The 47,994-nt window shown below is 66.0% G+C and carries 36 protein-coding genes and 1 pseudogene; 17 read left to right on the forward strand and 20 right to left on the reverse strand.

Going from position 1 to position 47,994, the window contains the following annotated elements; translation table 11 throughout:
• Nucleotides 1-93: 93 nt before the first annotated feature.
• Nucleotides 94-1,824, reverse strand: a complete 1,731-nt coding sequence (tssF, locus tag G3N58_RS23805) for a type VI secretion system baseplate subunit TssF (protein WP_346778291.1) — start codon at nt 1,822-1,824, stop codon at nt 94-96.
• Nucleotides 1,825-2,610: 786 nt separating this feature from the next.
• Here tssF and G3N58_RS23810 point away from each other — a divergent pair.
• Nucleotides 2,611-4,218, forward strand: a complete 1,608-nt coding sequence (locus tag G3N58_RS23810; protein ID WP_206000367.1) for a hypothetical protein — start codon at nt 2,611-2,613, stop codon at nt 4,216-4,218.
• 231 nt (nt 4,219-4,449) lie between these two features.
• Nucleotides 4,450-5,478: an XdhC family protein gene (locus G3N58_RS23815; protein WP_206000368.1), complete on the forward strand. Its 1,029-nt coding sequence runs from the start codon at nt 4,450-4,452 to the stop codon at nt 5,476-5,478.
• A 117-nt stretch (nt 5,479-5,595) separates the two neighbouring features.
• Here G3N58_RS23815 and G3N58_RS23820 read toward each other — a convergent pair whose 3' ends face one another.
• The 12 genes from G3N58_RS23820 to G3N58_RS23875 form a co-directional block, all read right to left on the reverse strand.
• The gene (locus G3N58_RS23820) at nt 5,596-6,531 is read right to left on the reverse strand and encodes a LysR family transcriptional regulator (RefSeq protein ID WP_167040405.1); all 936 of its coding nucleotides are present in this window, start codon (nt 6,529-6,531) and stop codon (nt 5,596-5,598) included.
• Between the two features lie 239 nt (nt 6,532-6,770).
• A complete protein-coding gene (locus tag G3N58_RS23825) occupies nt 6,771-8,336 on the reverse strand; it encodes a UbiD family decarboxylase (protein WP_206000369.1) in 1,566 nt (521 codons plus the stop codon).
• Nucleotides 8,337-8,381: 45 nt separating this feature from the next.
• Complete coding sequence (locus G3N58_RS23830; protein WP_206000370.1) at nt 8,382-9,107, reverse strand: enoyl-CoA hydratase/isomerase family protein; 726 nt, start codon at nt 9,105-9,107, stop codon at nt 8,382-8,384.
• The gene (locus G3N58_RS23835) at nt 9,097-11,448 is read right to left on the reverse strand and encodes a xanthine dehydrogenase family protein molybdopterin-binding subunit (protein ID WP_206000371.1); all 2,352 of its coding nucleotides are present in this window, start codon (nt 11,446-11,448) and stop codon (nt 9,097-9,099) included. The genes G3N58_RS23830 and G3N58_RS23835 overlap by 11 nt, the downstream gene beginning before the upstream one ends.
• Nucleotides 11,445-11,954, reverse strand: coding sequence for a (2Fe-2S)-binding protein (locus G3N58_RS23840; RefSeq protein ID WP_167040399.1), 510 nt, complete (start codon nt 11,952-11,954; stop codon nt 11,445-11,447). Before G3N58_RS23840 ends, G3N58_RS23835 begins: the two co-directional genes overlap by 4 nt.
• A 33-nt stretch (nt 11,955-11,987) precedes the next feature.
• The gene (locus G3N58_RS23845) at nt 11,988-12,449 is read right to left on the reverse strand and encodes a carbon monoxide dehydrogenase subunit G (protein ID WP_167040397.1); all 462 of its coding nucleotides are present in this window, start codon (nt 12,447-12,449) and stop codon (nt 11,988-11,990) included.
• Between the two features lie 27 nt (nt 12,450-12,476).
• Nucleotides 12,477-13,280 carry a xanthine dehydrogenase family protein subunit M gene (locus tag G3N58_RS23850; RefSeq protein WP_206000372.1) on the reverse strand — a complete coding sequence of 268 codons (804 nt, stop codon included), beginning with the start codon at nt 13,278-13,280 and terminating at the stop codon, nt 12,477-12,479.
• A gap of 111 nt (nt 13,281-13,391) precedes the next feature.
• On the reverse strand, nt 13,392-14,156 hold the full coding sequence (locus G3N58_RS23855) for an alpha/beta hydrolase (protein WP_206000373.1): 765 nt from the start codon (nt 14,154-14,156) through the stop codon (nt 13,392-13,394).
• 3 nt (nt 14,157-14,159) lie between these two features.
• Complete coding sequence (gene fahA, locus G3N58_RS23860; protein ID WP_206000374.1) at nt 14,160-15,515, reverse strand: fumarylacetoacetase; 1,356 nt, start codon at nt 15,513-15,515, stop codon at nt 14,160-14,162.
• Nucleotides 15,512-16,048, reverse strand: coding sequence for a VOC family protein (locus G3N58_RS23865; RefSeq protein WP_167040482.1), 537 nt, complete (start codon nt 16,046-16,048; stop codon nt 15,512-15,514). Before G3N58_RS23865 ends, fahA begins: the two co-directional genes overlap by 4 nt.
• A 65-nt stretch (nt 16,049-16,113) precedes the next feature.
• Nucleotides 16,114-17,301 carry an FAD-dependent monooxygenase gene (locus G3N58_RS23870; RefSeq protein WP_167040389.1) on the reverse strand — a complete coding sequence of 396 codons (1,188 nt, stop codon included), beginning with the start codon at nt 17,299-17,301 and terminating at the stop codon, nt 16,114-16,116.
• Between the two features lie 202 nt (nt 17,302-17,503).
• On the reverse strand, nt 17,504-18,082 hold the full coding sequence (locus G3N58_RS23875; RefSeq protein WP_167040387.1) for a UbiX family flavin prenyltransferase: 579 nt from the start codon (nt 18,080-18,082) through the stop codon (nt 17,504-17,506).
• Between the two features lie 79 nt (nt 18,083-18,161).
• Between G3N58_RS23875 and G3N58_RS23880 the strand changes: the two genes are divergently transcribed.
• The 4 genes from G3N58_RS23880 to G3N58_RS23895 all read left to right on the forward strand — a co-directional run bounded on the left by G3N58_RS23880 (nt 18,162) and on the right by G3N58_RS23895 (nt 22,468).
• On the forward strand, nt 18,162-18,419 hold the full coding sequence (locus G3N58_RS23880; protein WP_167040385.1) for a hypothetical protein: 258 nt from the start codon (nt 18,162-18,164) through the stop codon (nt 18,417-18,419).
• Complete coding sequence (locus G3N58_RS23885) at nt 18,416-19,507, forward strand: porin (protein ID WP_167040383.1); 1,092 nt, start codon at nt 18,416-18,418, stop codon at nt 19,505-19,507. The genes G3N58_RS23880 and G3N58_RS23885 overlap by 4 nt, the downstream gene beginning before the upstream one ends.
• 205 nt (nt 19,508-19,712) lie before the next feature.
• Nucleotides 19,713-21,101 carry an MFS transporter gene (locus G3N58_RS23890; protein WP_206000375.1) on the forward strand — a complete coding sequence of 463 codons (1,389 nt, stop codon included), beginning with the start codon at nt 19,713-19,715 and terminating at the stop codon, nt 21,099-21,101.
• Complete coding sequence (locus tag G3N58_RS23895; RefSeq protein WP_206000376.1) at nt 21,098-22,468, forward strand: MFS transporter; 1,371 nt, start codon at nt 21,098-21,100, stop codon at nt 22,466-22,468. The genes G3N58_RS23890 and G3N58_RS23895 overlap by 4 nt, the downstream gene beginning before the upstream one ends.
• 95 nt (nt 22,469-22,563) lie before the next feature.
• Here G3N58_RS23895 and G3N58_RS23900 read toward each other — a convergent pair whose 3' ends face one another.
• On the reverse strand, nt 22,564-23,460 hold the full coding sequence (locus tag G3N58_RS23900) for an SDR family oxidoreductase (protein ID WP_206000377.1): 897 nt from the start codon (nt 23,458-23,460) through the stop codon (nt 22,564-22,566).
• A gap of 60 nt (nt 23,461-23,520) precedes the next feature.
• On the reverse strand, nt 23,521-24,264 hold the full coding sequence (locus tag G3N58_RS23905) for an SDR family oxidoreductase (RefSeq protein WP_205192724.1): 744 nt from the start codon (nt 24,262-24,264) through the stop codon (nt 23,521-23,523).
• A 117-nt stretch (nt 24,265-24,381) separates the two neighbouring features.
• Between G3N58_RS23905 and G3N58_RS23910 the strand changes: the two genes are divergently transcribed.
• Entirely contained in the window at nt 24,382-25,311 is a 930-nt protein-coding gene (locus G3N58_RS23910) for a LysR family transcriptional regulator (RefSeq protein WP_167040373.1), read from the forward strand.
• 122 nt (nt 25,312-25,433) lie between these two features.
• On the opposite strand, the gene G3N58_RS23915 is transcribed toward G3N58_RS23910, so the two are convergent.
• Nucleotides 25,434-26,366: a hypothetical protein gene (locus G3N58_RS23915; RefSeq protein WP_205989546.1), complete on the reverse strand. Its 933-nt coding sequence runs from the start codon at nt 26,364-26,366 to the stop codon at nt 25,434-25,436.
• A 364-nt stretch (nt 26,367-26,730) separates the two neighbouring features.
• On the opposite strand from G3N58_RS23915, the gene G3N58_RS23920 reads away from it, so the two are divergent.
• Nucleotides 26,731-27,993, forward strand: coding sequence for an MFS transporter (locus G3N58_RS23920; protein ID WP_167284779.1), 1,263 nt, complete (start codon nt 26,731-26,733; stop codon nt 27,991-27,993).
• A gap of 142 nt (nt 27,994-28,135) precedes the next feature.
• Nucleotides 28,136-29,244, forward strand: a pseudogene (locus tag G3N58_RS23925) (asparaginase).
• Nucleotides 29,245-29,283: 39 nt separating this feature from the next.
• On the opposite strand, the gene G3N58_RS23930 reads toward G3N58_RS23925, so the two are convergent.
• Nucleotides 29,284-30,273, reverse strand: coding sequence for a chemotaxis protein (locus G3N58_RS23930; RefSeq protein WP_167040365.1), 990 nt, complete (start codon nt 30,271-30,273; stop codon nt 29,284-29,286).
• A 212-nt stretch (nt 30,274-30,485) separates the two neighbouring features.
• On the opposite strand from G3N58_RS23930, the gene G3N58_RS23935 reads away from it, so the two are divergent.
• The gene (locus tag G3N58_RS23935; RefSeq protein ID WP_206000378.1) at nt 30,486-32,234 is read left to right on the forward strand and encodes a tetratricopeptide repeat-containing glycosyltransferase family protein; all 1,749 of its coding nucleotides are present in this window, start codon (nt 30,486-30,488) and stop codon (nt 32,232-32,234) included.
• Nucleotides 32,235-32,324: 90 nt separating this feature from the next.
• Nucleotides 32,325-33,350, forward strand: a complete 1,026-nt coding sequence (locus G3N58_RS23940; RefSeq protein ID WP_206000379.1) for an aldo/keto reductase — start codon at nt 32,325-32,327, stop codon at nt 33,348-33,350.
• Nucleotides 33,351-33,426: 76 nt separating this feature from the next.
• Here the strand turns inward: G3N58_RS23940 and G3N58_RS23945 are convergent, their stop codons facing one another.
• A complete protein-coding gene (locus tag G3N58_RS23945; RefSeq protein WP_167040359.1) occupies nt 33,427-34,170 on the reverse strand; it encodes an SDR family oxidoreductase in 744 nt (247 codons plus the stop codon).
• Between the two features lie 121 nt (nt 34,171-34,291).
• On the opposite strand from G3N58_RS23945, the gene G3N58_RS23950 reads away from it, so the two are divergent.
• From G3N58_RS23950 to rfbC, 5 genes are all read left to right on the forward strand, one after another.
• The gene (locus G3N58_RS23950) at nt 34,292-35,182 is read left to right on the forward strand and encodes a LysR family transcriptional regulator (protein WP_206000380.1); all 891 of its coding nucleotides are present in this window, start codon (nt 34,292-34,294) and stop codon (nt 35,180-35,182) included.
• Nucleotides 35,183-35,232: 50 nt separating this feature from the next.
• Entirely contained in the window at nt 35,233-36,150 is a 918-nt protein-coding gene (locus tag G3N58_RS23955; protein ID WP_167040355.1) for a LysR family transcriptional regulator, read from the forward strand.
• A 438-nt stretch (nt 36,151-36,588) separates the two neighbouring features.
• Complete coding sequence (gene uvrA, locus G3N58_RS23960; protein ID WP_206000382.1) at nt 36,589-42,474, forward strand: excinuclease ABC subunit UvrA; 5,886 nt, start codon at nt 36,589-36,591, stop codon at nt 42,472-42,474.
• 835 nt (nt 42,475-43,309) lie between these two features.
• Nucleotides 43,310-44,302, forward strand: a complete 993-nt coding sequence (locus G3N58_RS23965) for a helix-turn-helix domain-containing protein (protein WP_167040353.1) — start codon at nt 43,310-43,312, stop codon at nt 44,300-44,302.
• Nucleotides 44,303-44,408: 106 nt separating this feature from the next.
• Nucleotides 44,409-44,960 (forward strand): dTDP-4-dehydrorhamnose 3,5-epimerase, encoded by a 552-nt coding sequence (gene rfbC, locus G3N58_RS23970; protein WP_167040478.1) that lies wholly within the window; start codon nt 44,409-44,411, stop codon nt 44,958-44,960.
• Between the two features lie 81 nt (nt 44,961-45,041).
• Here the strand turns inward: rfbC and G3N58_RS23975 are convergent, their stop codons facing one another.
• Nucleotides 45,042-45,671, reverse strand: coding sequence for a LysE/ArgO family amino acid transporter (locus G3N58_RS23975; RefSeq protein ID WP_167040351.1), 630 nt, complete (start codon nt 45,669-45,671; stop codon nt 45,042-45,044).
• Nucleotides 45,672-45,785: 114 nt separating this feature from the next.
• Between G3N58_RS23975 and G3N58_RS23980 the strand changes: the two genes are divergently transcribed.
• A complete protein-coding gene (locus tag G3N58_RS23980; protein ID WP_167040349.1) occupies nt 45,786-46,679 on the forward strand; it encodes a LysR family transcriptional regulator ArgP in 894 nt (297 codons plus the stop codon).
• Between the two features lie 67 nt (nt 46,680-46,746).
• On the opposite strand, the gene G3N58_RS23985 is transcribed toward G3N58_RS23980, so the two are convergent.
• Nucleotides 46,747-47,994: MFS transporter (locus tag G3N58_RS23985; RefSeq protein WP_206000381.1), on the reverse strand; the 1,248-nt coding region annotated here is incomplete at its 5' end.

A 47,994-nucleotide genomic window follows, 5' to 3' on the forward strand; every position in this document is an offset into this window, starting at 1 on the left:
CTGAACAGAAGGAGCTCTTCCAGACACTGAACCTGCCAACCCCGACCGCCGACGCCTTGTAGGGACAAAAACGCTACCCCTGATGTAGCGAAATCAAAGACTTACGCAAGAATCTGTCGAACTCGGGATGAAGGCAGCCATGCTGTGCTCGGCGAACGCGTGTTCGTCGAGTGAGAGCGTGATTTCCAGCCCCGATACGATTGACGAATTCGGCTTGCCGGGAAACATCTGCTGCAACCTTCTCCCGCGCACAAACGACACTGCATCAACGTGCTGCACCTGCGCGCCTGGCGGCATGCATTGACGCAGGATTCGCGTGAGTTCGGCCCATCCCTCGGCGCCCAGTTGGGTCGGATTCGGCGTCGTCAGCGCAATGACGCGCATGCGCGCATCTTCCTCGTTCACCGGGCGGAACGTGTGCGTCGGCTTGCGCAGCAGTGTGACCCGGCTCGCCACCGAACCCTTTTCATTGCGCAGGTCCCCGGCCGGGTCGCCGATACTCAGGTGCGCGGGCAGATCGCGATTGGTGCACGTCACGTCGATCTGGATTTGCTCGGGGCATTGCTTGGCCGCTTTTCCGTCTTCCTGCAGCAGGATCAGTGACGTTTCGTGACCCGGATGGTTGCGGGCCTGATATTCATCGGTTCGCTTCAGCCAGTAATGTCCGGGGGGGCCTGGTTTCGCTATCGTGTGTGCGAGTGCGTTGTAAGGCGGAATCACTTTCCCGCCCACCGCATCGCGGACGTTGTTGATCGCGTAGATTTCGTGGGTCGAAGGCTTTTGCGGCACTGGCACGACCGGGTATTCGACGAGGAGTTCTTCGCGCCGGGCTGTCACATCTACCTGCTCGAACAGGTTGACGACAGGCGTACAGAACAGTCGGAAATGGTGTCGCGACAGACCGGCGAGGGCTTGCGCCGGGCGGCTGTCGGGATGCAGGCTGGCGGTGAGATGCAGGGTGAGGCGACGAGCATGGCGCGTCATGCCGGAGCGCAGCAGCGCGGCGGCGTTGATATCGACGAAGTCGAACTTCTGCGGGAAGGCGGTGTATTCGAGCAACGGGCGCACGAATGATTCGGCGGGGCCGTCGTCGGGTAGTAGCGCGTCTTCGGCCGCAAAACCTGCCGCCGTCAGCGGAATACGATCGAGCGGCGTCCAGTGTCCTGAGCCGTCAGCTTCGACGAATGCCTGCCGTGTGCGCAGCAGCAGTGTGTCGCTCAGTGCCGCGACAGTCTGAGGTTGTCCGGTCAGATGAATGCGGACGACGCCCGGCATGGCAGCGGCGAGTCCCATTCCCACGCTCGATGGTTCGAACGTAATGGACACAATCAGGGTGGTGTCGGGCGACAGGCTGGCGCGGTTTGGCGCAACCGTGCCAGGAGACACGCGCGCATCCGCAATGCGGAAAGGCGCAGCCGTTACGTCGTACGCCGTGCGAAAGCGCAGCCCGCCGTCGGGGCTCGTCAGTGGTGTCCCGCGCTTGATGACAACCGGCGCAGATGGCGGCTCGACAAACTCAAGACACGCAATAGAACTGGCGGGAAAGGGGCGCAGGTAATGCGGGTGCAGTATATCCAGCAGGGCTCCCGAAAACTGCGGTGCACCGTTTTCCAGTTCCAGGCGAGCGCGCGCGGCGAGCAACGCGAACGCGTGCATGAGCCGTTGCACGTACAAGTCTTCGGAGTCGCTACCAGAGATACTTAGCCGCGCGGCGGCCCGGGGGTACTTTCGGCCGAATCCGTCAAGCTGGTTGCCGAGCAGACCGAGTTCCTGTTCGTAATAGCTGCGTAGTTTTTCAAGCATATCGGGTGCGGCGTGGTCCACGCGGCTTTATTTACTCCGGCCGCCATGGTAGCCGAAGGTTGCCCGTTCAACGTTTGTCGGGCCTGCGCCGCCGCATTGATCGCTTCTGCTGCCATCGGGCCGCTGCCGAATTGCTCAAGCAACTCGGCGAGAATGACAGGCATCCAAATGAATGACCTCTTCCACCGGCAGCGAATTTCTTTCACTCATTTCAATTCAATTCGATTACGAATTTCGCTACTGCACCTACCCATCCGCCACACAAATACATTGAATAGGCCATAACAGACCGATCCTCAATTTGCATCCGCGCTGTCCGCCGCCGACTATACAGGGTCGAAGTCCGAAAGTTTCGCGCGTATCAGACTTCTGATCCTCTGTTGATAGTACGAATCTTTGCGAGCTCTTTCATTCTGAGCAAGATATAACCTTTTTGGGATGCAACTGTCGTTTTTTCTAGGCTGCTCGGCATGTTCGGGGTACGATTTACGCCGGTTGCAGCGTTTATGGGAATATTTTTCCGTAAAATGACACTTTTACTTTGTAATCGGTAAAGTTTTCGCGAGTTTGTAGTCGCGAGCACTTGCGCACCAGCACCTGTCAATCTGGACCATCGCGAAAAGCGGTTTTCGCGAGCCCCGGTCCAATCGGACATCAGAGATGTGCGTTCCCAGCACTTCAGGACAGCGCGCTTTCAAGGGTTGACGAGTTATTTCCTCAAGCCTTTTTGCACTGTCGGTCCGAATCTCAGCAAATACATTTCAGCCTTTTTATCGGGATTTTTCCCGACCTTGGACATTACTCCACATGGTAAAACGACGTCAATTTATCGGCGGCCTGACGGCACTCAGTGCAAGCTATCTTTTGAGCGCATGTGGCGGTGGCGGCGCATCCGGAGACGGTAGCGGCAAGACTTCGGATGCCTCGGCTTCTCCTGGCTCATCGGGTTCTGCCAACTCTCCCGGCACCGCGGCTAATCCGGCGACACGCGCGAACGCGGACGCCGCGAGCAGCATCTCCATTCCGCCCGCCACGTCGATCACGGACAACACCGGCGCCGTCTGGACGCTGTCGCAGGGATCGGTCTATCGCAACGGCGAGAAAGCTCAGGACACCTATAACGTCACGCTCGTCCTGTGGTATGGCAGCAGTATCTATCACGAGGGAACCGGTGGTCAGTTCTACCAATGGACTGGCTCGAACTGGGTGGCCTGCAACGATCCGCGCCTTGGCGGCACCTCGGCCGACGGCACCACGCTGCCCGCGTCGCCGTACATCATCGACAAGGCGGGCGCCATCTGGACGCTCGTCAACGGCTCCATCTACCGGAACGGCTCGCCGGTCGGCAACACGTACAACGTGTCGCTCGTCCTGTGGTACGGCGGCAAGGTTTGGCATTGCGGAACCGGCGGCCAGTACTACGTCAATGCGGACGTCGCCGCCCAATGGCTGGCTTGCAGCGATCCGCGCCTCGCGGTCACGCAGTCCCCCGGCATGTTCTATGGCATGAACGGTCACCCCGACTACGCCTACACGCCGCAACAACTGGTGTCGATTCTGAAGGGCATGGGCTGCACCAGCTATCGCGTCGGCTGCAGCAGCGATCCGACCCAGTTGAATGCGGTGGTCAGTCTCGCGCAGGCTTTTCAGTCGGCCGGCATCACGTTGCTCGTGATGATCAATCAGGGGGTGTACGACGCCAACAACAATCTGCTGAATGGCGAGTCGGCGGCTTATAGCCAGGGCTACACGGTGGCCCGGACGATCGCCAGCGCACTGAAGCCGTATGGCGTGACCCTCTACGAATGCGGCAACGAGCTGACGAGACAGAACGCGACCGTGGTCAGCTTCACCTATGCCGGGACGAAAGCATCCGACTTCAACAACGCGAACTGGCCGGTGATGCGCGGCGTGATGCGCGGCATGATCGACGGCGTGAAGTCGGTGCAGCCGTCCGCGCAATGCGCCATCAACTTTTGCGTGGCCGATGTCGGCGCCGCGGATGCGTTGTGGGACGGCATGCAGCCCGATGGCAGCGGCGGCTATCCGACCGTGCGCTGGGACATCACCACGTGGCACAACTACGAGGTGTATGGCGATGCGTTTTCCATCGGCACGGACGGCGCGGGTCCGGGCTTCGATCTGCCGATCTACTGCAAGGCCCGCTATGGCGTGCCGTTCATCATCAGCGAATGGAACACGGGGCCGGAGCAAACCGAGACTTATCGTGCGAACTACATTACGACGCAGCTCGGCGAGTTCTATCAGAACCGCAAGACGCACAATATCCAGGCCGTGATGTACTACGTGCTCGATAGCGGCGACGAGACGTACGGCATCATGCTCAACGGTTCTCCGCTGAATCCGGCCTACAGTGCGTTTACGAGCTTCACGGCGAATCATCCGGACAACTGATCGGCGCGTGCAGGTGCAGGCAGTGTGCTCCATTCGCAGCCGATGCTGCCCGATGTCAAGGGCAGGGCGGCTGCGTCTGGGGTGAGTGCCGGCTTGCCTGGCCGCGATCGGCAAATAGCCGATGCCACTCTTCAGCATTTTCGATCGCTTGATCGATATTCCCCGTTTCTCCTTGTTGAAACCGACCATTAAACTACCTGTCGTCGATTCACGACGATTCAGGTATCGCTAGTGGACAGTGTCAATCTCGAAGTATTGAAATCGAGCGCGCGATGGCTCGAACAGGGGCATCGCGCGTTGCTCGTGACGGTGGTCAGGACGTGGGGGTCGTCACCGCGGCCCGAGGGGGCGATGCTCGTGGTGCGCGACGACGGCACCGTGGTGGGCTCCGTGTCCGGCGGCTGCATCGAGGACGATCTGATCGATCGCGTGCGCCGGCGCGGTATTGAGAAGACGAAGCCCGAGGTCGTCAAATATGGCATCACGGCCGACGAAGCGCATCGTTTCGGCCTGCCGTGCGGCGGGACGATTCAACTGGTGCTCGAACCGCTGACGGAGGCGAGCGGTATCGCCGAGCTGTGCTATGCCGTCGAGTCGGGGTGTCTCGTGGCGCGCACGCTCGACATGGCAACGGGCGCCGCGCGTCTCGGCCCCGCGAGGATGACCGACGGCGTGGACTGCAACGACCAGCGTCTCGTGACGATACACGGACCGCGCTACCGGATGCTCGTGATCGGCGCGGGGCAACTGTCGCGCTACCTGTGCAACATCGCGGTCGGCCTCGATTATCAGGTGACGGTGTGCGATCCGCGCGAAGAGTACACGGAAGCATGGAATCTGCCCGGCACCACGCTGATCCGTTCGATGCCCGACGATGCCGTGCTCGACATGAAGCTCGACGAACGTTGTGCGGTGATCGCGCTCACGCATGATCCGAAGCTCGACGATCTCGCGCTGATGGAAGCGTTGAAAACGCGTGCTTTCTACGTCGGCGCATTGGGCTCGCGACGCAACAACGCGGCACGGCGCGAAAGACTCGGGGAGTTCGATCTCGACGCGACGGAACTGGCGCGGCTGCGCGGGCCGGTTGGGATTTATATCGGCAGCAGGACACCACCCGAGATCGCCGTATCGATTCTGGCGGAAGTGACGGCGGTGAAGAACGGCGTCGCCATGCCGCCCTCGTCGCAGGTCGCGGTGGCGAAAGCGACGCGGGGCATGGCATCGCCTGCCGAAACGGGGCCCGCGTGTTTCGCATAGGGATGCGAAGCGTCTGGGTCATGCGCGGCTCGCCTGACGCGAGCCGCATTGTCCGGAGTTCCGAGCCGGAACGCCAGGCTGGAGAACTGGGTCGGAGAACCGGGTCGGCGCTCCGCGTCAATGAACCGGATCGGTGAACTGGGCTAGCGGACTCAACTGGGCCGCCGCCGCGAACATCTGCGTGAATTGATCGAGAGCGGGGAGCGTATCGCGGCCGCTGCGCGTGATCCGATAGAACGAAAATTCCACTTCCGGCCGGATCGCGTCGATACGCACCTGATAGTGACGGCAGATATGTTCGCAGAACGAAGGCATGATCGCCACGCCGAGTCCTTCGTGCGCCATGGCGATAGCGGTCTGCAAATGGCCGACGACCGTGCGCCGTCCTGTCGTCACGTCCTCCTTCGACAGCGATGCTTCGATCAGCCGTTGCAGCGGGTTGTCCTTCGGCAGCGTGATGAGCGGCAACCCTTCGAGCGCGCGCCACGGCACGCCATCGCGCGGCACGTTGCCGATGCCGTTCGCACCATGAAGCGCCGACGACACGACGACGAGCCGGGTCGGAAAAATCGGCACGCGATCGATGCCGGACAGTTGCGAGAAGAAGATCCCGAACGCTGCGTCGAGATCGCCTTCCTCGACCATCTTCAGCAACTCGCTGGGCGGCCGGTCGACGAGTTCGATCTGCGCGTGCGGCTCGATCTCGGCGAAACGCGCCAGCACTTGCGGCATCAGGCTCGCGCCGATCATCGGCGTGCAGCCGAGCAGCAGCGATGCCTTCTTTTGCCGGCCCAGCTCGTTGAGTTCGACCACGGACTTCTCGAGCGTCTCGACGATTTTCATCGCCGTCGGATAGAACAGCCGGCCCGCTTCCGTCAATGCGACAGTGCGCGTGGTGCGCTCGAACAACCGGCAATTGAGCTGCGTTTCGAGCTCGCGGATGATCGCGCTCAGCGCTGCCTGACTCAGGTGCATGCTTTGCGCGGTCTTCGTGAAGCTCGATGCGTTCGCCACGCCGAGAAAGACCTTGAGTTGTTTGAGGGAGAGATTCATCTGCGGCGATCCTTGAAGCAGGGCACGATAGGGCTGCCCGGATTTTATCGCCGCGCAGGGTTATCCGCGACCGGGACAACACCCGACTCGCGGCAGGCGTGTCCTGCGACGTGGCGCTCGGGCGTTGCGCAACCGCCGCCGCGTCGCGGTGCCGGGCGAGCCGGGTCATGAGCCGGGAGTCATGACCCGAGGGACATGACCCGAGGGACATGACCCGGCTCCCGCAGACTCACCCCCGCTCACGCAAACGCATATCGCCCTTCCTCGTCGCGGACGATCGCGCGCCTCGCGCCGGTATCTTCGAGCCAGCGCACAACTTCGCGGCCGTCACGGGTTCCCGTCGCCGACATCAGTTCGGTGAAGCGCTTGGGGCCGTGTTCCAGCGCGGCTTCGAGCGAATCGAAGCGCGTGCCTGTGAGCGCGGGCGGCGTCGGCACGCGATGTTCGAGATTGCGCTGTTCGCCCGGGCGCAGCAGCGGCAGCGTCAGATCGAAGCCGACTTTGGCCGTCACCGCGGCACCGGCCAGCGACGGATCGAGCGGCATCGCGCGCATGCCGCTGTGCATCACGAGATCGCGATCGGCCTGGAAGCGCGTGGCGAGCGCCCAATCCATCTGTTCGTCGGAAAAGATATCGATGTCGGGATCGACCACGAAGACGTGCTTGACGTTGGCGAGCGACGCGAACACGGCGGCGATCGCGTTGTGCGCTTCGCCGGGCACGCGCTGCTGCATCGCGACGCGCACGTTGAACATGCCGCCCGTGGCCGGGCTCGCATACACCGCCCGGATTTCGCGCACGGCCGTTTCGAGCGCGCGCCATACCGTCACTTCGGTGCGCAGCGCGGCCAGTTGCGCCGTATCGGTACGCGCCATCGTGCGCCCGCCGATCGTGCAGGTCTGGAACACGGCGTCCTTGCGATGCGTGATGGCCGTCAGATGAAAGACCGGGTTCGTCTTGATGCCGCCGTAGTAGCCGAGAAACTCGCCATACGGTCCTTCGGGTTCCGCGTGGCCGCGCTCGTCGAGATAGCCTTCGAGAATGAATTCCGCGTCGGCCGGCACGAGCAGATCGTTGGTCACGCATTTGACGACGCCGAGCGGCGCGCCGCGCAATGCCGCGACGAGTTCCAGTTCGTCGGCGGGAATGCGCATGGTCGCGCCGACGTGGTCGATCGGGTGTGTGCCGACCGCGAAGGCGATCGGCAGACGCTCGCCGCGCTTCGAATGGGCCATCGAGATCGCGCGCAGATCGGACGGCGCCACGAGGTCGATGCCCGCGGTACGGCGCCCGCGCAGCATCAGCCGGCGAATGCCGACATTGGTCCAGCCCGTGTCGGGATCGACGGCGAAATCGATCGACGCCGAAATATACGGCGCGCCGTCCAGATCGTGTTGCAGATGCACGGGCAGCGCCGTGAAATCGCAGTCGTCGCCGGTCAGCACGATCTGCTGCACGGGCGCCTGCGCGCGGCTTACCTCGACGAGCTTGCCTTTGGTGCGCAGACGGTCGCGCACGGTTTCGAGCAGCCGCCCGGGCGTCGTGTCGAATGCCTGGGCGAGGCGCGAGCGGCTCGCGGCCACGCTGCCCGCCAGCGAGACAGCGCCGCCCGACGGTTGCGCGAACCAGACCGCGCGCGGATTGCCTTCCATGATGCCGGCGACGTCGGCGAGATCGACCGGTTCGTCATGGCGTTCGAGTTCCGTCGCGTCGAGCGATTCGAGAAAACGCCGCAGCCGGAAGCGTTCGAGGTCGGGCAGCTCCGCGCCTTGCGCGGTTGAAGCGATGAGGGTCTTGGGTCTCAATGTCGTGTCCTTGTGCGCGAGAGGGCGCGTGGAGATCGGCAGCGCTCAGAAGCGTGCCGACAGCGCGGTGGCCGCCAGGTGGGCGGCAAAGCCGCTCGAACCCGCGTCGGACATGTCCGGCGCGAGCTGCAGGAACTGCTTGACGGCGCGCAGCGTGACCGCGCTGCAGCCGAGCAGCGTTTCGGTCAGCGCGGTGGCTTCGGCGTCGAGCGCGGCGGCCGCGACGACGCGGCTCACGAGCCCCGCCGTCAGCGCTTCCTGCGCGGAGAGCCGCGCGCGGCTCAACACCATATGCGCCACCGTCTTGACGGGCACGCGGCCGATCAGCGCCGACATCACGAGCGTCGGCGGAATGTCGCGTTCCATTTCGGGAATCTGGAAGACCGCGTCGTCGGCGGCGAGCGTGACGTCGCAGACCCCCGCGAGCGCGCAGCCCACGCCGATCGCCTCGCCGCGCACGACGGCCACGACCGGCACGCGCACGGCCTTCAGCGCGTCGTAGAGCGCGAGCGGCGGAGCCGCGACCACGCGGCGCAAGGTTTCCGCCGACGGCTTCGCGCCGGCGGGCGGCATCGGCGACTGGCGTCCCTTGCAGAAGTCCTTGCCGCTGCTGACGATGCGCACGAGCTTCGTCTCGTCGTCGAGCGTGGTGACGGCGGCGATAATCGCCTCGCTCATCGCCTGGTCGATCAGGTTGCCGTTCCCGGGCCTGTCGAGCACCACTTCGAGCAGCGCCCCTTCACGGCGAATAGCGATGGATTCAGTCGACATGAGCGCCTCCTTGTGCGCGATGAATGTATTCCCAGATGACCTTCGGCGTGGCCGGCATCGCGAGTTCGTCGCTGCCGTGTTCCTGGAGCGCGTCGGCCAGCGCGTTGAAGATCGTCGCCGTGGCCGGCGTGATGCCGCTTTCTCCGCCGCCTTTGACGCGCAGCGGATTGCCGTGGGTCGGGTCTTCCGTCAGCTCGACGTTGAGCGGCGGGATCACGCCGGCGCGCGGCATGCCGTAGTCCATGTACGAGCCGGTCAGCACCTGTCCCGTCTCGCGGTCCACGTAGAAGCCTTCGGACAGCGCCTGGCCGATGCCCTGCGCGAGACCGCCGTGCACCTGGCCCTCGACGATCAGCGGGTTGATCGGCTGGCCGACGTCGTCGACCGAGGTGTAGTTGACGAGTTGCACGATGCCGGTGTCGGGGTCCACCTCGAGTTCGCAGACGGCCGCGCCGGTCGGATGCGCGGGCACGCGCGTGTTGACCTCCGCGCAGGCGTACAGCTTTCTGAGCGACGGGTCGCCGGGCAGTCCGTGCTGCGCGACGTGCCGGGCGATGTCGGCGAGACTCGCCCGTTTGCCGCCGGATGGCGCCGTGAAGTGGGCGTCGGCGAAGGCAATGCCGGCGGCGTCCGCGTCGAGCAGCGTTGCGGCCACCTGCTTGCCGATGGCGATGATCTGCTGCGCGGTATCGACGAGCAGCATGCCGCCCAGCCGCATCGTGCGGTCGGAGTGGCTGCCGCCGCCGACGCTCACGAACGCGGTGTCGCCGGTGCGCAGCTTGACGGCTTCCATCGGTACGCCGAGATGATGCGCGATCACCTGCGCAAAGGTGGTCTCGTGGCCCTGGCCCGTCGATTGCGTGCCCGACACGATATCGACGCTGCCGTCCGTGCGCACGGTCAGCTCGATGCGCTCGCGCGGCGCGCCGACCGGCGACTCGATGTAGTTGGCAAGCCCGATGCCGCGCAGCCGTCCGTTCGCGCGCGACTGCGCGCGGCGTGCCTCGAAGCTGTCCCATTGCGCGAGCGTCAGGGCGCGCGCCATGTTGCGCGCGAAGTCGCCGCTGTCGTACGTGAGGCCCATCGGACTGCGATAGGGCAGCTTGTCGTGCGGCACGAGATTGCGGCGGCGGATTTCCGCGCGGTCGATGCGCAGTTCGGCGGCGGCGAGATCGAGCATGCGCTCGATCACGTGCGTCGCCTCGGGACGGCCTGCGCCGCGATACGGCGCCGTCGGCACCGTGTTGCTCAGCACCGCGCTCACGTGCACGGCGGCGACCGGCACGTCGTAGACGGTCGTCATGATGCGCGTGCCGTTCGACATCGGCACATAGGAGACCGTGTGCGCGCCGACGTTGCCGATCCATTCGTTGTCGATGGCGAGTATGCGGCCGTCTTTCGAAAAGCCGATCGTCGAGCGAATGATCGCATCGCGTCCCTGGTAATCGGCGAGGAAGGCTTCGCTGCGATCGCTGGTCCATTTGACCGGCCGCCCGATGCGGCGCGCGGCCCATAGCACGGCCAACTGCTCGACGTAGACGAACGAACGCGGCCCGAAGCCGCCGCCGGTATCGGGACACACCACGCGCAGGCGCGCGGTGGGCACCTTCAGCGCGGCGGCGAGGCACAGTTGCTGGCGCACGGCGCCCTGGCTGCCGGAGATCAGCGTGTAGGCATCCGTGGCCGCGTCGTAAGCGCCGATTGCGCTGCGCGGCTCCATCTGGCAATTGACGAGCCGGCTGTGATGGAACTCGCGCTGTACCACGTGATCGGCCCGCGCGATGATCTCGCGGGCCGCGTTGCGCTCGCCGATCTGCGTCTGGAAGCAGAGGTTGCCGGGGGCCCCGTCCCACAGTTGCGGCGCCTCGGGCCGCAGCGCGTCGTGGCCGTTGATGACGGCGTCGAGCGGGTCGTAATCGACCTCGATCAGCTCCGATGCGTTGCGCGCCTGCTGCGGCGTTTGCGCGATCACCATGGCGATCGCCTCGCCGACGTAGCGCACGCGATCGACTGGCAGCGGCAGATGAAGCTGGTTGAAGATGGAGCCCGTCAGCGAGGTGAGGAAGGCCTTCTTCGTCGCGTCGACCGCATCGACGGGATTCGGTACATGGTCGATGCCCTGGAAGCCGTCGTCGAGATACTGCTGGCCGACCAGCACCGCGATCACGCCGGGCGCTTCGCTCGCCGCGCTGGTGTCGATCGAACGCAGCACCGCGTGCGCGTGCGGCGAGCGCAGAAACGCCGCGTGCAGCTGTCCGTCGACGTGGATATCGTCGGTGTACTGCCCGTTGCCGGTGACGAAGCGCTGGTCTTCGACGCGAGGTATCGGTTTGCCGATCATGACGGGTGTGCCTCCGTGCGCGCGAACGGCGCATCGGGGTACATCTCGCGCGCCGCGTGACGAACCGCCTCGATGATGTTCACGTAACCGGTGCAACGGCAGATATTGCCTTCCAGCGCGTGGCTGATGCTCGCCTGGTCGAGCGCCGGTTCCTCGCGCAGATAGAACGCGCTCGCCATGATCATGCCCGGCGTGCAGAAGCCGCATTGCAGGCCGTGGCATTGAACGAAGGCATTCTGCACCGGGTGCAGCTTGCCGCCGCACTGCGCATTGAGACCTTCCACCGTAACGACCTGCCCGCCGCTCGCCTGTGCGGCGAGCACGGTGCAGGACTTGACCGCATGACCGTCGAGATGGACCGTGCACGCGCCGCACTGGCTCGTATCGCAACCGACGTGCGTGCCGGTCAGGCGCAAGTGCTCGCGCAGGAATTCGACCAGCAGCGTGTTGTCGGGCACCTCGTGCCGGACGTCCGCGCCGTTGACCTGCAATTGGACTTCAACCATGGTTCACCTGTGTTTCCTGTGCTTGAGGAGCGCTCATTGGCCGGCGTTCTGGCTGGCCGCGCTCATCGTCGCGTTGAAACGCTTGAAGAATTCGGCGGCGAGCTTGTTTGCCACCGAGGTGACGAGGCGCGAGCCGATCTGGGCCAGCTTGCCGCCGACCTGCGCTTCGGCCACGTAGGTCAGAAGCGTGCCGTCTTCTGCATCGGCGAGCGTCACGGTGGCGGTCATCTTGCCGAAGCCCGCGATGCCGCCTTCGCCCTGGCCGACGATCCGGTAGCCGTTCGGCGCGTCGCGCTCCGACAGTTCGAGTGTGCCCTTGAAGCGCGCCTTCACGGGCCCGACCGATGCCACCACGACCGCCTTGTACTGGTCTTCGCTATCGGCCTCGAACGACTCGCATCCAGGCACGCATTCCTGCAACACGGCTGCGTCGTTGAGTCCTTGCCATACCTGTTCGCGCGATGCCGCGATGGTTTGCGATCCGGTGAATTCCATCCTTGTCTCCTCGATGAGCGCGCGCCGTTACGACGCGAGCAGCGCCTGCAATGCGCGGCGGGTATAAGTTTCGATCAGATGCGCGCGATACGACGCGGACGCGTTGTCGTCGTCGGGCAGCGTGTCGCGCTCGACAGACAGCGGTTCGAGCGCCGCGGGCGCCAGGTTCTGCTGCAACGCGGTCTCGGCGTCGAACCAGCGGAACACCGAGGCGCCCGCGCCGGTCACGGCGACGCGGACCGCGTCGTCGTACTGCGCGATGAACACGCCGGCCACCGCGTAGCCGGACGCCGGATGCCGGTACTTCGCATAGGCGGCCCGGCGTGGAATCGCCAGCTCGATCGCGACGATCAGTTCGTCGGCGGCGAGCGCGGTCTCGAACGTGTCGATGAAAAACGCGTCGGCGGGAATGCGCCGCTGCGACGAGGTGACGACGTGCGCGTTCAGACCGAGCACGGCGGCGGGGTAGTCGGCGGCGGGATCGTTGTTGGCGACCGAGCCGCCCATCGTGCCGCGGTTGCGCACCTGCGGATCGGCGATCAGGCTCGCCAGATGAGCGAGCGCCGGAATCGCCTCGCGCACGATGTTCGAACCCGCCACTTCGGCATGCTTGGTCAGCGCGCCGATGCGCAGGACGTCGCCGCGCACCTCGATGCCGCGCAGCGCGTCGATCCGCGTGAGATCGATCAGATGCGACGGTGCCGCGAGGCGCTGCTTGAGCGTGGGAATCAGGGTCATGCCGCCCGATAGCGGCCGCGCTTCGTCATGCTCGCGCAGCCAGCCGACCGCCTCGGCCAGCGAGGTCGCGCGCAGATAGGTGGTGTCGTACATAGTGTCTCCTGCGGCATGCCCGTCGTTCGTTGGTCCGTCAGTTCGTCGCTGCGTCCGTACGGGCATGCCTGACTGCCGCATGGGCGGTCCGTTGGTTCGTTGGTTCGTTCGTTAGGGCTCGGCGAGCCAGTTCTCCAGTGCGGTGGCGAGTGCCACCGGCACTTCGTACATCGCATAGTGTCCCGCATTGGGCAAGCTTTCCAACGTGGCGTTGGGATACCACTTCAGCCACGTGCGCGTCATCAGGTCCACGGTGATGGCCGGATCGTGTTCGCCGACGAACAGCTTCACGGGCGTCGGGTTGCCCTCGATCTGCGCGGCGAAGTCGCCGGTGGCCCAGTGCGGCAGATAGGCGGCGAACGCTTCGCGCCGCGACTCGCGTTGCGATTGCTGGGCGAGATTGGCGCTCCAGCGCGCCGCGTGCCGGCTGCCCGTCGAAAAGTGGATGATGCCCGCGCGCTTCGCGATGTCGTCGACGGCGGCGGAAAACATCGCGAGACGCGTGTCGTCCATGCGCGAGCCGCACGCGGGCACCGCCGATACGCCGGCCATCTTCACGATGCGTTCCGGCGCGGCGAGCAGGGCGCGCTGCATCGCCATGCCGCCCATCGAATGGCCGATCAGGCTGAAGCGCGGCCAGCCGAGATGATCGGCGAGCGCGAGCACGTCGCCGGCGACTTCGTCGAAGCTAAAGGCACCGTCGATCTCGCGCGACAGCCCGTAGCCGCGATAGTCGAAGAACGCGTAGCCGAAGCGCTCGGGATCGAGTGCCGGCGTGAGCGCGTGCCAGTCGACCGAGCTGCCGAACCAGCCGTTCAGCACGATGACTTTATGCGGACCGTCGCCGAATTGCGTGAAACCGTTGAGCGTCGTCATGATTCAGTGCGCTCCGTGCGCGGCGGCGTCTGCCGGTTGAGGGTAGGGCAAGGCCGGCGCGATGCGTCCGCGGCATTCGCCGAAGCCGATCGATACGGCGCCCGGTGCGCTCGCGCGCGCGCTCAGCACGATCTCGTCGCCGTCTTCGAGTTCGATGCGCGATTCGCCGCCCGGCAGCGCGATGGGCTGCTTGCCCGCTTCGCTCAGTTCGGTCAGGCAGGCGCGCGCGGCATCGCTCGCGCCTGAAATCGTGCCGCTGCCGAGCAGGTCGCCCGTGCGCAGATTGCAGCCGTTGCTCGTGTGATGCGCGACCATCTGCGCGAACGTCCAGTACAGATTGTCGAGGTGAGTCTGCGTGATGCGCGCCGCCGTGATGCGCTCGCGGCGCATGGCCGCCGTCGACAGATGCGCGAACAGTTCGAGATGCAGGCCGCCGTGCTGCTGGTCGTGTGCGCCGTGAAGATGCGGCAGGATCGCGGGGTCGTCGGCCGCGCGCCGAGGCGGGGCCTTGCGAAACGGCGCGAGCGCTTCCTCGGTGACGATCCACGGCGACACGCTCGAATGAAAACTCTTGCCGAGGAACGGTCCGAGCACCTGCTCGAACCATTGAATGCTCTTGGCCGACCAGTCGTTGAGCAGGCAGTAGCCGAAAATATGCGCGCGTGCCTCGTCGAGCGGAATGGGTTGCGTCAGTGCGTTGCCGCGTCCGATCACGGCGGCCAGTTCGAGTTCGAAGTCGAGCATCGGCGCGGGCCCGAAGCACACGTTGCCGTGCGCGTCGCGATACTGGCCGTGCGGCCGCCGTACCTCGCCGCCGCTCGCGCGCAGCGACGACGCGCGGCCGTGATAGGCGATCGGCAGCGACTTGAAGGCGGGCGGCAGCGGCACGGCGAGGCCCTTGTAGCGGCCGTGGCGCTCGGTGTGATGCAACGAGGTCAGAAAGTCCGTGTAGTCGCCGATCGTGCAAGGCAGCGCCGGCGTCACCTCGCTCATGCGCGGCAGCACCGCATCGAGCGACGCTTCGAGCCGCGCACGCGCGGGTGCGTCGTGTTTCAGCAGGTTCGACAATGCGCCGCGCAGGGCGCTCGCATGGCGGGCGTCGAGCGCCATCAATGCGTTGAGCGTCGCCTCGCTGGCGGATGCGCAGGCGAGCGCCGCGTCGCCGTCGAGCAGCGCCATACGCTGCAGCGCGCGCAGATCGACGACACGATCGCCGATCGCGACGCCGGTGCGCTGTTCACCGTCGCGCTCGAACGTGCCGAACGGCAGATTCTGGATCGGGAAATCGGTGTCGGCGGCATTCGCCGATTCGATCCAGCTGTGCCGCGCCGGATCATGCGTGAAATTGAGCGTGCTCATGCGCCGCGTGTCTCCGGAACGGCCTGGTTCTTTTCAGCGGTCCAGGCGTCGAGCGCCGGCCGGGCCCGCATTCTATAGCCTGCCAGTTCCTCGGCGGGCGCGACGGGCACCGTCAGTTCGACACGCAAGCCGTTCGGATCGAAAAAGTAGATCGAGCGAACGAAGTGATGGTCGGTCACGCCGAGCACGTCGATGCCGTGCTCGAGCAGGCGCGCCTTCATCGCTTCGAGCTGTTCGGGCGCGCCGAGCCGCAGGGCGATGTGATTGACCCACGCGGGCGTGTTCGGCGACGGCAGCGCGGCCGTGGCGTCGCCGAGATCGAAGAAGGCGATGTTCGAGCCGTCGGCCATTTCGAAGAACAGGTGCACGTAAGGGCAGTATTCGCCCGTGCTCGGCACGTGGTCGAGCCGGATCACATGGACGAGCGGCAGGCCGAGGAGGTCTTCGTAGAAGTGACGCGTTTCCTCGGCGTCGCGGCAGCGCCAGGCGAAGTGATGCAGGCCGAGCACGGGCGCCGGGCGAGTAGGGGCGATGGACACGGTGTCTCCTTGTTGGGCGGGGTCGTACGGGGCCGCGTCGGAGGCGGCGCCCGTGCGGATCAAACTTCGAGCGTGTCGACGTTGTATTCGAACAGCCAGTTGTAGCGCTCCTTCACGCGCTCCTCGCTCCATTCGCGGTCCACATACGCGGCCGCGCCTTCCGCGTGCGCGAGCTGCGGATTGTGAAAGCGCGTCGCATTGGCCGCCGACCCGCGCACGACTTTCGCGGTGCGTTCGAGCCGCAGCGCCTCGTAGCGTTGCAGCGCCGCGGGCACGTCGCGCGCATGGCGTTCGAGGCAGCGCGCGAGCAGATAACCGTCCTCGATCGCCATGCAGGCGCCCTGCGCGAGAAACGGCAGCGTAGGGTGGCAGGCATCGCCGAGCAGCGTCGCGTGGCCGAGGCTCCAGCGCGGCATCGGCTCGCGCACCATCAGTGCCCACTTGTACGGAATGTCGATCGCGGAGATCAGCGTGCGCACGTCGTCGTGCCAGCCCGCGAAGTCGCCGAGACATTCTTCGAGCGTGCCGCGCTCCGACCACGATTCGACCTGCCAGCCCGACTTCTCGACGGCGCCGACGAAATTGATCAGGTTGTTGCCGCGCAGCGGATAGTGGATGACGTGCGCGCCCGGGCCGACCCAGTTCGCGCCGTACGGCTCGCGCAGATGCTCGGGCAGCTTGCTCGCGTCGATCACGCCGCGCCATGCCATCACGCCGGAGAAGACCGGTTCGTCGGGACCGAACAACGCGCGCCGCACGCGCGAATGCACGCCGTCCGCGCCGACCAGCAGATCGCCTTCGCAGGTTTCGCCGCCGACGGCCTGCACGCGCACCTTGCCGTCCTGTTGCGAGAAGCTTTCCACCTTGTGATTGAGGCGGATCGCGTCGGGCTTGAGCGCGCGGACCGCATCGGCGAGCTTCTGGTGCAGGTCGGCGCGATGCAGCGTGAAGTACGGATAGCCGTAGAGTGCCCGCGATTGAGTACCGAGATCGAACAGACGCCAGCTCTGGCCGGTGTTCCACAGACGCACGCGCTTGCCGAGCGGTTCGCACGCGAGCCCGTCGAGCGCATCGCCCACGCCGAGCTGATACAGCACGCGCGTGGCATTCGGACTCAGCTGCACGCCGGCGCCGATCTCCTTGAGTTCCTGGGCCTGCTCGAACACCGTGACGTCGAAACCCTTTTTCAATAACGCGGCGGCGGCCGTCAATCCGCCGATACCGGCGCCTGCAATAACTATCTTCATTCGACGATTCGACCTTTTCGTAATGGGCGATTCTTATCGAAATTGCCTATCAGGCAATCGATAATATTTGTCAGTGGTAAATCCGCTGAAATCGGGAATTACTTTAATCCAGCGAATCGCGCGAAAGAAGCAAATTAATCCGAATGAATCATCACTGAATTTTGATAATTCGCGCACAGCCGGCGATAAGCCGGCCGCGCGCTTACATGCCCCAGCGATGCACCGTCGCGCTGTCGAGCCCGAACAGGTCGAGCACGCGGCCGAGCGTGTGGTCGACCATGTCGGTCAGCGACTCGGGGTTCGCGTAGAACGCGGGCACGGGCGGATAGACGATCGCGCCCGCTTCCGTGACGGCCGTCATGCTGCGCAGATGGCCCAGATGCAGCGGCGTTTCGCGCACCATCAGCACGAGACGGCGGCGCTCCTTCAGCGTGACGTCGGCGGCGCGCGCGAGCAGGCCGCTCGTCATGCCGGTGCTGATTTCCGCGAGGGTCTTGATGGAGCAGGGCGCGACGATCATGCCCAGCACCGGAAACGAGCCGCTCGAAATCGACGCGCCGATGTCGGTGTTCGAGTGGCAAACGCTCGCCATCGCGCGGATGTCGGCGACGTTGTAGTCCGATTCGTGGGCCAGCGTGACCTGCGCCGAGCGGCTCATCACGAGGTGGGTTTCGATCTCGAGCTTGCGCAGAAGCTGCAGCAGCCGCACGCCGTAGATGACGCCCGAGGCGCCGCTGATTCCGACCACCATGCGCCGCGGCGGCATGCCTTTCCCATTCATAGGAGTCTCCCGAACGCCAATCCATAATCTCGACGCGGCGGATGTTAGCACCGGGTTTCATCTAATAGAAGCGCGCGCATTGATTAATCGCGCTCTCCTGGTGTTTTTACCGATCGTTAAAGACTTTATTCGTTTTGTTCGATGGATTGATAAAGAATTCACGATTCAAAAGCCTGAATCCATTGGCTACACTCTCGGCAACCTCTGGCGTAAAGGTAACTCAAGGCAGCTTAAAGACAGCCAGGCGCGCGGCGAACGGGCCCGCGCGCAGGCCAGGTGGGGATCGGTCCGCAAACAGGCGGTCGGCGATAAGAAAGACATTGGAGACATTTTTTGAAAACGACGAGCTTGTTGTTGGGTAGCTGTGCGTTCGTGCTGGGGTGCCCGGCGTTCGCGCAATCATCGGTGACGCTGTACGGCAGCGTCGATGTGGGTGTCGATTTCGTTTCGAATTCGCACGGGTCGCATCTGTATCAGCAGTCGGCGGGCAAGCGCACGCCGGACCGCTTCGGGTTCCTGATCAAGGAAGACATCGGCGGCGGCAACACGGTGTTTGCGCGGCTCGAATCGGGTTTTCTGACCAACACCGGCGCGCAGATCAATCCGACGAGCTTCTTCAACCGCGACGCGTACGTCGGCATCAGCAACGACCGCTTCGGCTCGCTGAGCCTCGGGCACATTCCCGACTACGTGTACCAGTACGTGGGCGCGCTGAACAACTCGGTGCCGGGCATCTCGTCGTTCTATACGGTCGGCAATCTGGACGGGCTCGCGAACACGCGGGCGCTCGACAATTCCGTCAGCTACGAAACGATCAATTACCGCGGCTTCCAGGCCGGCGTGATGAACAGCTTCGGCAACCAGCCGAATTTCAGCGACGGGCGCCAGTACAGCATCGGCGCGCATTACGAAAACGGCGCGGTGAAACTGGGCGCGGCGTATTCGATGTCGCACGACCGCACCGCCGATCTGAACGGTATCTTCGGCGTGACCTCGGTGCTCGGGCAGACGCTCAAGCCGGGCACGCTGTTCAACGCCGATCGTTACAGCACGATTGCGCTCGGCGGCTCCGTTGCGGTGGGCTACTTCGTGCCGCACCTTACTTTCACCGACGTGAAGCTCGAAAACTCGCAGGGCTCGATCTCGGAGCGCAACTACCAGGCCGGCGTCAACATCGACCTGAGCGGCGGCAAGCGCTTCTACATCCTCGGCATTTCGTATAACCGCTCGATGTTCGACGGGCTCACGTACAACCAGTACAACCTGTTTCTCACGCACTACCTGTCCAAGCGCACGCAGATTTACGCGGGCGTCGGCGTGCAGCGCGCGTCGGGCCCGAATGCCCACGCGCAGCAGTTCGGTTACCAGACGTCGAGTTCGAGTGCGCAGACGGTGGGGCGCATCGGTATCAATCAGATGTTTTGACGCGTCGCGCGCGCCGGCCATCTGGCGGGCAGGCCGCGCGGTGCAACGTTCTTCAGCTATTTCGATGGGATCATCGGGATTTTTTGATTCTGCCGCCCGCTCGCGGGCCGTATATTGAGGCTCCCGGCGATGGCGTCGACGGGAAGTAAGAACAGAGGGGCGGCGCGCGGCAGCGCCGCCGTCTGACCGGCATTTTGGAACGCACATGCAAGCAGACCGTACATTTAACATCTCGACACTCATCGAAGAGCAGAAGACAGGACGTTTCGCCATCGGCTTGCTGTTCTGGTGCTTCCTCATCATGCTGATGGACGGCTACGATCAGACCGCGGTCTCGTTCGCCGCGCCGGCCATCGTCAAGGAGTGGCATGTCGCGCGCGGCGGCTTCGGGGCGGTCTTCGGCGCGGGGCTGTTCGGCACGCTGATCGGCTCGTTCATCTTCGGCTATTTCGGCGACCGCTTCGGCCGCAAGCGCGCCATCGTGTCGGGCAGCCTGTTCTTCGGCGCGCTGACGCTCCTGTCCGTCTGGGCGACTTCGTTGCAGGACCTGATGCTGCTGCGTTTCATTGCCGGGCTCGGCATGGGCGGGGTGGTGCCGAATTCGGTCGCGCTGGTCGCCGAATACGCGCCCAAAAGATTGCGCGCCACCTGGGTGACCTTGATGTTCTCCGGTTTTTCGATCGGCGCGGGGTCGGGCGGCATCGTTTCGTCCGCGCTGATTCATCGCTATGGCTGGCCCGTGATGTTCGTGGTGGGCGGTATCGGCTCGCTCGCGGTCGCGCTGCTGCTGGCGGTGATGTTGCCGGAGTCGGCCAAGCTGCTGGTGGTGCGCCGGCGCAGCAACGAAACGGTGCGCCAGCTCGTTGCGCGCCTGCGTCCCGAGCTTGCGCTGCCGGCCGACGCGCTGTTCGTACCCGGCGAAGTGCAGGAAAAGAAGCGCTTCGTGCTGAAGCTGATTTTCTCCGACGGCCTGCGTGCGATCACGCCGCTCCTGTGGATCGTCTTCATCGTCAATTCGATGGCGCTGTATTTTCTGCAGAACTGGCTGCCGATCCTGATGGAAGGCGTCGGCATCAATCCGCAGAGCGCCGGTCTCATCACGACGATGTTCTCGGTGGGCGGCGTGCTCGGCGGCTTGATCCTGTGCCGTTTCGTCGACCGTCACGGCGTGCTCGCGATCATCTCCCTGCCGGCGATCGGCTGTCCTGTCGTCGCCTTCCTCGGTCATGGCATGTCCGAGGCGTGGCTGATGTTCGCCGTGTTTGCGACCGGCTTCTGCGTGGTCGGCGCGCAATATGGCCTGTATGCGGTGGCCGGCATGATCTACCCGACGTCGTTCCGCTCGGCGGGCGTCGGCAGTGCGATTTCGGTCGGCAAGATCGGCTCGGTATCGGGGCCCGTAATCGGCGGAATTCTGCTGTCGATGCATCTGCCGATTGCGCGGATGTTCTACGCCGCGTCCGGGCTGTTCCTCGTCGCGGCGATTTTCTCGGCCGTGCTCGCAGTGCTGTATCGCGCGCGATTCGGCGACGAGCACAAGCAAGAGGACGCGCGCGTCAAGGAGATGCGTTCGGCACTCGGCGATTCGCGATGAACGGCCTCTCACGAACGGTCCCGCAGACCGGGCGCGCTATCGACGTTTCGGCCCTCATCGAGCAGCAAAGATTGCGCGGCTTTGCGCTGCGCCTGATCGCATGGTGTTTTCTGATCGTGCTGATCGACGGCTACGATCAGGTTGCCGCGGCGTATGCGGCGCCGACGCTGATTCACGCGTGGCACGTCAAGCCCGCGGAATTCGGCCATGTCTTCGGCTACGGTCTCGCCGGCGTGCTGGTGGGCTCGTTACTGCTCGGCTTCATGGGCGATCGCATCGGACGACGCTTGACGATCATCTACGGCGCGCTGTGGTTTGGCATCCTGACCTTTGCGTGCAGCTTCGCGACCTCGCTCGATCAATTGACCGTACTGCGCTTTCTGGCCGGCATCGGCATGGGCGGCGTGGTGCCGAATACCGTTGCGCTGGTTTCCGAATACGCGCCCAAGGCGCGCCGCGCGACATGGATCACGCTGATGTTTTCGGGCTTCTCGATAGGCGCCGGCGGTGGCGGCGCGATCGCGTCGTGGCTGTTGCCGCGTTTCGGCTGGCCGGTTCTTTTCGAGCTTGGCGGAGTGGCGGCCGTCGCAGTGGCCGTCGTGTCGTTCGCCGTGTTGCCGGAGTCCATCCGCTTTCTGATTCTCAACGGACGCGCCCCACGGGAGATCGCCCGCATCGTGCGCCGTCTCGGTTCGGACGGTTCGGGCGCCGCCGACCCTGGTCCGCACGCGCGCTACCTCGTCCATGACGAACAGCGTATCCGGGCGACGCCGCTTGCGCTGTTCGGCAACGGCCTCGTTTCCGTGACGCCTTTGCTGTGGGCGCTTTTCATTCTGAATTCGCTAGCGTTGCAGTTTTTGCAGAACTGGCTGCCGATCCTGTTCAGCATGAGCGCGCTGCCGGCGGCTCACGCGGCGAAGGCCGCGATGATGTTTCCGGTCGGCGGCACGGTTGGCGCGCTCGCACTGAGCCGCTACGTGGACCGCTACGGCGTTGCCGTGATCCTGCTGCTCGCGCTGCTCGGTTTGCCGGTGTGCGTATCGCTGGGCATGCCGATGCCGGCTGTCTGGCTGTATGCCGCGTCGTTCGCGAGTGGTGTCTGCGTGATCGGCAGCCAGTTCGCGCTCTATGCGGTCGCGGGCATGCTTTATCCGACCTTGCTGCGCTCGGCCGGGGTCGGCTCGGCGATCGGCGTCGGCAAGCTGGGGTCGGTCATCGGGTCCGTGCTCGGCGGCGTGCTGCTGGCGATGAATCTGCCGGTTGCGAGCCTCTTCGCGAACGTGTCCGGCATTTTCGTCTTCATCGCTTTGCTGGCGGTGTGGCTCGGCTGGAACCGGCGGCGCGTGATGGGCCGGTCGATTGCGTGACCGGAATGCCGTCCGCTTCGGTGCGGATCACCCAAAAAAACAAAGAGGCAACGGCGCATGCCGTTGCCTCTTTGCGAGCGGTCTAAAACACAGGCTCAATACACCCGCGGCTTCAACAACTCCGCCATCCCGACTCGCTGCAGCATCTCCGCCCTGAGGCGATCGAGCACGGCAAAGCCGACGTCCGCGCCGTCCTGCGCCGGGTCCACGTGCACGCGGAACGGCCGCTGTCCCGCCGGCGCATCGACCACGTCGACGAGCGCCTGTGCCACGAGTCCGACATCGGCATCGGCCGGCACGATCGCGGCGAAGGCCTGCTGGATGCGCTCGCCGAGCCCGGCGTTCGGTCCGTTTTCGTACGCTTCGAGCACGCTTTCATCGGCGGGACGGCCCGCATGCGCGAAGTGGTTGGTGCCGGAAGTGAAGGCGCCCGGCACGATGATCGACGTCTCGATGCCCCAGCCCGACAGTTCGCGCGCATATTGAACCGCGATCGAATCCATCGCCGCCTTCGCCGCGAAATACGGTGCGAGATAGGGCGGCGTGCCGCCCGCCGAGCTGCTGCTCGACACCCAGGCGACGAGACCGCGCTTCTGCTTGCGCATCTGCGGCAGCACCGCGCGATTCACACGCTGCGTGCCGAGCACGTTGACGTCGTAGAGCTGCGCGAATTGCTCCGGCGTGAACGCTTCGGCGGGACCGAAGGCCATATGGCCCGCGTTGTGGACGATGACGTCGATGCGGCCGTGTTCGGCGATGATCTGCGCAATGCCGGCGTCGACCGATTCCTGCGAGAGCACGTCGAGTTCGACGGTGCGCAGATCGACACCATGCTGTTGCGAGAATGCCGCCATCTGCGCGACGGTCGGCGCGTTGCGTCCCGTGGTGGCGCGCATCGACGCGTAGACGATATGGCCGGCCTTCGCGAGCGCTTCGGCGCTCAGGCGCCCAAAGCCGCTCGATGCACCGGTCACGACGATGATGTTTTTCATGTCGGGCTCCTTGCTTGCAATGAGTTCAGGGTGATGAGTCGAGGCGACGCGAAGGACGGCTTAGATAATGCCGCCGTTCACGCGCAGCGTCTGACCGTCGACCCAACTGGCCGCGTCGCTGGCGAGGAACGCGACCACGGCCGAGATGTCGTCGGGCTGGCCGAGGCGTTCGAGCGGCGGCATCTTCGCGAGGCGCTCGATCTGCTCGGGCGTCTTGTCCTTGAGGAACAGCTCGGTGGCGGTCGGTCCGGGAGCGACCGCATTCACGGTGATGTTGCGGCCGCGCAGTTCCTTCGCGAAGATGTTCGTCATCGTTTCGACGGCCGACTTCGTGGCGGCGTAGACGGAATAGCCCGGCATCGCGAGTGCCGTCGCGCTGCTCGAGAAGTTGACGATGCGCCCGCCGCTGCGCAGTTTTTTCGCGGCCACGCGCAGCGTGTTGAACGTACCCTTGAGGTTGATCGCGATGAGGCGGTCGAACAGAGCGTCGTCGGTATCGACGAGCGGCACGAGACCCGGCTGCATGATGCCCGCGTTGTTCACGACGACGTCGACGCCGCCGAACAGCGTGACGGCCTGGTCGAACATCGCGGCGACCTGCGCGGGCACCGAGACGTCGGCCTGAATCGCGGTGGCGCGGCCGCCCGCGGCTTCGATCGATGCCACGACGTCCTGCGCGTCGGCCGCGCGGCCCGCGTAGTTGACGACGACGGCGAAGCCGTCCGCAGCGAGGCGCTTCGCGATCGAGGCGCCGATGCCGCGCGATGCTCCGGTAACGATGGCGACTTTGGCTTGGGTGGTCATGGTGAGGCTCCTTCTGACGGGGTGATTGATCGGTGATCGATGCGATGGGTGAATCATCGCGCCGTCCGGACCCCCACGGTAGCCGTATGACCAGTATATGGGTTATGCTTCCAGCGTATGAGCATATTCGACGACCTCAACCTGTTGCGCGCCTTCGTCGCCATCGTGGACAGCGGCAGCATCTCCGCTGCGGCGCGCAAGCTGCGCCTGAGCCAGCCCACCTTGAGCCGCCAGTTGCGCTCGCTCGAAGATCAATGCGGCGCCGTGCTGCTGCGTCGCGATACGCATCGCATGAGCCTCACCGAAGTCGGGCATCAGTTGCTGGCCGACGCGCGGGCCTTGCTGTCTCTGGCCGAAGAGTCGGCGCAGCGGCTCAGCAACGACCAGACCGAGCTGAGCGGCAATATCCGGGTGTTTTCGACGATCGATTTCGGCCAGTCCGTCATCAGCCGGCTCATCAGCAGCTTTATTCAGGCACATCCGGCCGTGCGCATGGAGCTGGGGTATTCGAACCGGCCGCTGCACATGATCGAAGAGGGATGTGACGCCGGCATTCTCGCGGGCGCACTGATCGACGAGCGCGTCGTGGCGCGCTCGCTCGGCGAGATCAGGCGCTACCTCGTCGCGTCTCCGCCGTTTCTGAAAGACCACCCGATTCCCACCCGGCCCGAAGGGCTCGACGCGCTGCCGTGGATCGCGCTTGCCAGCGACCAGTTCGGCGGCGCGCGCGAGGTCACGCTGTATTCGCGGAATTCGACGCAGATTCTGCAGGTCGAGCCCGTGTTCATCACCGAGGGCGTGACGAGCATGCGCGAGGCGGTGCGCATGGGACTCGGCATCGCGGTGCTGCCGGAATGGCTCGTCGAGGAAGACCTGGTCTCGGGGCGCCTCGTGCGGGTGCTGCCGCAATGGCGCGCGAAGTCGCTGCCCGCGCAGATCATTTACCCCGTGCAGCGCAGAATGCCGCTGCGCGTGAAAGCGTTTATCGACTTCGCGACGGAGTACATGACGACCGTGCTGAGGCTGCGGCGCGACGGCAGCGATTAGGGCTTAGAGGGATGCGTTGCAGATGGCGAGCGCGACATAGCGGGCGCGTGGTGCCGCGCCCGCGTGTCCCGGCAAGCCGGGACGACGGCCCGGATACCGCGGGTCGTCCCGGCCGGTCGCGCTTAAAGATCCGCGTAATCGATTCCGGTCAGCGCGCCGAGGTGCGCGATCGTCGTGAAATGCGATTCGTGCTTCGTGTCGATGTTCAGCTCCCGCACGTTGCCGCCGAGATCGGTCACGAAGGCACGGCGCCCGCGCGGGTCGAGCGACACGCCGATGCCTTCCTGCAGATCGCGCGCGAGCACCTCGCGATCGGCGAGCCCCGCCGCGCTGATCTTCGCGCGATTCAGCGTATTGCCGTCGTGCGTGTCGTCGCCGCGATCGGTCCAGTAGAGCATGCTGTCGCGATGGTCGATGTCGAGATCGATCGGTTCGGGCAACTGATCGAGCAGGCATTCGAGGTCGGGGCGCGCATCGGGCTGCGCGCCGGCCGGCAGATCGAGGCCGGCGCGGAAGATGCGGCCTTCGCCCGCATCGGGCGGCCCCTTCTGCGTCCAGTAGAGATGGCCGTTCGGCTTGTCGAGGGCGATGCCCACGCAATGGCGCGTGGCGTCGCCGGTATCGGCGGGGAAGTTGCCGGTGCGCACGAGTTCGGTGACTTCGCTGCCGTCCGTGCGCGCGCGCATCACGCGCATGCCTTCGCGATCGCACCAGTACAGAAAGCCGCCTTCCTTGTCGAGCACGAGTTCCTTCGGCGTGCCCGCGACGCCGGCGGGCACCAGCACGCGATGTTCGCTGCCGTCGAGCTTCGCGCTTTCGATCGTGCCGTCGTTCGGCGGCACCGCGCCGGACACCGGATCGCCGTCGATCAGATGGATGCCGCTGCCCATGTTGGTCCAATAGACGATCTGGTTCTCGACGTCGACCTTGATGCCGTCGGGCGTGCGCGTCAGGTTCGCGACGACCACTTCGTGCGAACCGTCGGGCCACAGGGCGATGATCGCCGGTGGACGTGCCTGCAGGACATACAGCGAACCGCCATTCTCGGTAGCCACAGTCGATACCCTCCATCCAGATGATTGAAACTTCGTCGTCTTGCCGGAGCAAGTCCGCTTACTGCGAGGCGGCTATTGCACAAGCCGCATCCCGCAGCGTACCCGAGATTGAATGAGGACTTCGTGAATCCGCGCAGCCTCGTTGCGCGCGCCCGTTTTCGGCCGTGCCATAATCGGCGCACCTGAGTTCCGCGCGCGGCGCCGGCGGGGCAGGAAGCGGAGCGGAACGCCAGGCCGGCGGGCCCCGCCCGATCCCGCTTCCGGCACGTCATGCCGTCTTGCTCTAAACTAGCGCCGCCCCATTCAGGCCACCGCGAGCCATCGCGAGCTACCTACCGCGCATCACGTAACGAACCAGTCACCGATGTCACCCGCCCCCGTCGATCCCGCCGATTCCCCGTCTTTCAGCCTGCCGAAACACCCGCCTTTCCAGCGTTTCTGGTGCACCCGCATCCTGTCCTCGCTGTCGTTCCAGATGCTCGCCGTCGCGATGGGCTGGCACGTCTATGCGCTGACCCATAGCGCATTCGCGCTCGGCCTCGTCGGCCTCGCGCAATTCCTGCCGATGTTCCTGCTGACGCTCGTCGTCGGCCACGTCGCCGATCGCTACGATCGCCGCCGCATCGCCGCCGTCTGCCAGAGCCTCGAAGGCGTCGCCGCCTTGCTGTTCGCGCTCGGCACGTTCGGCGGCTGGATCAGCGCGCCGGTCATCTACGTGCTGGCCGCCTGCGCGGGAGCGGCGCGCGCGTTCGAATCGCCGGCGGTGTCGTCGCTGCTGCCGGCCGTGGTGCCGCGCGGCCAGTTGCCGAAGGCCACCGCGTGGTCCACCTCCGCGAATCAGACCGCGCAGATCGCCGGCCCCGCGCTCGGCGGCCTGCTGTACGGCGTCGGACCGGGTGCGGCCTATCTTGCCTGCACGCTGTCGTTCGCGGCCGCCGCCGTCGCGGTGTGGACCATTCCGCTGCAGCTCAAGCCGGCGAGCCGCGCGCCCGTCACGCTGGAATCGATCTTCTCGGGCATCGCGTTCATTCGCAAGGAGCCCGTGATTCTCGGCGCGCTCTCGCTCGATCTGTTCGCAGTGCTGTTCGGCGGCGCGACCGCGCTTTTGCCGATCTTCGCGCGCGACGTGCTGCACGCGGGGCCGATCGGCCTCGGCCTGCTGCGCTCGGGCACCGCGATCGGCGCGCTCGCGGGCACGATCTGGCTCGCGCATTTCCCGCTGCGCGAGCGGCCCGGCGCGGCGATGTTCGGCGGCGTGATCGCGTTCGGCATCGCGACGATCATGTTCGGGCTCTCGCATCAGTTCATCGTGTCGCTGATCGCGCTGATGATACTCGGCGCATCGGACACGATCAGCGTCGTCGTGCGGCTTTCGCTCGTGCAGTTGCGCACGCCCGATGAAATGCTCGGCCGCGTCAACGCGGTCAATTCGCTGTTTATCGGGACCTCGAATCAATTGGGCGAATTCGAATCGGGCCTGACCGCGGGCTGGTGGGGCGCGCAACCGGCCGTGCTGGTCGGCGGCGTCGCGACGATCGCGATCGCGTTGCTGTGGATGCGGCTTTTTCCGGAACTGCGGCGCACGCGGAAGCTGGAGCGCGAAGAGGAACTGGCGGCGAGCGCCTGAGTGTTGCGGCGTGCGCCGCGTGCTGTTGAGTATTGCTGCCCGGGCGTCGGGCTCGCGCCGCGTGTCGAGCGAAACATCGATAAAACCGCGAGTTCATCCATCGTGCCGACGCACCGGGTGAGCCAACAGGAGGAGACCACGCATGAGCCTGTCCGAGGGGCATCCCGTTGCACATGCTGCGCCGGTCGCGGCGACGATCTATCGCGGCGCGTCGATCGAGAACACGCATCTCGCGCATGTCGCCGTCGTCGATGCGAGCGGCCGCCTGCTGTACTCGTTCGGCGATCCCGCGCGCATGACGCTCGCGCGCTCGGCGGCGAAACCGGCACAGGCGCTCGCGGTCGTCGAGACCGGCGCGCTCGAGCACTGCGGTTTCGATGACGCCGATCTCGCGCTGATGTGCGCATCGCACAGCAGCGAGCCGCGCCATATCGACCGCGCGCGCAGCATGCTCGCGCGAGCGAGGCGGACCTGCGCTGCGGCGGTCATCCGCCGCTGTCGGAAGCGGTGTACGCCGACTGGCTGCGGCGTGGCTTCACGCCCAGCGGCGTGTGCAGCAACTGCTCCGGCAAGCACGCGGGCATGCTGGCCGGCGCGCGTTCGATCGGCGCGGCGCCCGCGGGTTACGAGTTGCCCGAACATCCGTTGCAGGTGCGCGTGAAGCAGACGGTCGCGAGCGTCTGCGATCTGCCCGACGACGGCGTGCAATGGGCGATCGACGGCTGCAATCTGCCGACGGCGGCCTTTCCGCTCGACCGGCTCGCGCGTCTGTTCGCGAAGCTCGCCGCGGCCGAAGACGAAGTCGCCTCGGGGGCAACCACAGGGGCAACCTCGGGGTCAACTGACGTGACGCCGCGCACGGTCGCGCTCGCGCGCATTTATCGCGCGATGACGTCATACCCGGAACTGGTGGGCGGCGAGGGCCGTTTCTGCACGCTGCTGATGCAGGCCTTCGGCGGCGCGCTGGTCGGCAAGCTCGGCGCCGACGGCAGCTATGCGATCGGCGTGCGCGCGTCGCCGCAGACCGCGCGCCTCGGCGCGAACGGCGCGCTCGGTATCGCCGTGAAAATCGAGGACGGCAACGTCGCCGCGCTCTATGCGGTGAGCGCCGAACTCCTCGCGCTGCTCGATCTCGGGACGGCGGAGCAGCGCGCGAAGCTCGACGGTTTTCATGCGCCGAAGCGGCTCAATACGATGGGTGTCGAGATCGGCCGCATGGTGTTGTCGGTCGGGCTGACCGCGCACCGGTAAATGCACCAGGGCACGCGGCGGTGCGCGCGGCGGAGGTGGTCAAGCCGCCGCTTTCGCGGCCGCGCCGCCCAGCGCATGACGGATCGCATCGGCCAGTTCGGCCGCCGCGAATTTCGCGACATAACCGTTGGCGCCCGCGTTCTTCACGTGCGCTTCATTGGCCGCGCCCGTCAGCGAGGAGTGGATGATGACCGGAATATCGCGCGTGCGCTCGTCGGCCTTGATCTGTCGCGTGAGCATGAAGCCGTCCATTTCCGGCATCTCCAGATCGGTCAGCACGAGCGCGATGCTGTCCTTCGCGCGCGTGCCGTTCTGTTGCGCCTCGCGCGCGACCTGCTGCAACGCGGCCCACGCTTCCTCGCCGGTCTTCGTCATGATGTAGTCCGCGCCGATCGCGCTGAGCGCCTGCTCGATCAGCTTGCGCGCGAAGCCGGAGTCGTCGGCGGCGAGAATCTTCGCGCCGCGGCGAATGCCGAGCACTTCGCCGACCGATTTCGGATCGACGCTCGGGTGTTGCGACGGAAACACGTCGCGCAACACCTGCTCGACGTCGATCACCTGGGCGAGCCGCGAATCGCCGGTATTGCCGTCGATGCGCGCGATGCTCGTGACGAGCTTGCCGCTCGCCGCGCCGTCGGCGGACAGCACCTGGTTCCATTCGAGCCGCACGATGTCGTCGACTTCCTCGACCGCGAACGCCTGGGTCGAGCGCGCGAACTCGGTCACGAGCAGGATGTTCAGGCCGCGCGTCGGTTCGCAGCCCATCAGGCGCGGCAGGTCGATCACCGGAATGATCTGCCCGCGAATGTCGACCGCGCCCATCACGAATGGCGAGGCGCCCGCGATCGGCGTGACGGGCGGCATCGTCGAGATTTCGCGCACCTTGAAGACGTTGATGCCATATAGCTCGTGCGCGTCGCTGCCCGGCACGCAGCCGAGGCGGTACAGCAGCAGTTCGAACTTGTTCGAACTCGTCAGGTTGCTGCGTTCGGTGTTGCGCTCGTGGTTGGCACGGTGTTCGTCTGCCATCGGATTCTCTCCAGGGTTGCGGTGCGAGTCGTGCGCCATGTTGTCGTCGGGGTGCCCTGGCGCCTGGCTTGTCTACGGGTTATCGGCGGCGCTTGCGGAAAATTCAGCGATAATCGGGCGCTTCTCGCGGTCTTGCCGTGCGCCGCGTCCAGCAAGACGCTTGCGTCGCGATACCGCTTCACGATATTGCGAACTTTCGATTCCCGTCCCGCATGAGCAAGCCCGCCAGTCTGCCGCAACAGTTGGATCACATGCTTCGGCAAGCCGTCGCGCTTCAGCGCAATGGCGCGCTCGTCGAAGCGGAAGAGCTCTATCGCGAGATCCTCGAACTCAAGCCTAAACATGGCGACGCGTTGCGCTGGCTCGGCGAGCTTGCGTTGCAGATGGGCCGCGTGCAGGAAGGCGCCGATCTGCTCAAAAAGGCGCTTGCCGTCAACCCGAAGCAGGCGCCCGTGCATTCGAATCTTGCCTACGCGCTGAATGCCTTGCAGCGTCACGGCGAAGCGCTCGCGAGCGCCGAACGCGCGCTTGCCTTGCAGCCGAAGTTCGCCGATGCGCTGAATCATCGCGGCAATGCGCTCGCCGCACTGAGCCGGCCGCTCGATGCACTGGCGAGCTTCGAGCGCGCGCTTGCGCTCGCGCCGGATTTCGCGGTGGCCTGGAACAATCGCGCGTGCGTGCTGCGCGATCTCGGCCGCGCGGCCGACGCGCTCGACAGCTGCGAACGCGCGCTTGCGTTGCAGCCGGCTTACCCGGACGCGTGGAGCAATCGCGGCAATGCGCTCGGCGATCTGAACCGGCCTCTCGAAGCGGAGCATAGCTACCGGCGCGCACTGGAACTGGCGCCGGGTTTCGTCGATGCCTGGAACAACCTCGGTCTCGCGCAGATCGATCTGAATCGTCACGAAGACGCGCTGGCGAGTTATGAGCGCGCGCTCGCGCTGAATCCCGCCGCGGCGGAAACGCACTGGAATCAGGCGCTGTGTCTGTTGCAGATGGGGCGCTTCGAGGCGGGCTGGCGGGCCTACGAATGGCGCTGGGAGCGCCGCCGCATCCAGGCGGGCAAGCGCGAGTTCGCGCAGCCGCTATGGCTCGGCGATTTTCCGCTCGACGGCAAGACGATTCTGCTGCACGCGGAGCAGGGTCTCGGCGATACGCTGCAGTTCTGCCGCTATGCGTCGAGCGTCGCGCGGCTCGGCGCGAAGGTCGTGCTCGAAGTGCCGGCGCCGTTGCTACGGCTTCTGTCGACGCTCGACGGTGTCGATCAGTTGATCGAAGCGGGGCAGCCGTTGCCGCCGTTCGATTGTCATTGTCCGCTGCTGAGCCTGCCGCTTGCGCTGCGCACCGACGAGACGAGCATTCCATCGGCCACACCTTATCTGTTCGCCGATGCCGCGGCGGTGAGCGCATGGCGCGAACGCATCGATGCCGGTGCCGATGCGGCGGAGCAACCAGAGACGCAACTGAAGCACCTGAAGGTCGGCCTCGTCTGGGCTGGCGAAAACCGCGCGCACGTCGCGGAACTGCGCAAGATCGACGCGCGCCGTTCGCTCGCGTTCGAGCGTTTCGCGCCGCTTCTCGATGTGCCGAACGTGCGCTTCTTCAGCGTGCAGAAGGGCGTGGCCGCCCAGCAACTCGCAGAGAGCGCGCTTCGCGACCGTGTCGCCGATTACACGGGCCTGCTGCACGATTTCGCCGACACGGCCGCGCTCGTCGCCAATCTCGATCTCGTGATCTCGGTCGACACGTCCACCGCGCATCTGGCCGGCGCGCTCGGCCGGCCCGTGTGGATTCTGAACCGCTTCGACACCTGCTGGCGCTGGCTGCTCGAACGCAGCGACACGCCGTGGTATCCGCACGCGCGCCTCTTCAGGCAGCCGGCGCTCGGCGACTGGGACAGCGTGATCGACGCGGTGCGCGAGGCGCTGGTCGGGGTAAGCGGAGCGGGGCGCGGCGCGTAGTCGCAGCGTATGCCCGTTGGGCGCAGCGTTGCCACGCAGCGCGTAGACTGAACCTCCGTTCATCGACGGCAATGCCACGGAGATTCTTCAATGGAATACAGACATCTGGGTGCATCGGGTTTCAAGGTGCCGGTGTTGAGTTTCGGCACGGGTACGTTCGGCGGCAAGGGCGAATTTTTTCAGGCGTGGGGCGCGACCGACGTCGCCGAAGCGCGGTGTCTGATCGACATCTGCTTCGACGCGGGTGTCACGATGTTCGACAGCGCCGACAGCTATTCGAGGGGCGTGTCCGAATCGGTGCTCGGCGAGGCGCTCAAGGGCAAGCGCGACAAGGCCATCATCTCGACGAAAGCGACCTTCCGTGTCGACGACGGGCCGAACAGCGTCGGCTCGTCGCGCTTCCATCTGATCGAGGCCGTCGACGCGGCGCTCAGGCGCCTGCAAACCGATTACATCGACCTGTTCCAGTTGCACGGCTTCGACGCGAAAACGCCGATCGCCGAAGTGCTGTCCACGCTCGACGACCTCGTGCGCGCGGGCAAGATCCGCTATACCGGCGTGTCGAATTTTTCCGGCTGGCATCTGATGAAGTCGCTCGATCTCGCGGACCGCTACGGCTATCCGCGCTACGTTGCGAATCAGACCTACTACTCGCTGATCGGCCGCGATTACGAGTGGGAGCTGATGCCGCTCGGCGCCGATCAGGGCGTTGGCGCGGTCGTGTGGAGTCCGCTTGGCTGGGGGCGCCTGACCGGCAAGCTCAGGCGCGGCCAGCCGCTGCCGGAAACGAGCAGGCTGCACAAGACCGCCGACATGGGGCCGCCGGTGCCGGAAGACTATCTGTTCCGCGTGCTCGATGCGCTCGACGAAGTCGCCGCCGAGACCGGCAAGACCGTGCCGCAGATCGCGCTGAACTGGCTGCAGCAACGGCCGACCGTCGCGACGGTGCTGATCGGCGCGCGCAACGAGGAACAGTTGCGGCAGAACCTCGGCGCGGTCGGCTGGAATCTGACGCCGGAGCAGGTCGCGAGGCTCGACGCGGCGAGCGCCGTGCGGCCCGCCTATCCGTACTGGCATCAGGAAGGATTCGCGGAGCGCAATCCGAAGGCGGTTTGAGCGAGGGGCGCGGCGCTCGAACCGGAGGCACCGCGCCGTTAAACCCGTTATCAAAAAACCGCTATCAACTCAGCTATCAAACCAGCCCGCCGTTCGCCCGCAACACCTGGCCGTTGACCCACGCCGCATCGGGCCCGGCCAGAAACGCCACCACCGACGCAATGTCGTCCGGCTCGCCGAGCCGTTGCAGCGGCGGCATCTTCGCGAAGTTGGCGATTTGCTCCTCGGTCTTGCCTTCGAGGAACAGCGCGGTCGCGATCGGACCCGGCGCGACCGCGTTCACCGTGATGTTGCGCCCGCGCAGTTCCTTCGCGAACACGCGCGTGAACGCCTCGACGGCCGCTTTCGTCGCGACGTAGACCCCGTAGCCCGGCAGGTTCAGCGCCAGCACGCTGGTCGAGAAATTGATCACGCGGCCGCCGTCGTTCAGGCGCGCGGCCGCTTCGCGCAGCGTGTTGAAGGTGCCGCGCACGTTGATGTCGAAAGTCTGCTCGAACATCGCGTCCTGAGCCTCGGCGATCGGCGCGAGCTTCATCACGCCCGCGTTGTTGACGAGCACGTCCACCTTGCCGAGCTGCTGCTCGGTGTGCTCGAACATGCGGCGCACGTCGTCGGGGTTCGAGACATCCGCCTTCACTGCGGCCGCCTTGCCGCCCGCGTCTCTGATCGCGGCGACGAGCGCCTCGGCTTCGCCCGCGCTCGACGCGTAATTGACGGCGACCGCAAAGCCGTCCTTCGCAAGCCGCTGCGCAATCGCGCTGCCGATGCCGCGCGAGGCGCCCGTGACGATGGCGACCCGGCTCGTGTTGCTCGTGTTCATGATGCGTGTCCTCACAGTAGGGGTGATGGAGAGGGAATCATGAGCGCTTTCGGCGCGTAGATAATCGCGCTAGACTCGCCATCATCATTCCATTTGCTTTAATAATTGGTGAGCGTCGATTATGGATCGTTTCGAGGAAATGCGGGTGTTCGTGCGGATTGCCGAGCGGCAGAGCTTCACGCGCGCGGCCGACGACCTGCGCATTCCGCGCGCGACCGTCACCAATCTGATGCAGCGCATGGAGGAGCGGCTCGGCGCGCGGCTGCTGGAGCGTACCACGCGCACGGTGCGGCTCACGCCCGACGGCGCGGCGTACTACGAGCGCTGCGTGCGCCTGATCGCCGACATGGAGGAGGCCGAGGGCTCGTTTTCGAATCTCGCGCCGAAGGGGCTGTTGCGCGTGAACGTGCAGGGCACGCTCGCGCGGCACTTCGTGGTGCCGGCGCTGCCCGCGTTTCTCGAACGCTTTCCCGGCATCGAGCTCGTGATCGGCGAGGACGACCGCTTCGTCGATCTGGTGCGCGAGGGCGTCGATTGCGTGCTGCGCGCGGGCAATCTGCAGGATTCGTCGATGGTCGGGCGGCGCGTCGCGCAGCTGCAGCAGGTCACGGTCGCGAGTCCGGCCTACCTTGCCGCGTACGGCGAGCCGGCGGACCTCGCGGCGCTGTCCGCGCATCGCGCGGTCAACTACGTGTCGAGCGCGACCGGCAAGCCGGTGCCGCTCGAATTCCGCGTCGACGGACACGACCGCGCGATCATGCTGCCGTCGGCGGTCTCGGTGACGGGCGCCGATCTCTACGCGGGCGCCGCGCTCGCCGGGCTCGGCATCGTCCAGGTGCCGCGCTATCGCGTCGAGGCGGACCTCGCGGCGGGGCGTCTGCGCATCCTGCTCGCCGAGTTTCCGCCGCCGCCGTTGCCGGTGTCGGTGCTGTATCCGCAGAGCCGGCAGTTGTCGTCGCGGGTGCGCGCGTTCGCGCAGTGGCTCAGGGATATTTTCGAGGCGGTGGGCTGAGCGGCTCGCGCTACCATCGTCGGCGGCGCACTCATTCGAGGGAATCGCACATGCTGTCGGAAGACGAACTGGCCCTGCTCGACGCGATCCGCGCGACCGGCAGCCTGTCGCGCGCGGCGGCGCGGCTGGGCAAGGCGCCCTCGACGGTTTCGCATGCCGCGCGGCAACTGGAAGCGCGTTTCGACGCGCTGCTGTTCGACCGGCGCCGCTACCGGCTGCAACTGACGCCGGCCGGCCAGCTGCTCGCCGACGAAGCCGCGCGTCTGCTGCTCGACATGGCGCGCATGACGCAGCGCGTGAAGCAGATCGCGAGCGGCTGGGAAGACCGGCTGTGGGTCGTGACGGACGAAGTCCTCGAATTCGAGCTGCTGATGCCGGTGGTGCGCGCGTTCGATGCGCTCGGCTCCGGCGTGCGGCTGCGCTTCACGCACGAAGTGCTCGGCGGCACATGGGAAGCGCTGCGCGACGGCCGCGCCGACCTGATCGTCGGCGCGACCAACGAGCCGCCCGCGATTGCCGGCCTGCGCTGGTTCGAACTCGGCGTGATGGAGTGGGTGTTCGCAGTGTCGCCGCGTCATCCGCTCGCGGCCGCCGAGGAGCCGCTCAGCCGCGAGCGGATCAGCGCGCATCGCGCGGTGGTGGTGGCCGATTCGTCGCGCGCGGGCGCGGGCCGCGCGTATGGCGTGATCGGCGGCCAGGCCTCGCTCGCGTTGCCGGGCATGCGCGCGAAGATTCTCGCGCAGCGCGACGGCCTCGGCGTCGGCTGGCTGCCGCGCGAGCGCGTGGCGTCGCTGTTGCAACGCGGCGAGCTGATCGAAAAGGAGACCGCCGATCCGCGCGAGCCGAACGTGCTCTATGTCGCGTGGCGCGGCGACCACGAGGGGCGCGCGCTGACGTGGTGGCTCGACCAGTTGCGGCAGCCGCGGCTTGCCGAACGGCTCGTGCGGGGGCTCGATCTGACGGCTTAGGCGGTGCGCGGGACCGGTTGTGCGCGGTTGGCTGGAAGCGGCGTCGTGTCGTGTCGTGCCCGTGCCGCGGGCAGGGTTTTGCCCGCCCGCCATCCCGATCCGGCAAGGCTCGCAAGCGGGCCGGGCCGCGTCATGGAAAACTGTATAAACATACAGTATAGTATCCCGTTGCAACCAGGCTTGCGGTGCGCCGCGCAGGCTCCCGCGTTCGGCGCGGGACTGCCCGGCGCGTGACCGGGGCCGCACCGGACTGACGTGGCCGCGAGAAGGCTGCGAGACGGTTGCGAGAAGGCTGCAATAGGGCCGTGAGAGGTGGCCCACCCATTCCACTCATTCAGACGGTCGGAAAAATTGTCATCTAACGACACAGCTCAGGAATCAGGCGTCGGCGCAAGCCACGGCACCACCGGCGGCACGCACGGCAAACCCCAGGGCACCATCCGGATTCGCGGCGCGCGCCAGCACAATCTCAAGAACGTCGATCTCGACGTGCGCACCGGCGAAATGACAGTCGTCACCGGGCCGTCCGGCTCGGGCAAGTCGAGCCTCGTGTTCGACACGCTGTACGCGGAAGGCCAGCGCCGCTACGTCGAAACCTTCAGCGCCTACGCGCGGCAGTTCCTCGACCGCATGGACCGGCCGCAGGTCGATCGCGTGGACGGCGTGCCGCCCGCGATTGCGATCGACCAGACCAACCCGGTGCGCAGCTCGCGCTCCACGGTCGGCACGATGACGGAACTCAACGACCATCTGAAGCTGCTCTACGCGCGCGCGGCCGAGCTGTTCGACCGGCAGACCGCGCTGCCGGTGCGACACGACACGCCGGAGACGATCTACGCGGAACTGCTCGAACGCACCGCGCAAGACGAGCCGCGGCTCGTCGTCACGTTTCCGGTCGAGCTGCCGGAGTCGGCGTCCGAGCAGGAAGTCGAGCAATGGCTGTCGGCGAGCGGCTATACGCGCGTGCAGGCGCAGCGCGAAGTCGAGTCGCCCACCGGCCGGCGCAAGCTGCTCGACGTGGTGGCCGACCGCTTCCGGCTGCGCTCGGTCGACAAGGCGCGCGTGGTCGAGGCGATCGAGGCGTCGCTCAAGCGCGGCGGCGGGCGCGTCAATATCTACGTGCTGCCGGCCGCGCCGGACGAGCCGCTGGGGCAGGCCGCCGAGCCGCATATCTGGCGCTTCTCGACCGGCCTGCACAGCCCCGAAAGCGATCTGCGTTATGCGGACCCGCAGCCGGCGCTGTTCTCGTTCAACTCGGCCTATGGCGCGTGCGACGTCTGCCGCGGCTTTGGCCGCGTGATCGGCGTCGACCTCGGGCTCGTGATTCCCGACGCGCGCAAGACTCTGCGCGAAGGCGCGATCAAGCCGATGCAGACGCCCGCATGGAAGGAGTGCCAGGACGATCTGATGCGCTATGCGGCGAAGGCCGACATCCGCCGCGACACGCCATGGGGCGAGCTGACCGACGCCGAGCGCCACTGGGTCATCAACGGTTCGCCGGACTGGAACGGCAAATGGCAAAGCCACTGGTACGGCGTCAAACGCTTCTTCGAGTATCTCGAATCGAAGGCGTACAAGATGCATATCCGCGTGCTGTTGTCGAAGTACCGCAGCTACACGCCATGCGAAACCTGCGGCGGCGCGCGTCTGAAAACCGAGTCGCTGCTGTGGCGTCTCGGCAGCAAGGCGAATGCCAACGACGTGTTCGCGCCCGCGCGGCGTTTCATGCCGCACGGCGTGCACTGGTCGCGCGCCCAGCTCGAAGCGCTGCCGGGCCTGACCGTGCACGACCTCATGCTGATGCCGATCGAGCGCATCCGCCGCTTCTTCGACGACATCACCTTGCCGAGCGCGCTGCTCGACGACGCGCTGAAGCTGCTGCTCGCCGAAGTGCGCACGCGCCTGAAGTATCTGTGCGACGTCGGCCTCGGCTATCTGACGCTCGACCGGCAAAGCCGCACGCTGTCGGGCGGCGAGGTGCAGCGCATCAACCTGACCACGGCGCTCGGCACCTCGCTCACCAAGACGCTGTTCGTGCTCGACGAGCCGAGCATCGGCCTGCATCCGCGCGACTTGAACCGCATCGTCGAGGCGATGCACCGGCTGCGCGACGCGGGTAATACGCTCGTCGTGGTCGAACATGATCCGTCGGTGATGCTCGCGGCCGACCGGCTGATCGACATGGGGCCGGGGCCGGGCGAGCGCGGCGGCTCGATCATCTTCGACGGCGCGCCGCAGGCCATCCGCTCGTCGGGCACGCTCACGGGCGAATACCTCGGCGGCCGCCGGCATGTTGCGGACGCCGCGCACTGGTCGCGCCGTCCGGTCGAGGCCGGCACGCCGCGCATCGTGCTCGAAGGCGCGCGCGAGCACAATCTGCGCGACGTCACCGTGGAGATTCCGCTGGAGCGGCTCGTCTGTGTGACGGGCGTGTCGGGCTCCGGCAAATCGACGCTGCTGCAGGACGTGTTGTATCCGGCCATGGCGCGGCACTTCGGCCTCGCCACCGAAGCGCCGGGCGCGTTCAAGGCGCTCAAGGGCGCGGACCAGGTCACCGACGTCGTGTTCGTCGACCAGTCGCCGATCGGCAAGACCGCGCGCTCGAATCCGGCCAGTTACGTCGGCGCGTTCGACGAAATCCGCAAGCTGTTCTCGAAGGCGCCGCTCGCGCAGCAGCGCGGCTACGGCCCTGGCATGTTCAGCTTCAACTCGGGCGACGGCCGTTGCCCGACCTGCGGCGGCTCGGGCTTCGAGCATATCGAAATGCAGTTCCTCTCCGACGTGTATCTGCGCTGCCCCGATTGCGACGGCCGGCGTTATCGCGCGGAACTGCTCGAAGTGAAGATCGAGCGAGGCGCGCCCGCGCGTGCGCTGAGCATTGCCGACGTGCTGGAGCTGACCGTCAGCGAAGCCGCCGCTTACTTCGCGAGAGATGCCGAAGTATTGCGCGTGCTGCAGCCGATCGTCGACGTGGGCCTCGAATACGTGAAGCTCGGCCAGCCGGTGCCCACGTTATCGGGCGGCGAGGCGCAGCGCCTCAAGCTGGCGGGCTTTCTCGCGGAATCGGCGCAGGCGCGTAGCGCGCGCGGCGCGAAGCAGGCATTGCCGAAGCGCCTCTTCATGTTCGACGAGCCGACCACGGGCCTGCATTTCGACGACATCGCGAAGCTGATGCAGGCGTTCGGCAAGCTGCTCGCGAGCGGCCATTCGCTGATCGTGATCGAGCACAATCTCGACGTGATCCGCGCGGCCGACTGGATCATCGACCTCGGTCCCGAAGGCGGCGACGGCGGCGGCCGCGTGCTGTGCGCGGGCACGCCGGACGAGGTCAAGGCCTGCGCGGAATCGCATACCGGCGAGGCGCTGCTGCAATACGACCGCGCGATGGACGCAATGAGCGCCGCGGGCAGCACGGCGGACGAAGCCGGTTCGCACGGCGTGCCGCTACAGAAGGCACTGAGCGCGGCGCGCGCGCGCCGGGCCGTGGAAGGCGAGGACGTGGTGCGCATCGTCAATGCGCGCGAGCACAACCTCAAGGCGCTCGACGTCGACATTCCGCACGGCAAGTTCAACGTAATCACCGGCGTGTCGGGGTCGGGCAAATCGACGCTCGCGTTCGACATCCTGTTCCATGAAGGCCAGCGGCGTTATCTCGAATCGCTCAACGCCTATGCCCGCTCGATCGTGCAGCCGGCCGGGCGGCCCGAGGTCGATGCCGTGTACGGCATTCCGCCGACCGTCGCGATCGAGCAGCGCCTCTCGCGCGGCGGGCGCAAGAGTACCGTTGCGACGACCTCGGAGGTGTGGCACTTCCTGCGTCTCCTGTACGTGAAGCTCGGCTTGCAGCACTGCGTTCACGACGGCACGCCGGTCACGTCGCAAAGCGTCGAGTCGATTGCCGCGCAGTTGCTGCGCGACCACAAGGGGCAGCACGTCGGCTTTCTCGCGCCGCTCGTCGTGAACCGCAAGGGCGTCTATACCGATCTCGCCAAGTGGGCGAAGGCGCGCGGCAATACGCATTTGCGTGTCGACGGCGAGTTCGTGCCGGTCGATCCGTGGCCGAAGCTCGACCGCTTCCGCGAGCATACGATCGAATTGCCGGTGACCGATCTCGTCGTGTCGGCCGATCACGAAGCCGAACTGCGCGCGGCGCTCGACCAGACGCTCGACATCGGCAAGGGCGTCATGCATCTGCTTGCGCCGCTCGACGGCTTGCACGATGCGATCGCCGGCGGCCGCTCCACCGCGAAGCTTGGCGACGTGAAGGTGCTGTCCACCAAGCGCGCGTGCCCGGTGTGCGGCACGAGCTACCCCGAACTCGATCCGCGCATGTTCTCGTACAACAGCAAGCATGGCTGGTGTACGAGCTGTGTCGGCACGGGCCTGTCGCTCACGCGCGAACAGCGTGCCGCCTACGACGACACGATCGTCGTCGACGACAATCGCGGCCGCGAGCAGAGCTTGCCGTCCGAGGAGCAGGAGCCGGAAGGGCTCGCCGACGAACCGTGTCCGGATTGCGCGGGCACGCGTCTGAACCCGGTCGCGCGCGCGGTCACGTTCGACTCGCACGCGATCGTCGACGTCGCGCAATGGACCGTGTCCGACACGCGCGCGTGGATCGGCACGCTCGAAATGACGGGGCGCGACGCGGAAATCGCGCGCGACGTGGTCAGCGAAATCGGCAGCCGTCTGCAGTTTCTCGAAGAGGTCGGGCTCGGCTATCTGAGCCTCGACCGCGCGGCGCCGAGCCTGTCGGGCGGCGAAGCGCAGCGCATCCGGCTCGCCGCGCAGCTCGGCAGCAACCTGCAGGGCGTCTGCTATGTGCTCGACGAGCCGACCATCGGCCTGCATCCGCGCGACAACCAGATTCTGCTCAACGCGTTGCGCAAGCTCGGCGAGAAGGGCAATACGCTCGTCGTCGTCGAGCATGACGAGGACACGATCCGGCGCGCCGATCACATCATCGATATCGGGCCGGGCGCGGGCAAGCGCGGCGGGTCGCTGATCGCGCAGGGCAGCGTCGCGGACCTGTCCGCGCAAGCCGATTCGCTGACCGGGCGTTTCCTCGCGCAGCCGATCGTGCATCCGTTGCAGCCGCGCCGCGAAGTCGTTGCGCCGGGCAAGCGCGCGGCGGCCGTGCCCGGGAGCTGGCTGACCGTGCACGGCGGCAAGCTGCACAACCTGCGCGACATCACGGTCGGCATTCCGCTTGCGCGGCTCGTCGCGGTGACGGGCGTCAGCGGCTCCGGCAAATCGACGCTCGCGCGCGATGTGCTGATGACCAATCTGCTCGACGCAGTGGGGCGTTCGGTGCTGTCGTCGCCGGCTACGCGCCGGGCGCGCGCTGCGGCCGAGCAGAAGCCCGCCGCGAACCGGCGTTCGAGCGTGCTTGCGCGCTCGGCGCCGCGCGCGCCGCTCGACGTCACGCATACGTGGCAGGGCTGCGATTCGGTCACCGGCTGGGAGAGCATCGACCGCGTGCTCGAAGTCGATCAGACGCCGATTGGCAAGACACCGCGCTCGTGTCCGGCGACCTACATCGGCGTGTGGGACGCGATCCGCAAGCTGTTCGCGGGCACGCTCGAGGCGCGCGCGCGGGGCTATACGGCGTCGCGCTTCTCGTTCAATACCGGCGAGGGGCGTTGTCCCGCGTGCGAGGGGCAGGGCGTGCGCACGATCGGCATGAGCTTCCTGCCCGACGTGAAGGTGCCGTGCGACGTCTGTCATGGGCAGCGCTTCAATCCCGAGACGCTCGCGGTTACGTGGCGCGGCAAGAATATCGGCGACGTGCTGACGATGGAAATCGACGAAGCGGTCGAGTTCTTCGCGTCGATCACGAGCATCGGGCATCCGCTGCAACTGATGAAGGACGTCGGGCTCGGCTATCTGACGCTCGGCCAGCCGTCGCCCACCTTGTCGGGCGGCGAGGCGCAGCGCATCAAGCTCGTCACCGAGTTGAGCAAGGTACGCGACGACATCACGCGGCGCGGCCAGAAGCCGCCGCACACGCTGTACGTGCTCGACGAGCCCACGGTCGGTCTGCATATGGCCGACGTCGCGAAGCTGATCCGCGTGCTGCATCGTCTCGTCGACGGCGGGCATAGTGTCGTCGTCATCGAGCACGATCTCGACGTGATTGCCGAAGCGGACTGGATCATCGATCTGGGCCCGGAAGGCGGCGTGGGCGGCGGAACGATCGTCGCCGCGACGGACCCCGAAGGCCTGTCGCGCATTGCGGCGAGTCACACGGGCGCCGCGCTCAGGCCTGTGCTGGCGCGCACGCGAAGCGCAGCGGAACTGGCCGGCGAAGGGACGAACGGCTGATCCCGAAGCCGGGCGGGGTGGCGCGGTTCGTGGGCAGGCGGCCGGGATGGTCTCGCCCGCCCGCGGCCTAAGCCGTTTTTTGCGGCGGCGCCCCTGGTTTTTCCGGCGGTCATGCTATGTGCGGTTGCAAGTTTCGAGGTTGCAACCGCACTTTTTCACGCGTCAACCGGCGTCTTTTGCTGCATTGCAGCTAATCATCTGATTATTAAGTACGTTAGTGTATTCATCCGTTCAGATCAGACGAAAAAAGCGCCATGATGTTTCAGAATTGAAACATTTCCAGACATCTAATAAATCCGAATTGAAATGCCAATTGACGATGAGCGGATATATCGGCGATACGGACCATTGCTCGGGCTATTAATTCCCGATTTGCGAATAAAAATGCAGATTAGACAGTCATTATCGAGTCATTTTTCGATTCATGTTTGAAACAATTTCGCGCCGTTCGGTAAGAGGGCGACCGTGCGCGAATCGGCCGGCTTCGCATTATCGGCAAGTTTGTCCGAATCCGCGAAAATGCCTTGTGTAAAGGCTTTACGCCAGAATATGGGAATCCGTCACGGTGCTGCAATGCCTCGATCAGGCTGGCTGGCCGTGGCGGCGCGGCTGCGCGGCGTACTCATATCGAACGATCAATAGCGTATTTCCTCATACATTGCCTTTCATGAGGAAATTAGATTTTTCAAATTTACTATAGCGGTCTATTCCGCTAACATTACCCTAATCGTTTAAGCGGCATCGTTGCTGATTCGGGCCGTGATAATTCATTCTCTCGTTCCGTCCGGTTACGGGGCATCGGGGTCCACCACGTATGACCGTTTAGGGAAAGATCATGCCGCAAATGCACCTTGATACAACGAGAATTACATGGCTTCACACGCCGGCCTTGAATGTCCGTACTGCAGCGCGGCGAATCGGCATTCTGCTGTTCGACGGTTTCTGGCTGCTCGGGCCCGGCACCGTGGTCGAGATGTTCCAGAGCGCGAATGAACTGGCGGATACGCGCAGCGGCGAAGACCCGCCCTACGAAGTGCAGTTTCTGTCGATGGAGGGCGGCAACGTCGCGAGTTCCTCGTCGGCGCGAATCTGGACCGACCGCATCGACACGCGCTTCGGCAGCGGCTTCGACGTGCTGTTCATCGCGGGCGGCTACGGCGCGCATGCGGCCGCGCGCGACGAGCGCCTGCTCAACTGGTTGCGCGCGGTGCAGTCGCGCACGCGGGCGATCGAGACGATCGGCGAAGGCCGCCTCGTGCTCGAAGCCGCCGGGCCGACCGAGCACGACGGCATGATGGGCCGCTATCCGGCCGCCGCCGCGGGCGAAGCCGCGTTCAGCGCCGCCGACGACCGCAACGACTGCGCGCGCAGTGCGCTGATGTTCATCAAGCGCGATCTCGGCGCCGAACTCGCGCGCAGCGTCGCCGACCGCGTGATGCCCGGCATGGCCGCGACGTGGGTGCCGCTGCCGGCCGAGGGCGGCACGCTCAGCGTCGCCGAAAAAATCCGCGCGGCCGCGCGCTGGATGGAGGCGAACTGCGATCGCCCGGTGTCGGTGGCCGACGCCGCCCAGGTCGCCGCGATGAGCGAGCGCAATTTCCTGCGCCGCTTCAAGCACGAGATGCAGGTCACGCCTTCGGATTATCTGCTGCAGGTGCGGCTGCGCATTGCGTGCAACTTCCTGACCGAGACCGAATTGCCGGTCGACAAGATCGCGCGGCGCAGCGGCACTGGCAACGGCGACCGTCTCGCAAAGATTTTCCGCAAACGCATGGCGCTGTCGCCCACCGAGTATCGCGCCCGCAGCCGGGCCGCCACCGAGGCGTAACATGACTGCCTGGCGTGCCGGCGCGCACGCCCGCGACGCGGCCGCGCTTCGTCTGTCGAGCGCGGCCGCGTCTTCGCTAGCCAGCGTTTTTGCGAGCACAGTGGCGATGGGCAACAGGGTCATGTCGACGGCATTGCCGGAGGTGAAGCTCATCGAGCCGGAGGTGTTCGGCGACGAACTCGGCTTCTGCTTCGAGAGCTTCAGCGCCGACGAATTTGCGGACGACGTCGCGCAAGGTTTCAACTTCGTGCAGGACCGCCACTTGCGCGCGGTCTACCGCGTCCTGCGCGGCTTGCACTACCAGGTGCAGCGCCCGCAGGGGCGGCTGTTGCGCGTGGTGCGCGGCGAGGTATTCGACGTCGCGGTCGACGTGCGCCTCAATTCGCCGAACTTCGGCAAATGGAGCGGCGAATATCTGAGCGACGCCAACCAGCGGCAGATCTGGGTGCCGCCCGGCTTCGCGCAGGGTTTCGTCGTGCTGTCGGAGGTCGCCGAGTGCGTGTGGAAGACCACCGAGTACTGGTTTCCCGAACTCGAGCGCTGCCTGCTGTGGTCCGATCCCGACATCGGCATCAAGTGGCCGATCGACTTCAAGCCGATTCTCGGCAGCAAGGACGCCGCGGGCCGGCGTCTCTACGAGGCGGAAAACATCGCGTGAGGGGAGAACCGTAGCGCGGTTCGACGTGCCCCCCATGCACCCGCGCGCAGCGCGTAATGTGTACCGACGGCGCACCCACGCTCAACGCAACTGCGTCACCGCCAGCAGCAGCACCATGCTGCCGATCGCGCCATCGAGCACGCGCCATGCGGTCGCGCGGCGAAACAGCGGCGCGAGCATCCGCGCACCGTAGCCGAGCGCAAGGAACCAGACCGCGCTGACCGTCATCGCGCCGATCGCGAACGCGACTCGCGCGCCTTCCGGTTCGCGCGCGCCGGCCGTGCCGATCAGCAGGAAGGTGTCCAGATACACGTGCGGATTGAGCCACGTGAATGCGAGCGTCATCAGGACGATCGGCAGCGCGCCTTGCGCGGGCGTTGCGCCGTTCGCGCCGTCGGCCGCCGCGCCGTCGAGCACCGCATGGCCGGGCCGCAGCGCGCGGCGCAGCGCGCTGATGCCGAACCACGCGAGATACGCGAGCCCGACATAGAGCATCGCGTGAACGAATACCGGGTAGCGCTCCATCAGCGCCGAGGCGCCGCCGACGCCCGCGCCGATCAGAATGAAATCCGACAGCGTGCACAGCAGCACGATCTTGCCGATGTGCGAGCGCATGATGCCCTGACGCAGCACGAAGGCGTTCTGCGCGCCGATCGTCACGATCAGCGAGGCGCACAGGGCAACGCCATGAGAAAAAGACAGCCAGTTCATAAACGATCCAGAAAACGAAGAGACGGAATGGACGGAAAATCCGAACCGCGCTAGTCTGCGGTTTCGCGTCTCATAAGAGAAGCTAATTTACTTAATGTCGATTAAGGAACGCTAATGCTGGACTATGCGCTGCTCGATGCGCTCGCCGCCGTGGTGCGCCACGGCTCGTTCGACCGCGCCGCGAGCGAGCTCAACATCACGCCGTCGGCGGTGTCGCAGCGGGTCAAGCTGCTCGAGGAGCGGGTCGGCAGTGTGCTCGTCAAGCGCGGCCAGCCGTGCGTGGCGACGACCTCGGGCGCGCTGCTGTGCCGTCACACCGAGCGCGTGCAACTGCTCGAAGCGGAGTTGAACGGCCGTCTGCCGGCGCAGCCCGGCGCGCTCGTCGAGGCGTGGCCGGCGCTGCGCGTGGCCGTCAACGACGATAGCGTCGGCACGTGGTTCATGGACGCGGTCGCGCCGTTCTGCGTCGAGCGCCAGATGCTGCTCGATCTCGTGATCGACGATCAGGATTACACCGCGCAGCGGATTCGCGACGGCAGCGTGCAGGGCGCGATCACGACCCAGGCCGAGCCGGTGCAAGGCTGCCGCTCGACGCGCCTCGGCCGCATGCGTTATCTCGCGGTGTGCTCGCCCGCGTTTCACGAGCGCTATTTCGCCGACGGCGTCACGCGCGAGAGCCTGCGGCGCACGCCGTGCGTCGACTTCAATCCGAAGGACCAGTTGCAGAAACGCTTCATGCGGCGCATCACGCGCGCGGACCTCGATCCGCCGCTGCACTGGATTCCGCATGTCGCCGGTTTTCTGCGCGCGTGCGTGATGAGCCTCGGCTGGGGCATGTGCCCCGAGCGCATGATCGCGGGGCATCTCGCGAGCGGCGAACTCGTCGAGATCGCGCCTGGCAAGCATATCGACGTCGATCTGTACTGGCAGAGCTGGCGTCTGTCGATCGGCTGGCTCGACGACTTCAGCGCGATGCTCAGAAAGCGCGCGGGGGAGTTTCTCGATTGATGCGGGGTGCCCGGCCGGTTCGGCGTGACTGAAACGATGTCACCGGGCCGCCGTCGCTGAACCGACATTACCGGGCCGCCGGCTCCCCGCCATCGCCGAGCGGCGCATCGCCGCCGTCGTCATGATCGGACGCCGTGGTGTCGCGCGTTTCGGGCATTGCCGCCCACACGAGGAACACCGCCAGCGCGCCTGCCGCCGCGAGGCAGAAGAAGCTCACCGCGTTGCCGAAATGATCGGCGACGAAGCCCGCAGCCGTCGTGCTCAGCGTCGCGCCGATGCCGGCCGCGAGCCCGAAGAGACCGATACAGAGGTTGTAGCGGCCCTTGTCGCCGGCGACGTCGGCGGCGATCAGCGGCAGCATCACGCCGAATACGGCGGCGCTCAAACCGTCGAGCACCTGCACCGGCACGAGTAGATACGGACTGCTGATGCCCGCGAACAGCAGCGCGCGGATCGGCAGCGCCGAGAAGCCGAGCAGCAGAATCGGCCGGCGTCCCCAGCGCTCGGCCGAGCGCCCGACCCACGGCGACATCATCGCGACGATCGCCTGCGGCACGATGATGCAGGCCGCGATCACGAGCTGCACGTTGTCGCCCATGCCGGCCGTCACCTCGCCGGCGGCGAGGTTCAGCATCGCCGCATTCGACAGATGGAACAGCACGATGCACGCTGCGAACAGCAGCATGCGCCGGTCGCGCAGCAGCGCGCGCAGGCTATCGCGGCGTGCGAGCTGCTGCGGCGTCGGCGCGGCTTGAGGCAGTTCGATCGTATCGGTGCGCTGGATCATCGAGAGCGCGAGCAGCGCCGGCAGCGCGAGCCCGGCGGTCAGCCAGAACACCGCGCGCGGCGAATAGTACTCGCCGAACAGGCCCATCAGGCCGGCTGCGACCGCGCTGCCGATCGACGCCCAGCGCGCGTTGCGCCCGAGCCGGTCGCCGAGATTCGCGCGGCCCACGAGCGCGAACGAGATCGCCGCGAGCGCCGGCGTCAGCATGCAGCTCGCGAAGCCGTGGAACACCTCGGCGGCGATCACCGGCAGCACGGTCGGGCTGACCGCGAGCAGCACCGCGCTCAGGATGATCGCGAAGATCGCCCAGGCGGCGGCGGCCTTCTTGTTGCGCAGCGCGTCGACTGCGGCGCCGCCCGGCACCTGGCTCACCATCGCGCTGATGGTCCCGACCGACAGCACCATGCCGATTTCGCCCTGGGTCCACTTATGCGACGCGAGATACGAGGCGATGAACGGCCCGAAGCCCGTCTGCACGTTGGCGACGAAAAAGTTGAGCCAATCGAGCGCGCGCAGACTGCGCGCCGT

Source organism: Paraburkholderia sp. Ac-20342 (assembly GCF_017104985.1).
GTDB lineage: Bacteria > Pseudomonadota > Gammaproteobacteria > Burkholderiales > Burkholderiaceae > Paraburkholderia.

Excerpts from the sequence above, each read along its gene's own strand:
- G3N58_RS23835 (WP_206000371.1), bottom strand. The coding sequence starts at position 11,448 with ATGATCGGCAAACCGATACCTCGCGTCGAAGACCAGCGCTTCGTCACC.
- G3N58_RS23900 (WP_206000377.1), bottom strand. The coding sequence starts at position 23,460 with ATGAAAAACATCATCGTCGTGACCGGTGCATCGAGCGGCTTTGGGCGC.
- G3N58_RS23945 (WP_167040359.1), bottom strand. The coding sequence starts at position 34,170 with ATGAACACGAGCAACACGAGCCGGGTCGCCATCGTCACGGGCGCCTCG.
- G3N58_RS23950 (WP_206000380.1), top strand. The coding sequence starts at position 34,292 with ATGGATCGTTTCGAGGAAATGCGGGTGTTCGTGCGGATTGCCGAGCGG.
- G3N58_RS23955 (WP_167040355.1), top strand. The coding sequence starts at position 35,233 with ATGCTGTCGGAAGACGAACTGGCCCTGCTCGACGCGATCCGCGCGACC.
- G3N58_RS23840 (WP_167040399.1), bottom strand. The coding sequence starts at position 11,954 with ATGGTTGAAGTCCAATTGCAGGTCAACGGCGCGGACGTCCGGCACGAG.
- G3N58_RS23875 (WP_167040387.1), bottom strand. The coding sequence starts at position 18,082 with ATGAATGGGAAAGGCATGCCGCCGCGGCGCATGGTGGTCGGAATCAGC.
- fahA (WP_206000374.1), bottom strand. The coding sequence starts at position 15,515 with ATGAGCACGCTCAATTTCACGCATGATCCGGCGCGGCACAGCTGGATC.
- G3N58_RS23965 (WP_167040353.1), top strand. The coding sequence starts at position 43,310 with ATGCCGCAAATGCACCTTGATACAACGAGAATTACATGGCTTCACACG.
- G3N58_RS23810 (WP_206000367.1), top strand. The coding sequence starts at position 2,611 with ATGGTAAAACGACGTCAATTTATCGGCGGCCTGACGGCACTCAGTGCA.
- G3N58_RS23855 (WP_206000373.1), bottom strand. The coding sequence starts at position 14,156 with ATGACGACGCTCAACGGTTTCACGCAATTCGGCGACGGTCCGCATAAA.
- G3N58_RS23890 (WP_206000375.1), top strand. The coding sequence starts at position 19,713 with ATGCAAGCAGACCGTACATTTAACATCTCGACACTCATCGAAGAGCAG.
- G3N58_RS23820 (WP_167040405.1), bottom strand. The coding sequence starts at position 6,531 with ATGAATCTCTCCCTCAAACAACTCAAGGTCTTTCTCGGCGTGGCGAAC.
- G3N58_RS23910 (WP_167040373.1), top strand. The coding sequence starts at position 24,382 with ATGAGCATATTCGACGACCTCAACCTGTTGCGCGCCTTCGTCGCCATC.
- G3N58_RS23905 (WP_205192724.1), bottom strand. The coding sequence starts at position 24,264 with ATGACCACCCAAGCCAAAGTCGCCATCGTTACCGGAGCATCGCGCGGC.
- G3N58_RS23980 (WP_167040349.1), top strand. The coding sequence starts at position 45,786 with ATGCTGGACTATGCGCTGCTCGATGCGCTCGCCGCCGTGGTGCGCCAC.
- G3N58_RS23935 (WP_206000378.1), top strand. The coding sequence starts at position 30,486 with ATGAGCAAGCCCGCCAGTCTGCCGCAACAGTTGGATCACATGCTTCGG.
- G3N58_RS23870 (WP_167040389.1), bottom strand. The coding sequence starts at position 17,301 with ATGAAGATAGTTATTGCAGGCGCCGGTATCGGCGGATTGACGGCCGCC.
- G3N58_RS23895 (WP_206000376.1), top strand. The coding sequence starts at position 21,098 with ATGAACGGCCTCTCACGAACGGTCCCGCAGACCGGGCGCGCTATCGAC.
- G3N58_RS23830 (WP_206000370.1), bottom strand. The coding sequence starts at position 9,107 with ATGTCGACTGAATCCATCGCTATTCGCCGTGAAGGGGCGCTGCTCGAA.
- G3N58_RS23930 (WP_167040365.1), bottom strand. The coding sequence starts at position 30,273 with ATGGCAGACGAACACCGTGCCAACCACGAGCGCAACACCGAACGCAGC.
- G3N58_RS23940 (WP_206000379.1), top strand. The coding sequence starts at position 32,325 with ATGGAATACAGACATCTGGGTGCATCGGGTTTCAAGGTGCCGGTGTTG.
- G3N58_RS23920 (WP_167284779.1), top strand. The coding sequence starts at position 26,731 with ATGTCACCCGCCCCCGTCGATCCCGCCGATTCCCCGTCTTTCAGCCTG.
- rfbC (WP_167040478.1), top strand. The coding sequence starts at position 44,409 with ATGGGCAACAGGGTCATGTCGACGGCATTGCCGGAGGTGAAGCTCATC.
- G3N58_RS23850 (WP_206000372.1), bottom strand. The coding sequence starts at position 13,280 with ATGTACGACACCACCTATCTGCGCGCGACCTCGCTGGCCGAGGCGGTC.
- G3N58_RS23975 (WP_167040351.1), bottom strand. The coding sequence starts at position 45,671 with ATGAACTGGCTGTCTTTTTCTCATGGCGTTGCCCTGTGCGCCTCGCTG.
- G3N58_RS23845 (WP_167040397.1), bottom strand. The coding sequence starts at position 12,449 with ATGGAATTCACCGGATCGCAAACCATCGCGGCATCGCGCGAACAGGTA.